The sequence below is a fragment of the Pseudomonas sp. 2VD genome, assembly GCF_005503585.1.
Lineage (GTDB): Bacteria > Pseudomonadota > Gammaproteobacteria > Pseudomonadales > Pseudomonadaceae > Pseudomonas > Pseudomonas aeruginosa.
In genome coordinates, this window is the sequence record NZ_SCND01000009.1 from 1 (window position 1) to 41,611 (window position 41,611).

The 41,611-nt window shown below is 66.9% G+C and carries 36 protein-coding genes; 17 read left to right on the forward strand and 19 right to left on the reverse strand.

What is annotated here, in order from left to right:
• From FFS27_RS01815 to FFS27_RS01830, 4 genes are all read right to left on the reverse strand, one after another.
• Positions 1-1,667 (reverse strand): UvrD-helicase domain-containing protein (locus FFS27_RS01815; protein WP_171019179.1); only part of this gene is annotated, 1,667 nt, incomplete at its 3' end.
• Positions 1,664-5,179, reverse strand: a complete 3,516-nt coding sequence (recC, locus tag FFS27_RS01820) for an exodeoxyribonuclease V subunit gamma (RefSeq protein ID WP_034014254.1) — start codon at positions 5,177-5,179, stop codon at positions 1,664-1,666. The genes recC and FFS27_RS01815, both read right to left, overlap by 4 nt.
• Before the next feature lie 40 nt (positions 5,180-5,219).
• Positions 5,220-5,903 carry a lipoate--protein ligase family protein gene (locus tag FFS27_RS01825; protein ID WP_003110110.1) on the reverse strand — a complete coding sequence of 228 codons (684 nt, stop codon included), beginning with the start codon at positions 5,901-5,903 and terminating at the stop codon, positions 5,220-5,222.
• Positions 5,904-6,015: 112 nt separating this feature from the next.
• A complete protein-coding gene (locus FFS27_RS01830; RefSeq protein ID WP_137951918.1) occupies positions 6,016-6,906 on the reverse strand; it encodes a DMT family transporter in 891 nt (296 codons plus the stop codon).
• Between the two features lie 99 nt (positions 6,907-7,005).
• Here FFS27_RS01830 and FFS27_RS01835 point away from each other — a divergent pair, with 99 nt between their 5' ends.
• Together FFS27_RS01835 and chrA are read left to right on the forward strand one after the other, a co-directional pair.
• Positions 7,006-7,809, forward strand: coding sequence for an AraC family transcriptional regulator (locus FFS27_RS01835; RefSeq protein ID WP_003093801.1), 804 nt, complete (start codon positions 7,006-7,008; stop codon positions 7,807-7,809).
• Positions 7,810-7,863: 54 nt separating this feature from the next.
• On the forward strand, positions 7,864-9,069 hold the full coding sequence (gene chrA, locus FFS27_RS01840; protein WP_003093803.1) for a chromate efflux transporter: 1,206 nt from the start codon (positions 7,864-7,866) through the stop codon (positions 9,067-9,069).
• On the opposite strand, the gene FFS27_RS01845 is transcribed toward chrA, so the two are convergent.
• Positions 9,066-10,682, reverse strand: a complete 1,617-nt coding sequence (locus FFS27_RS01845) for a methyl-accepting chemotaxis protein (protein WP_003162055.1) — start codon at positions 10,680-10,682, stop codon at positions 9,066-9,068. The two genes, chrA and FFS27_RS01845, sit on opposite strands and share 4 nt — an antisense overlap.
• Before the next feature lie 433 nt (positions 10,683-11,115).
• Between FFS27_RS01845 and FFS27_RS33150 the strand changes: the two genes are divergently transcribed.
• Positions 11,116-11,367, forward strand: coding sequence for a hypothetical protein (locus FFS27_RS33150; protein ID WP_009315976.1), 252 nt, complete (start codon positions 11,116-11,118; stop codon positions 11,365-11,367).
• A gap of 143 nt (positions 11,368-11,510) precedes the next feature.
• Positions 11,511-12,980, forward strand: a complete 1,470-nt coding sequence (locus tag FFS27_RS01855) for an inorganic phosphate transporter (RefSeq protein WP_003093821.1) — start codon at positions 11,511-11,513, stop codon at positions 12,978-12,980.
• A gap of 72 nt (positions 12,981-13,052) precedes the next feature.
• Here FFS27_RS01855 and pprA read toward each other — a convergent pair whose 3' ends face one another.
• Together pprA and FFS27_RS01865 are read right to left on the reverse strand one after the other, a co-directional pair.
• Positions 13,053-15,824: a two-component system sensor histidine kinase PprA gene (gene pprA, locus FFS27_RS01860; protein WP_137951919.1), complete on the reverse strand. Its 2,772-nt coding sequence runs from the start codon at positions 15,822-15,824 to the stop codon at positions 13,053-13,055.
• 9 nt (positions 15,825-15,833) lie between these two features.
• Positions 15,834-16,340, reverse strand: coding sequence for a TadE/TadG family type IV pilus assembly protein (locus FFS27_RS01865; protein ID WP_003120840.1), 507 nt, complete (start codon positions 16,338-16,340; stop codon positions 15,834-15,836).
• A gap of 63 nt (positions 16,341-16,403) precedes the next feature.
• Here FFS27_RS01865 and fppA point away from each other — a divergent pair, with 63 nt between their 5' ends.
• On the forward strand, positions 16,404-16,886 hold the full coding sequence (gene fppA, locus FFS27_RS01870; protein ID WP_003110115.1) for a type 4b pilus Flp prepilin peptidase: 483 nt from the start codon (positions 16,404-16,406) through the stop codon (positions 16,884-16,886).
• A 120-nt stretch (positions 16,887-17,006) separates the two neighbouring features.
• Positions 17,007-17,834, forward strand: coding sequence for a two-component response regulator PprB (pprB, locus tag FFS27_RS01875; protein WP_003103959.1), 828 nt, complete (start codon positions 17,007-17,009; stop codon positions 17,832-17,834).
• A gap of 25 nt (positions 17,835-17,859) precedes the next feature.
• Here pprB and tadG read toward each other — a convergent pair whose 3' ends face one another.
• From tadG to rcpC, 9 genes are read right to left on the reverse strand one after another with little or no spacing between them, the layout of a single operon-like run.
• Complete coding sequence (tadG, locus tag FFS27_RS01880; protein ID WP_003162060.1) at positions 17,860-19,530, reverse strand: type 4b pilus Flp biogenesis protein TadG; 1,671 nt, start codon at positions 19,528-19,530, stop codon at positions 17,860-17,862.
• Between the two features lie 24 nt (positions 19,531-19,554).
• Positions 19,555-19,839 carry a DUF3613 domain-containing protein gene (locus FFS27_RS01885; RefSeq protein WP_023092824.1) on the reverse strand — a complete coding sequence of 95 codons (285 nt, stop codon included), beginning with the start codon at positions 19,837-19,839 and terminating at the stop codon, positions 19,555-19,557.
• A gap of 22 nt (positions 19,840-19,861) precedes the next feature.
• Positions 19,862-20,599 carry a type 4b pilus Flp biogenesis protein TadD gene (tadD, locus tag FFS27_RS01890; RefSeq protein WP_023101541.1) on the reverse strand — a complete coding sequence of 246 codons (738 nt, stop codon included), beginning with the start codon at positions 20,597-20,599 and terminating at the stop codon, positions 19,862-19,864.
• On the reverse strand, positions 20,596-21,507 hold the full coding sequence (tadC, locus tag FFS27_RS01895) for a type 4b pilus Flp biogenesis protein TadC (protein ID WP_003103955.1): 912 nt from the start codon (positions 21,505-21,507) through the stop codon (positions 20,596-20,598). Before tadC ends, tadD begins: the two co-directional genes overlap by 4 nt.
• Before the next feature lie 9 nt (positions 21,508-21,516).
• Positions 21,517-22,401: a type 4b pilus Flp biogenesis protein TadB gene (tadB, locus tag FFS27_RS01900; RefSeq protein WP_003093848.1), complete on the reverse strand. Its 885-nt coding sequence runs from the start codon at positions 22,399-22,401 to the stop codon at positions 21,517-21,519.
• The gene (gene tadA, locus FFS27_RS01905) at positions 22,398-23,663 is read right to left on the reverse strand and encodes a type 4b pilus Flp biogenesis ATPase TadA (protein WP_003093851.1); all 1,266 of its coding nucleotides are present in this window, start codon (positions 23,661-23,663) and stop codon (positions 22,398-22,400) included. The genes tadB and tadA overlap by 4 nt, the downstream gene beginning before the upstream one ends.
• Positions 23,660-24,844, reverse strand: a complete 1,185-nt coding sequence (gene tadZ / locus FFS27_RS01910) for a type 4b pilus Flp biogenesis protein TadZ (protein WP_003093855.1) — start codon at positions 24,842-24,844, stop codon at positions 23,660-23,662. The genes tadA and tadZ overlap by 4 nt, the downstream gene beginning before the upstream one ends.
• Positions 24,845-24,853: 9 nt before the next feature.
• Positions 24,854-26,104, reverse strand: coding sequence for a type 4b pilus Flp secretin RcpA (gene rcpA / locus FFS27_RS01915; protein ID WP_003110119.1), 1,251 nt, complete (start codon positions 26,102-26,104; stop codon positions 24,854-24,856).
• A 13-nt stretch (positions 26,105-26,117) separates the two neighbouring features.
• Positions 26,118-27,029 (reverse strand): type 4b pilus Flp biogenesis protein RcpC, encoded by a 912-nt coding sequence (gene rcpC, locus FFS27_RS01920; protein WP_034014255.1) that lies wholly within the window; start codon positions 27,027-27,029, stop codon positions 26,118-26,120.
• A 409-nt stretch (positions 27,030-27,438) separates the two neighbouring features.
• Here rcpC and flp point away from each other — a divergent pair, with 409 nt between their 5' ends.
• From flp to FFS27_RS01950, 5 genes are all read left to right on the forward strand, one after another.
• Entirely contained in the window at positions 27,439-27,651 is a 213-nt protein-coding gene (flp, locus tag FFS27_RS01925) for a type 4b pilus Flp major pilin (protein WP_003093864.1), read from the forward strand.
• 188 nt (positions 27,652-27,839) lie between these two features.
• Positions 27,840-29,738, forward strand: a complete 1,899-nt coding sequence (gene pctC / locus FFS27_RS01930; RefSeq protein WP_137951920.1) for a methyl-accepting chemotaxis protein PctC — start codon at positions 27,840-27,842, stop codon at positions 29,736-29,738.
• 317 nt (positions 29,739-30,055) lie between these two features.
• Positions 30,056-31,171, forward strand: a complete 1,116-nt coding sequence (locus FFS27_RS01940) for a glycosyltransferase family 4 protein (protein WP_003110035.1) — start codon at positions 30,056-30,058, stop codon at positions 31,169-31,171.
• On the forward strand, positions 31,164-31,925 hold the full coding sequence (locus FFS27_RS01945; protein WP_003093883.1) for a DUF2334 domain-containing protein: 762 nt from the start codon (positions 31,164-31,166) through the stop codon (positions 31,923-31,925). The genes FFS27_RS01940 and FFS27_RS01945 overlap by 8 nt, the downstream gene beginning before the upstream one ends.
• The gene (locus FFS27_RS01950; protein ID WP_003093885.1) at positions 31,922-32,923 is read left to right on the forward strand and encodes a lysylphosphatidylglycerol synthase transmembrane domain-containing protein; all 1,002 of its coding nucleotides are present in this window, start codon (positions 31,922-31,924) and stop codon (positions 32,921-32,923) included. The genes FFS27_RS01945 and FFS27_RS01950 overlap by 4 nt, the downstream gene beginning before the upstream one ends.
• Here FFS27_RS01950 and FFS27_RS01955 read toward each other — a convergent pair.
• Entirely contained in the window at positions 32,898-33,110 is a 213-nt protein-coding gene (locus tag FFS27_RS01955) for a hypothetical protein (RefSeq protein WP_003101176.1), read from the reverse strand. The two genes, FFS27_RS01950 and FFS27_RS01955, sit on opposite strands and share 26 nt — an antisense overlap.
• Positions 33,111-33,159: 49 nt before the next feature.
• Entirely contained in the window at positions 33,160-34,011 is an 852-nt protein-coding gene (gene purU, locus FFS27_RS01960; protein WP_003101174.1) for a formyltetrahydrofolate deformylase, read from the reverse strand.
• 259 nt (positions 34,012-34,270) lie between these two features.
• On the opposite strand from purU, the gene mvaT reads away from it, so the two are divergent.
• A complete protein-coding gene (mvaT, locus tag FFS27_RS01965; RefSeq protein ID WP_003093888.1) occupies positions 34,271-34,645 on the forward strand; it encodes a histone-like nucleoid-structuring protein MvaT in 375 nt (124 codons plus the stop codon).
• An 84-nt stretch (positions 34,646-34,729) separates the two neighbouring features.
• Here the strand turns inward: mvaT and sbcB are convergent, their stop codons facing one another.
• Positions 34,730-36,172, reverse strand: coding sequence for an exodeoxyribonuclease I (gene sbcB, locus FFS27_RS01970; protein WP_009878058.1), 1,443 nt, complete (start codon positions 36,170-36,172; stop codon positions 34,730-34,732).
• Positions 36,173-36,396: 224 nt separating this feature from the next.
• On the opposite strand from sbcB, the gene FFS27_RS01975 reads away from it, so the two are divergent.
• The 5 genes from FFS27_RS01975 to FFS27_RS01995 all read left to right on the forward strand — a co-directional run.
• Entirely contained in the window at positions 36,397-37,134 is a 738-nt protein-coding gene (locus tag FFS27_RS01975) for a hypothetical protein (RefSeq protein ID WP_021264182.1), read from the forward strand.
• Between the two features lie 37 nt (positions 37,135-37,171).
• A complete protein-coding gene (locus tag FFS27_RS01980; protein WP_003134638.1) occupies positions 37,172-37,969 on the forward strand; it encodes an RDD family protein in 798 nt (265 codons plus the stop codon).
• The gene (locus FFS27_RS01985; protein WP_003093893.1) at positions 37,966-38,946 is read left to right on the forward strand and encodes a stage II sporulation protein M; all 981 of its coding nucleotides are present in this window, start codon (positions 37,966-37,968) and stop codon (positions 38,944-38,946) included. The genes FFS27_RS01980 and FFS27_RS01985 overlap by 4 nt, the downstream gene beginning before the upstream one ends.
• The gene (locus FFS27_RS01990) at positions 38,933-40,504 is read left to right on the forward strand and encodes a DUF4129 domain-containing protein (protein WP_003093894.1); all 1,572 of its coding nucleotides are present in this window, start codon (positions 38,933-38,935) and stop codon (positions 40,502-40,504) included. Before FFS27_RS01985 ends, FFS27_RS01990 begins: the two co-directional genes overlap by 14 nt.
• Positions 40,501-41,611: DUF4350 domain-containing protein (locus FFS27_RS01995; protein WP_137951921.1), on the forward strand; the 1,111-nt coding region annotated here is incomplete at its 3' end. The genes FFS27_RS01990 and FFS27_RS01995, both read left to right, overlap by 4 nt.

Sequence of the window (41,611 nt, forward strand, 5' to 3'; positions counted from 1 at the left end):
GCCATTTCCTGGCGATACGCCGCGGAGCCGAGCACGCCGGCTTCGGCGTCAAGGTTCCAGAACGTCATCGCCGGCGCCTCGGCACCGTCGATCAACAAACGTTCGGCGCGCCCCTGGGCGTCCACCGCATGGAACGGCACCGGGTTTTCCAGCCCCTCGCGGGCGAAACGGAAGGCGCCGCGCGGATGCTCTTCGGCGAAGGCGAAGCAGCGGTTGGCGGCCGCCACCATGGCGGCGGTCGAGCGGAAGTTCTTGCCGAGGGTGTAATGCCGCCCGCGAGTGGCCTCGCGGGCGCGCAGGTAGGTATGGATGTCGGCACCGCGGAAGGCGTAGATCGCCTGCTTGGGGTCGCCGATCATGAACAGGCCGGTCTCCCGCGCCTGGGGCTCGCCGGGATCGGCGGCGATCCGGTAGATACGCTCGAAGATCCGGTACTGCACCGGGTCGGTATCCTGGAACTCGTCGATCAGCGCCACCGGGAACTGCTCGCGGATCAATTGCGCCAGGCGCTCGCCACCAGGCCCCTGCAAGGCGCGGTCGAGGCGGCTGAGCAGGTCGTCGAAGCCGATCTCGGCACGCCGCTGCTTCTCGACCTCCAGTTCGCGCCCGACTTCGCCCAGCGCGTGCAACAACAGGTGGGGAGCGAGATCGGGACGCTCTTCCTGATGCGCGGCCCAGGCGTCGATGGCCCTTAGCGCGGCATGCTCGGGCGCCACGCGCTTGGCGGTGAGCTTGATCCGGGTCTGGCCGAACTTGCCGAGGTTGGCCGGCTGCTCGCCGCCCTCGCTCCAGTCCGCCAACGCTTGCAGCCAGGCGTCGAAGGTCTCGTCGCTGTCCTTGCCGCGATAGCTGTTGCCGTTCAGGTAGGGACGCAGGTCGCGCAGCAGCGCTTCCAGTTCGACGCGCGCTGCGCGCCAGACGGCGCGGGCCTGCGCGTCCAGTTGGTCGAGCTGGCGATACCAGTCGCCGCCCTGCTCCAGCAAGGCTGCCAGCGACTCGGGCGCACTCAGCGCCTGGTCGGCGTAGCGGAAGTCGGCGTCCTGCCGCGCCAGCAGCGGCTGCAAGGCCTTGCCCAGCGCCTCCGGCCCGCTGTAGCAACTGGCCACGGCTTGCGCCGCCGGAGCCGTCAGGCCGTAGAAGTTGCGCCGCCAGTAGTCCCGCACCACTTCGGCGAGCAATTCGCTCTGGTCGGTTTCCAGGTTCTGGGTGAACAGGCTGCCGCTGTCGAAGGCGTGCTCGCGCAGCATCCGGTAGCACCAACTGTGGATGGTCGATACCGCGGCCTCGTCCATCCACTCCGCGGCCAGGCGCAGCAGGCGCGCGCAGCCCGGCCAGCGCTCGGCGGGATACTGTTGACGCAACGCGACCAGCAGGCCGTCGTGGCGCTCCTGCGGCTCGGCGAAACAACGCGCCGCTTCGCCCAAGCGGCTGCGGATACGCTCGCGGAGTTCCTGGGTCGCCGCATCGGTGAAGGTCACCACGAGGATTTCCGGCGGGCTCAGCGGCCGGCCGAAAGCGTTCTCGCCGCCATGGTCAAGGACCAGGCGTACGTATAGCAGGGCGATGGTGAACGTCTTGCCGGTACCGGCGCTGGCCTCGATCAGGCGGCTGCCGTGCAACGGGAAGTCCAGCGGATCGAGGGCCACGGGCATCTGCTGCTGGCTCATGCCTGCTCCTCCGCGCCACGTCCCAGGGCAGCCAGCAGCGGCGCGTAGAGCTGCTCGGCCCAGTGCGCGAACTCACCGCTGGCGAGCAGCCGGTCGAAGTCCGGATAGACCCGAGCCAGCGCCGGCGAGGCGTCCACCTCGCCCCCCATGCCGAACCCTCCCTCGTAGCGCTTGCGCGCCTCGCGCATGGCTTTCTCGGGCTCTGCGGCGCCACCACTGACGAGCCAGGCGAAAGCGGTCCGGCAGGCCACCGGCAACGGCTGGCGCATGCCCTGGCGCCAGGCGTCGATCAACTGGTCGAGGTACTCGCCGGCGCGCTCGCTCGGCAACGGCGGAATCTCCAGGGTGCCGGTCTGGCTCACCAGCACGCTGCTCACCGGCTGGCCGAGACGTTGCAGGGCGAGGTGCTGCAACCAGTGGCGCACCAGGCTGTGCCACTTGAAGCCGCGCCCTTCATGGAGCTTGCCGCTGAGCAACTGCAGGCGCGCCAGGCGCCCGGAAGCGTCGCGACGCAAGCCGCCGAGCCAGTCCTCCAGCTCCAGCCCGGACGGATGGCGATGGCGCAACTCCTGCTGCTGCTCGACCGCCTCCGGCCAGCGCTCGATTTCCTGGCGGTAGCGCCAGAGCAGGTCGGGCAGCGGTTGCAGCAAATGGCGCGCGGAGAACTCGCCGAACGCCGCCAGCGGCAGGCGACCCTGTCGCCGCAGTCGCTCGACCTGGGCCTGCAACTGCACCGGCAGACCCTCGGCATCCCAGTCCCGCTCGACCCAGCGCTTCATGCGTTCGGTCAGCTCGAATTGCAGCTTCCAGTTGTCCAGCGCGTCCAGTTCGAAAGGCTCTTCGTCGTTGCCGGTCAATTGCTCGTCGTCGAAACGCACCTTGAGCCGCTGCTGGAAGAACGCATTCACCGGGTTGGCGAGGAACTCCGCCAGCGCTCGCAGCCCCAGCGCGCCCTCCAGCTCCAGCGGCGCCAGGGGCGCTTCGGCGTCGGGAACGCCGATCTCGTCCTCGCGATGGACCTCGCGCCACTCGCGGGCGTAGGTGAACAGGCCATCGACGCCCTGCTCCGGCGCATCGTGAAAATACCGGCGGCTGAACGGCTGCAGCGGATGCTCCTGGGTCAGGGCACGCAGCAGCGCCTCGCCGTCGCCGTCCGGATCCAGGCGCCAGCCGGCCGCCAGGTGATCGCGCAACTGGCCGATCAGCACCGAGGGCGGCCGCTCGCCATTGTCGCGGATACTCCGCCCCACCCAGCTCACGTAGAGTTGCTCGCGCGCCGAGAGCAGCGCCTCGAGCAGCAGGTAGCGGTCGTCCTCGCGCCGCGAGCGGTCGCCGGGGCGGTAGTCGTTGCGCATCAGGTCGAAATCCAGCGGCGACTGCTGGCGGGGGTAGTCGCCATCGTTCATGCCAAGCAGGCAGACCAGCCGGAACGGGATCGCGCGCATCGGCATCAACGTGCAGAAACTCACCGCGCCAGCCAGGAAGCGCTGGTTCAGGCCGCCCTGGTCCAGGCCGCCGAGCCAGGCCTCGCGTATCACGCTGATCGGCAGCGGCTCGGCGAAGGCCGCACAGGCGCAGTGTTCCTGCCAGCGCTCGAGCAGTTGCAGGAGCTGGGTGAGGAGCAGTTCGTCGCGCTCGTCGTGGGCCTCGAAGAACACCGTGAGCAGGGCCTGCAGGCGCTCACCCCACTGCGCCGGGGTGGCCGGTTCGGCCAGCTCCGCGTAGGCCACCTCGAGGCGCTCCAGCAGCACAGCCAGCGGGCCTGCCAGGGCGGCGTCCAGGCCACCGACCTCATCGTAGGGCTGGATGCCTTGCAGGGCCGCGCCTTCGCCGACCGCGTAGCCGAGCAGCATGCGCCGCAGACCGAAGCGCCAACTGTTGCCCTCCAGTCCCGCTGGCAGGCCGAGACGCTCGCGCTGCGCGGCATCCAGCCCCCAGCGCACGCCGGCGCCTTCGATCCAGCGGTGCAGGGTCGCCAGGTCGGCCTCGTCGACGCCGAAACGCCGGCGCAATGCCGGGACGTCCAGCAGGTCGAGGATCTCGCTCACGGCGAAACGGCTGTCGGGCAGTTTCAGCAGGTGCTCCAGGGCGATCAGCAGCGGCTCGCGACCGCGCTGTCCCTGGTCGGCCAGGGTATAGGGAATGAAGCGCTGGTCGTCGCGCGGCACCTGGCCGAACACCGCCTCGATGTGCGGTGCGTAGGCGTTGATGTCGGGGACCATGACGATCACGTCGCGCGGCTTCAGGCTCGGATCGGCGTTGAAGCGGGCGAGCAACTGGTCGTGGAGGATCTCCACTTCGCGCTGCGCGCTGTGGGCCACATGGAAGCGGATCGAGGCGTCGCTCCGCGGCGCCACCGGCGGCCAGTGCTCGCGGGTTTCCGCCAACGGGCGCAGTTCGAGGATATCGTCCTGCAACTGGCCGAGCAGCCCGTGCGGGGCCTCCTCGCTGAACAGGTCGATGCGCCCGCCGTTGACCTCGCCGAACAGGTTCCGATAGCTGTCCGGGTCGTCGTAGCTGTCGAGCAGGTTGATGTAGTCGCGGCCCTGCTTGCCCCAGGCCGCCAGCAACGGCTGGGCATGCTGGTGCTGGCGGTCCTCGTCGAGGTCGGCGGGGACGCCGGCGCGGCGCTGCTGGCGGCGGTACTCGTGGCGCAACAGGTCCTTGTCGGCGACGATGTCGGCCCAGTGGTGGCGACAGGGGTTGTGCACGCAGAGCAGCACCTGGCTGAACCTGGCCAGGGCGGCCAGCGCCTCGAGGGTCTGCGCCGGCATCGAGGAAATCCCGAACACCACTACTCGTCGCGGCAACGCGCGCGGCGCCGCGCTGGCGAAGCGCAGCGCCTCGATGAAGCGCCGGTGCACGCCGGAGCGGCTGCGGGCCAGGCTATCGGCACCGACGTCGGCGAGCAGCGCGCGCCACAATTCGGCCTGCCAGCGCTCGTCGGCACCGAGCGGGCGCGCCTGCCCGTTCGCCGTGCGCAACTGGTCGCGGCCCTGGCTCCAGTCGTCGAGCCAGTCGCCGCGATAGACCTGGTACTGGTCGAACAGGTCGGCCAGGCGCTCGGCCAGTTGATGACGCTTGCGCAGGTCGGCATCGTCGGCGAGGAAACGTTGCAGGGTGCGGAACTCGGGACGCTCCAGCAATCCGGGAAGCAGACGCATCAGGCGCCAGGTCAGCGGCGCCTTGTCCAGTTCGGAAACCTCGGGAATGCTTTCGCGGCCCAGCACCGCGCGATAGGCCTGCCAGAGGAACTGCGCCGGCAACTGCACCTCCAGCGCCGCGGCGATGCCGCCACCGCCGCCACCGTCCTCGCGGGGATCTTCGGCCAATGCCAGCTTCAACCATTGGGCGATGCCGTTGCTGTGCACCAGGACCCGCTCGCTTTCCAGCGGCGCCAGCGGATAGCGGCGCATCCAGGAAACGGCGAGGTCGCGCAGGTCGTCCAGGCGATTGCCGTGGACGATCATGAATCCGGGCGTGAGGGCGGTGGTTCCCAAGGGTTCTGGCATCGGTACGGCTATTCCTGGCGCAAGGCTCTGGCGAAAGAGGTCAGGATCGGGCGGCGACGAAGCGTCGTTCCAGTTCGAGGCTGTCGGCCATGCGGAAATCGCTCCAGCGCTCGCTCAGGCCGAGATGGCTGTCCGCCTGGCAATCCGGGGCACTGGCGCAACGGCGGGTGAAGGTGTTGACCACCTCGACCATCTCCTCGCGCTCGGCGCCGACCAGCAGCGCCGCGTGCGCCAGCACCACCGGCCGGCCGGCGCCGTTGCGCCGCCAGCGTTGTGCGGTCCCGGCGAGCTTGCGCCCATCCAGGGTGACATTGTAGCGGCCGTCGCAGAAGGAACCGGCCACGGCGCCCACGCCGGCGTCCAGGCCGCGCTCGCGGAGCCAGTCGCAGATCGGCTGGCACAGCCGCAGGTAGGCGGTTTCGATACGGGTCTGCTCGTTGTCGCCGGGCCCCAGCGCATAGGACAGGGCGATGTTCAGCACGCCCGGCGATTGCGGCACCGGCTCGCCGCCGGTATCGCGCAGCAGCACCGGCCAGCCGCGTTCGGCGACCGCTGCGCTGGCCGGCGCGAACCCTTCCAGGCGCTCCATCCGGCGCGGCATGACCAGCGCCCGATCGCACGGCTGCCAGAGCAACAGGCCATGCTCGCGGGCACCGCCACACACCTCGTCGAGCAGGGCGCGCTCGGCGTCCAGCCCATCCTGCACGGAAAACACTTCGACCACGATTCTTCCTCTTCCAGGCTGGCACGGCTCGGCTCCCGCGCGGGGAGCGCTGCCTATGATAGCCAGTGGCGGCGCCTCCGTGCGCCGTAATCGCGAGGAAGTTGCCGGGAAATCAGCAGGTTGCCGAGCGCAGGCGGGCCGGGCGGCGCACCCTGGCCGGGGTCCGTCCTGCTGGCCGAGTTCTGGCAGCGCCGCCGACCAGGTGATGGACGGTCAGGCGCTCGCCGAGCACCAGGGTGGCGATGCAGGCGGTGATGATCGGCAGCAGGTTGAAGAACAGCGCCATCCGGCTCGGCCCGAGACGGGCGACACCGTGCATCCAGGCCAGCGCGGCGACGATCGAGGCGAACAGCGCGGCGTACAGCACCAGCGGCAGGTTGGCGGCGTTCAGGCCGGTGCGCGGCGACAGCAGGTACAGCGGCAGCAGGGCGAGGATCGCCACCAGCACCTGCAGGTAGAGCAGTTGCATGGCCGGCAGCTTCAGGCTCCATTTCTTCAGCAGCACGCTGTACACCGCATAGGCCAGGGTGGCGACGATCATCATCGCGTCGCCGAGGTTCACTCCATGCTCCAGCAAAGCGCCGAGATGGCCCTGGGAGATCACCAGCACCACGCCGGCCAGCGACACCAGCGCGCCGAGCAGCGCCCCGGCGTTCAGCCGGTGGGCCAGGATGCTGCTGGCCAGGCCCAGCGACATCAGGGGCATCAGCGACAGGATGATGCCCATGTTGGTGGCGCTGGTCAGCGCCGCCGCGTAGTAGGCCAGGCTCTGGTAGACGGCCATGCCGAGCAGGCCGAGGACCACGAACTTGCCGAGGTTGGCGAGGATGTAGCGGCGGTTGCGCAGCACCGGGCCGAGCATGAAGGGCGTCAGCGCCAGGCCGACCAGCAGCCAGCGGAAGAAACCGATCTCGGCGGGCTGGATGATCCCCACGGCGAGCTTGTTGACGACGGTGTTGCCGGCCCAGATGAACACGGCCAGCAGGGGAAACAGGTATTGCATGAGGGTTCCGCACTATGAAAAAGGAATATGCGGCCATTCTGAGCCAGTCCGAATACAGACGTATAATGAATTCCAGACAAACCACCCGTAGGTTCGGACATGTCGACCACCACCCTGCTGCGCCTTCCCGATCTCCAGGGGCAGTCTTTCGACGTCTATTTCCGCTATGACGAGTTCGGCGCCGACACCCATTCGCCGCCGCACACCCACGCCTGGGGCCAGCTCAACTATGCAGCCCATGGCGTGATGCAGCTGGAGATCGACGGCCAGCGCTTCCTCTCGCCTCCGCAATACGCGGTATGGATACCACCGGAGCGGGTGCACAGCTGCTACAACAGCCAGGCCATCGTCTACCGCTCGCTGTACCTCTCCACCGAGCTGTCACGACGCCTGCCGGCGACACCCTGCACCCTGGCGATCAGCGCGATCCTCAAGGCGATCCTCTCGGACTTCGCCGAGCGCGGGGTCAACCTGCCGACCTCGGCGCAGGACCTGCGCCTGGCCCGGGTCGTCATGGACCAGCTGGAATGCGCCCAGCCCCACGACGACTACCTGCCCTACAGCCGTACCCCGGCGCTGCGCGAGGTGCTCGACGCACTGCAGGCCGAGCCGGGCGACAACCGCTCGCTGGCGCAATGGGCGCAGCAGGTGCACAGCACCGAGCGAACCCTGGCCCGACACTGCCAGCGCGAACTGGGCATGACCTTCGGCGAATGGCGCCAACGCCTGCGCTTCCTCGCGGCCATCGAGGCGCTGGAAGCCGGCAGGGGGATCCAGCAAATCGCCTTCGACCTCGGCTACAGCAGCCCCTCGGCGTTCATCTCGATGTTCCGCCGGCTGGCCGGCACCACGCCGGAACAATACCGCCTGGCCAGCCGCGCCCAGGACATGCCGATGCTGTAACCCGCCGTGCATGCGTTGCGGCTATGCTCGCAGCAGCCGCCATCCGGAGTTCGCATGCCAACCGCCAGCCGCCATCCCGACACTGCCCTCGCGGTGTTCCTCGCCTTTCTCAAGCTGGGCTGCAGCGCCTTCGGCGGGCCCATCGCCCACCTCGGCTATTTCCGCGACGAGTTCGTCCGCCGCCGCGGCTGGCTGAGCGAAAGCAGCTACGCCGACCTGGTCGCCCTCTGCCAGTTCCTCCCCGGCCCCGCCAGCAGCCAGGTTGGCATGGCCCTCGGCCTGGCCCGCGCCGGCTACCCCGGCGCCCTCGCCGCCTGGCTCGGTTTCACCCTGCCCTCGGCGCTGCTGCTGGTACTCTTCGCTCTCGGTCTGGGACGCTGGGGCGCGCTGTTGCCCGAGGGCGTGCTGCATGGCCTGAAGATCGCCGCGGTGGCGGTGGTGGCCCAGGCGGTCTGGGGCATGGGCCGCAGCCTGTGTCCGGATCGCCCGCGCCTGGCGCTGATGGCGCTGTCCTGCGCGAGCGTGCTGGCCTGGCCCACGGCCTGGGCCCAGGTCGCGGTGATCGCCGGTGCCGGCCTGGCCGGCCTCGCCCTGTTGAAAACGGAAGCCGGGGAAGGCCACGAGCGGCTGCCGATCGCCATTGGCTACCGCGGCGCGCTGCTGTTCCTCACCCTGTTCGCCGTGCTGCTGGTCTGCCTGCCGCTGGCCGCGCGCCTCTGGCCGGAACACTGGCTGCGCCTGCTCGATGCGTTCTACCGGGCCGGCTCGCTGGTGTTCGGCGGCGGCCATGTGGTGCTGCCGCTGCTACAGGCGGAAGTGGTGCCCAACGGCTGGGTCGACGGCGATACCTTCCTCGCCGGCTACGCGGCCGCCCAGGCGGTACCGGGCCCGCTCTTCACCTTCGCCGCGTTCCTCGGCGCAGCCTCGGGCCCGGCGCCGAACGGCTGGAGCGGCGCGCTGCTGTGCCTGCTGGCGATCTTCCTGCCGTCGTTCCTGCTGGTCGCCGGTGCCTTGCCATTCTGGGAACGCCTGCGCCACGAACGCCGGGTACGGGCAACGCTGGCCGGGGTCAACGCGGCGGTGGTCGGCCTACTGCTGGCGGCGCTGTACCAGCCGCTCTGGACCGAAGGCATCCTGCGCCCGGCCGACTTCGCCCTGCTGCTCTTCGCCCTGCTGGCCCTGCTCGCCTGGAAGACACCGCCCTGGCAAGTGGTGCTCGCCTGCGCCGTGGCCGGCGGCCTGATCGCCGCAGCCGGCTAGCCGTTCAAGGCCAGGCTCAGCCCCTGCGCCGCCGGCGCGGCCGCCTTGCCCGGCTCCGCGCCCTCCGGCCGGTAGCCGAGGCGCAGGCCGCCCCAGTGCTTACCGTGGACGAAGATCGGCACCGAAAGATCGTGCATCAGCTCGCCGGTGTCACGGGTGTAGGTCTGTAGCAACAGCGGCTGCTGGTGGCTGCCGCAGCGAATCCCGGTGCGGTCGTTGAACAGGCGCTTGCTGCGGCTGCGCAACGCGTCCGTCTGCGGGTCGCCGCTGGGCGGATGGGCGAAGGCGCGATTGTGGGTGGGCACGTAGCCTTCGGGAGTACAGGCGATGGCGAATACCAGGTTGCGGTTGCGCTCCAGCAACTGCTCCTGGATGCCCGGCAGGACCTGGTCGGTGTAGCTGTCGAAGCGGGTCCGGTACTTGGTCGGCTGGGTATTGGGCAACGGCTGGTAGCTGCGGTCGAACAGGTCGTCGAGGTCGATGCGCCCGCTGCGCACGTCCTCCTCGAAGCGAGCGGCGATAGCCGCCGCGCCCTCCCGGGCGAGGTCGTAGACCGACTGGTGGTAGGCGTCCAGGCTGACCTCGGCGAGGCGCTCGCTGATCACCTCGGCCTGGTTCTCCAACTGGCTGGCGGCTTCGCCGAGACGCAAGGTCTGTTCCTCGCTGGCGCTGAGGTCGCCGCGCACTTGCTCGACCGCGGCGAACAGGCTGGCGAGTTGGCTGCGGTTGATCTCGGCGCCCTGGGCGATCTCGGTAATCTGGCTCTCCACCCCGGCCGCCAGTTCGGCAATGCCTTCCAGTTGCCGACCGGTCAGCTCGACCTGGCCGACCCCTTCGCCCAACTCTTCGGAAAGCTGGCGGATCTGCTCGACCACCTCGCTGGTCTGGCGCTGGATCTCGGCGACCATCTGGCCGACTTCCTCGGTGGCCTCGGCGGTACGTCCGGCCAGGCCGCGCACCTCTTCGGCAACCACCGCGAAGCCGCGCCCATGCTCGCCGGCGCGGGCCGCCTCGATGGCCGCGTTGAGGGCCAGCAGGTTGGTCTGGCTGGCGATGCCCTGGATCACCAGGGTGACCCGCTGGATGTCCTCGCTGCGCTGGTTCAGCGCCTCGATCGCCTCGCGGCTGGCGCCCATCCGCTCGCTGAGCCGATGCATGCGCTCGATGGTCGAGGCCAGCAGCACCTGGCCCTCGTCGCTGCCGGCGCGCGCCCGGGTGGCGGCGTCCATGGCCTGGCGCGCCAGATTGGAGGTGGCGCGCTCGGTGTGGATCATCACTTCGGCGCTGCCGACGATCTGTTCGGCGGCGTCGAGCTGGGATTGCAGCTTCTCCGCCAGGCGCTTCACCGAGAACGCCACGCCGGCGGCCGACAGGGCGTTCTGGCTGGTGTTATGGGACAGGTCGCGAGCCAGCCGGGCGATGTCGGGCTCGCCGACGGTCGCCACCGCCGTGCGGTTGCCGGGAAGCAGCCAGGGCAACCAGAGCAGCGCCACGCCGAGCGGCAGGGCCAGGTACAGCGGCAGCCAGCCATGCCGGGCGCCGACCAGCAGGAGAACCAGGGCCAGGCTCTGCAACAGGCAGACGAAGAGGATGCGGGAACGAGCGGGCTGCATGAGTAAATCTCCGGCCTCCGGGGCGTTGCGTCATGACCCTGGGGTCGGACGGGCGACGGCGGGGCTTCTTTATTTGACTTGTAGTCCGGTTTGTAGCCCGCCCCCGGAAGCGCCGCCATCGTTCCTTAGTGGTATGGCCAATGGCTGGCATTCGACTAGCGCAGGCCGCGACGAAAGGCGGAGAACGCCCCGGACGCGTCGGCCAGGCCTTGATCCATGGGGGCTTCGCCGCATTTCCAGGGGTCGCTCGAAGAACTTCCGTCCTGCCGTCCGTCGGCCGACACCGTATGACAAGCCCGGAGCCCACGTTATAATTCCGCGCCCATTTACAGCCGGTAGCGGTCGACTAGACTCCCAACCGGCGCTGGCCGGACCCCGCTTCCGCCCAGCCTGGTCGCTATCGGGCCCGCTCTTTTTGGACTCAGGACCACCCGTGACGAAAGACGAATTGCGTGCCGCGCTGGCGCGCGAGGAACAGCGTTACAAGGACGTGTACGGCGGCGAAGTGACGCTTTATGCCGCCCAGCCGGAACCCGACCGCAAGCCCTGGCGCAAGCGCCCAACCGTTCAGGATCAGGCGTTCGACAGAGAACTGCAGAAGATCGAAGAAGAGCGTCTCAAGGCCGGGCAGGAAGCAGCGAACCCCATTCCATTTACCTCCAACCGACAGGAGAGCGACGGATAACGAAGCGTTTCAATCTGTTTCGTTTTTCCCGCAAAGCCCGATGCGACGGGGCGTTGCCCGCGACAATGGCAACCTTCCGGAGTTCCAGACGGATAAAAACGCATCTGGCATAATCGCCGCCCCGTCTCTGACCGGTTTCTCACATGTTCGATCTTTTCAGCGGGCTCGATGCCTGGGTGGGTATCAGCCTGGTGCTGGCCCTGGCCTTCGTCCTCACCTTCGAGTTCATCAACGGCTTCCACGACACTGCCAACGCGGTGGCCACCGTCATCTACACCAAAGCGATGTCCCCCTACCGGGCGGTGATGCTCTCCGGTGTGTTCAACTTCCTCGGCGTGCTGCTCGGCGGTGTCGGCGTGGCCTACGCCATCGTTCACCTGCTGCCGGTGGAGCTGCTGATCAACGTGAACACCGGCCATGGCCTGGCGATGGTCTTCTCCCTGCTCGCCGCCGCCATCGCCTGGAACCTCGGCACCTGGTACTTCGGCATCCCGGCCTCCAGCTCGCACACCCTGATCGGCTCGATCCTCGGTGTCGGCCTGGCCAATGCGCTGATCACCGACGTGCCGCTGGCCGAAGGGATCAACTGGCAGAAGGCGATCGACATCGGCCTGTCGCTGATCTTCTCGCCGCTGGCCGGCTTCATGGTCGCCGCGCTGGTCCTGCTCGGACTGAAGTGGTGGCGTCCGCTGTCGAAGATGCACAAGACCCCGGAAACCCGTCGCGAACTCGACGAGAAGAAGCACCCGCCGTTCTGGAACCGCCTGGTGCTGGTGCTTTCCGCCATGGCGGTAAGCTTCGTCCATGGCTCCAACGACGGCCAGAAGGGTATCGGCCTGATCATGCTGGTACTGATCGGCATCGTCCCGGCCAAGTTCGTCCTCGACCTGAACAGCACCACCTACCAGATCGAGCGCACCCGCGACGCCGCCCTGCACCTCAGCCAGTTCTACCAGCGCCACACCGATACCCTCGGCGACATGCTGGCCCTGGGCAAGAGCAATGGCAGCGAGATGCCGCAGTTCTACCGCTGCGATCCGAAACAGACCGAGCCGACCATCAACGCGCTGCTCCGCGACCTGCGCGGCGTGCCCAGCTACAACGACCTGGACGCCGACGAGCGCGTGCAGGTGCGTCGCTACCTGCTGTGCCTGGACGACACCGCGAAGAAGGTCGGCAAGCTATCCGACCTGCCGGCGCGGGAGAAGGCCGACCTCGAGAAGCTACGCAAGGACCTGACCGCGACCACCGAATACGCGCCGTTCTGGGTCATCATCGCGGTGGCCCTGGCTCTCGGCATCGGCACCATGGTCGGCTGGAAGCGCGTAGTGCTCACCGTCGGCGAGAAGATCGGCAAGCAGGGCATGACCTACGCCCAGGGCATGAGCGCGCAGATCACCGCCGCCGCCGCCATCGGCATGGCCAACATCTACAGCCTGCCGGTGTCCACCACCCACGTGCTGTCCTCCGGCGTGGCCGGGACCATGGTGGCGAACAAAAGCGGCCTGCACGGCGGCACCGTGCGCAACATCCTGATGGCCTGGGTGCTCACCCTGCCGACTTCGATGGCGCTGTCCGCCGGCCTGTTCTGGCTGGCCTCGCAATTCATCTGAGCCGCCTCGCCGGTTGAAAAAAACGCCTGCTTGTCCGCAGGCGTTTTTTTTCCTGCCGCGCTCCCGCCGACGTCATCCGTCCGCCTCGGCGGGCAGCGCCGCCAGCGGCAAGCGAACCACGAACAACGCGCCCTCCCCCTGGTTGGCCGCCGTCAGGCTACCGCCCATGTTGCGCACCAGATCGTGGCTGACCGAGAGACCCAGGCCGGTACCCTTGCCCTCCGCCTTGGTGGTGAAGAAGGGTTCGAATATCCGCTCCAGCAGGAGCGGCTCGATCCCGCCGCCGTTGTCGTGCACGTGCAATTCGACCCAGCCCGGTTCGCGGCAGGCCACCTGCTCCAGGCGAATGCGCCGGCTGGCCAGGCCAAGATTGCCGAGCAGGGCATCGCGGGCGTTGGCGAGCAGGTTGATGATCACCTGTTCCAGCTGGTCCGCCTGCCCTCGTACCACCATCCGCTGCGTCGGCGCCGGGCACTCCACCTCGATGGCGTGCTGACGCAACCCCTCGCCGAGCAGGCCCAGGGCGCCTTCGAAGGCGGTATAGGGGTCGAACGGCAGCGCCTCCAGCGCCGACTTGCGGCTGAACACGCCGAGGTGGCTGACCAGGCGGTCGACGCGCAGGACCTGGGCATCCATGCGCTCCAGTTTCTCGCCCAGGTAGTCGCCGTCGAGGCCGACGCTGTTCATCCGCTGGCGCATGTTGAACAGGGTCATGCGCAGCACGTGCAGCGGCTGCTTCACCTCGTGGGCGAGGCCGCTGACCATCTCCCCCAGGCTGGCCATCTTGGCGCCTTGCGCCAGTTGCTGCTGGGCCCGGCGCACCGGCGTGTTGTCACGCCCCACCGCCTGTACCTCGCACAATTCGCCACGGGCGTCGAACAACGGCCGCTCGGCCCACACCAGCCAGAGAAAACGTTGCCCCGGCAGGTTGAAGCGCAGTTCCGGCACCTCGCTGGCGCCCTCCCGCGGCGAACCCAGCAGACGCGCGCGCAAGGCGCTGGCGTCTTCCGCCGCCAGCCACTCGTCGAGCCGGCGACCGACCAGGCGCTCCGGGCTGGTCGCGAGGCTATCGGCGAAGGTCCGGTTCACGTAGGTCAGCACCAGGTCGGCGGTATAGCGACAGATCAGCGCCGGCGAATCCTCCACCAGGACCCGGTAGCGTTCCTCGCTTTCGGCGATACGCTGTGCCGCCAGGTGCTGCTCGGTCACGTCCAGACACAGGCCCACCGCCTCGCTGGGCAGGCCCTGGGCATCGCGCAGCAGCTTGGCTTCGTCGTAGAGCCAGTGCCAGTTGCCCTGGCCATCGGCGAGGCGATAGCGGGTCTTCACCCGGCCCTCGCGAAGCAACTCGCGACCACGGGCGAAAAAGGCCTCCAGGTCGTCCGGATGCACCCGTTCGGCGAGCGCCTGCCAACTCTGTCCCTGCAAGTCGAGGCCGAGCAGGTTGCTCGCGCTTTCGCTGTAGAACTCCGGCACCAGGTGCCCCTGCTCGACCCGCTGGACGTAGATCACCACCGGCGCGCTGTCGATCAGGCTGCGCAGCCGCGCGTGGGCCGCCTGTACCCGTTCCTCCTGGCGCCGGCCTTCGCTGATGTCGAGCAGCACGCCGGACAGCCCCAGGGCACTGCCGCGTCCCAGCGGCCGGCCCTCGATGCGCAGCCAGCGGCGCTCGCCGCGGCTATCCGGCTGACGCAGGCAAAGGTCCTGGGCCAGCGCCTGGCCGCTGCGCAGGCTGGCACGCAGGCGCAGGCCGAGTTCGTCGGCGTCCGCCGGTTGCAGCAGACCCTGCAGGTGTTCCAGCGGCACCCGACGATACTCGCCGGTCAACCCCAGGCTGTCGTGCAAGGCCGGCGCCAGTTCGAAGAGTTCCTGCTCCGCCCAGTAACGCCACCAGCCGCCGCCGATCATCTCCTGCAACAGCCCCAGCTTGCGCGAACTGTCGTGCTGCTCGTGGAGTTCGCAGCGGTCCGCCACCTGGTTCGCCAGCAGTTCCGCGAGGTATTGCCAGTCCTGCGGCGCGGGCCCCTGGGCGAGCTGCTCCAGCGACATCGGCCGCACCAGCAATGCCCCCAGGCGGCCACCGCGCATCGCCGCCGGCACCAGGTAGAGCGCGTCCTCGCCGATCTGCCGGAGCAGCGTCGAGGCGCCTTCGCCACGGCGTAGCAAGCGCGCGCCCGCCCCTTCGCGCAGGTCGTCGTCGGCGAGTTGCAGGGTCGGTCGCAGCAAACTGTCGCTGCCAGGCCGCACATGACTGGCGAAGACCGTGCAGAAACCCTTGCCGTCGCCCAGCAGCAGGGCGATAGCCTGCATCTGGAACGCGCCGGAGAGCGATTCGAGAATCTCCTGGACCGCCTCCGCCAGGTGCCCGTGGGAGACATGGCGCAGACGCGAAAGGATCAGCTTGCCCAGGCTCAGGCTCTGCAACTGGTGCTGCTGGCTGTCGGACTGCCAGTTGAGGTCGGAGATGTCCATGCCCAGCAGCAGGGAGCGTCCCAGGCCGTCGAGCGGCTGCATCGGCTGGAAACGACAGGTCAATGGCGCGGCGGCATCGCTGCGCAGCGTCAGGTCGAGACGCTCGCCCCGGCGCAGGCCGGCCAGCGTCGGCGCACCGGGGGCGCGCCGCTCCAGATACTCGGCGAAAGGCCGCGGCTGTTCGCCAAGCCCATGGGCGCACTGCAGACGATACGCCTGCCGCCCGCCGACCCGGATCACGCGGTCCTGTTCGTCCATCTCGAAACACAGGTCCCAACTCCTCAGCGAAGCGCTCCAGAGGGAGGGGCCTTCCTGCGAAATGGGTTCCGGCCTCTCGGCCTCGGCGGACGACGAGCGGGAAAATTCGAACATGCGACCACCTCACAGCAACAGGTTGGCACTCGCCTTCAGCGTCTGCGGCAGGTTGGGAATCGCGCCGATGCCGGGGAAGCTCAGCACGGGGATGATCGCCTTGCCCGGATCGCCGTACGGGTACTGCACGCAGACCTCGATCCGCGACGTGGCGCTGACGTAGTCGGCGTACTGGCCATTACCGGCACAAGGCTGGAGGTTCGCCCGCCAGGCCGCCGGCATCCAGTCCAGGCGTGCGAGCAACTCGTCCCTGGCACGGGCTTCGGCGAGGCTCTCGTAGCCCGCATCGGAGGGATCGACAGCGATCGCCGCACGAGCCCCCACGGCAGCGGCATCGTTGAACGACTGCAACATGAGCAAAGGAATGCTGTAGCTGATCAGGCCGTAGACCAGCGCGAAAAACAGCAGGAAGATCGCTGTGAATTCGATGGCGACGGCGCCGTGCTGGCGTCGCCGGGAAGCTTTTCCGAGCATGAGCTGACATCCCCGATCCGCATCCTTAATACTAGTCGTCATTCGCTCCGCCAACGTTACTGAAAAGGTATTAATCCAGATGTCGAAAAAAGGCTGAAGAACAGGATGGAGCAATTAGCACTGGCCTTGTGGGCAAGCGTTTGCGGATATCAGGACATCAAACGTTTGCGCGTCTCCAACTGGCTTATCCTGGGCGGTTTTCTTATTTCCTTTGTTTATTTATATGTGAAAGAGTCAAGCCTGACCGGCGCTACGGTTAATATGGCAATGACCGCACTTTTTATAGGCGTCTGCCTCAGCCTTCCCGGCTACCTTCTCGGCAGGCTCGGCGCCGCCGACGTCAAGTACCTGGCCGCACTGGGGCTGGCCAGCGACCCACTTACGGTGCTCTATAGCCTGGCCTTCGGCTGCCTGCTGTGCATCGCGCTATTCATCCTCGTAAAGTTATTCAAACGTTCGGTAGAAAAGTCCGCAATGAATGAAGAAGTTCGCCTTCGAAGGGCACCGTCAAAAAACAAGTCATTCCCTTTTATATTCGCCATGAGCGCCGGCCTTTTGGCACATCTGATTATCAGTAAAATTATCTGAGTAAACTTGCGGAAGACCTCACTTAGCGACTATATGCTTATGGCTAATACCATTCGGTATGGCTGCATTCCAATGCACGTCCCCTGTTAAAAACAAAATAAGCAAATGGAGCGTATGACCATGGACAAACCGGCCTCGCGGCATTTCAGCGTCTTGATCATCGATGATGAACCCCAGGTGACCTCGGAACTCCGCGAACTGCTGGAAAACAGTGGCTACCGTTGCGTAACCAGCACCCACCGGGAGTCGGCGATCGCCAGCTTCCAGGCCGACCCGAACATCGGCCTGGTCATCTGCGACCTCTACCTGGGGCAGGACAACGGTATCCGCCTGATCGAGAGCCTCAAGGAAGTCGCCGGCAACGGCAGGTTCTTCGAATCGATCATCCTCACCGGTCACGATGGCCGCCAGGAAGTGATCGAGGCCATGCGGGTCGGCGCCGCCGACTACTACCAGAAACCGGTGGCGCCGCAGGAACTGCTGCATGGCCTCGAACGCCTGGAGAACCGCCTGCACGAGCGCGTCCGCAGCCAGTTGAGCCTGAGCCACGTCAACCAGCGCCTGGAATACCTCGCCGAATCGCTGAACTCGATCTACCGCGACATCCACAAGATCAAGTACGAGGTACACGGCAACAGCCAGCCGAGTGCCCTCAAGAGCGAAGACAGCCAGCCGTCCGCGCCGCCGGCGTCGGTCGCGGAAAGCCAGGTGTCCCCGAGCAATCCGCTGTTCGGCAAGCTGTCGCCCCGCCAGCAGGCGGTGGCGCGGCTGGTGAGCAAGGGCCTGACCAACTACCAGATCGCCTACGAACTGGGCATCACCGAGAACACGGTGAAGCTGTACGTCTCCCAGGTGCTGCGCCTGATGCATATGCACAACCGCACACAGCTGGCGCTGGCCCTGTCGCCTGCGGCGATGCAGCAGGGCAGCGGAGCGGTGGTGCACTGACAGGCGCGATGGCCCGGCGGACCTGCTAGATCAGCAGTTCCGCCCTGCCGACATCGACCTTCAGAATCTCCGCGTCGATGTATCCAAGTTGTACCCCCAGCAAGGGCAGGACCAGATTCAGGATCGGCGTCAGCAGCCCATCGACCAGAGGTGCCACCACGGAATTCACGATGAGGTCGGTGAGCGCCGTCGAGCCGCACAGCAAAGGCAAGCACAGTCCGAGCACCACGGGGTTGACGTTGATGCTGGTTTTCAGGGTACTGGCGAGAAAGCCGCTTTCCGGCAACCTGCGGCTCTGGACGAGATCGGAACCGTCGGCTTTCACGTTGAATCGCGTATCGCCCGAGCTGCCGGCGATCGAGGTATCGAGCTTGAGATCCAATCGCACCAAGCCGCCAAGCACCAGAATCGAGCCGACCTGATCGATGTTGGCCGGACTGCCGATCTTTATCGTCGCTCCGCTGCTTCTCCAACCGAAGTCCAACGCGGTATCCGGGCGGGTACAGGCCATGCTTTTCAGCCAGACGGCTCCCGACGCGCCTTCGATGGCCAGTTGCAGTTTCGTGGTGGCGAGAATGGACAGGAACCCGGAATCGATGTCCGCCGTAAGTCGTACCTGGGACTGGCGCACCTCCGTGCGCCAGGCACCGCTCTCATCCTGCCCTGGCGGCCCGGAGACGATCCTCTTCGGCTCTACGACCGTGAGCCGTGCATTGGCCAATCCGGGGATGCCCAGGTTCACGGCGACCGCGGAATTCTTGTTGGCGACCTGGGCAACCGCCATGATGAGATCCAGCGCATTGATCGCCGTATCCAGCTGCGACATGCTGTTCACCTCGCCGGCGCTCAGCCCCAGCAAGTCTCCCAGTTTCAACGTGGCCGACTTTACCCCCACCAATTGCGTTCTCAGGGCCTCGACCGAGGCTACGCCGTTCTTCGCCAGGACGTTCACGCTGGCGGCGAGTACCTGCTGCAAGCCGACGTTGGTATTCAACAACTGTTCGATGGTCCCCAGGCTGGTATCGACCCCGATCAAGCCCATTCCATCCGCGCCGAGAATGTCCAGCACACTGAGCTTCGCGTCGGCGATACCGTTGTAGGCCGCCGCCGAGAGATCGATCTGGGTGCCCAGCAATCCGCTCAGGATGGGGTTGAGCAACGCCGATTGGCCACTGTTCACGCTGGCCAGCCCCGTGCCTGCGGAAATCGTGGCGTTCGGAAGGCGTCGCGCCACGGCCTCTGCGCGGAGATCGACGTTGGCATTGCCGCCGCCGAACAGTCCCCCGAGGTTGGCGACCAGGCTGCCGGGAACGCTCTTGGTCACCTCGACATGCACCGCCTCGTTGGCGGCAGCCGCGTTCGACGCGCTGGCTATGAAACTGCGCAGGCCGCCGGCACTCAGCACGCCGCCGACCTCCGCCGACAGGCTGGAGCCGGCGGCGTCCGCATCGAACCCGTTGAGCATCGCGCTGGCCTTGGCGAAAGACGTCGCCTGGGCAGAACTCTGGTCGCCGCACAAGGCTCCCTGGGAGGCACTCTCCAGCGCCGCCACGTCCGCCACTCGCTGCAGGTTGCGCTGCTCCAGGTAGAGCCGCCCGGTATCCACCACCAGCAACAGGCAGATCAAGGCCAGCAGCAGGGTGGTCGCCGCCAGGATGCCGATCGCCCCGCGCTGTCTTGCAGGCCATCCGTTCATGCCCTGCCCCTCCGCCAGGAACCGTCAGTTCTTGCTCTCGCCGAAGCCGCGATCTTCCAGCAGGTACTCGGGAATCTCGTGCTCATAGCTTTTCAGGTAGCGCTGGTAGGCACGCTGGCGCTCGGCGGCGGTCGCGCTTTGCCGAACCGGGCTGGCGGCCCGGCCGCTCGCCTGGATGGCCAGCCAGGCGCGGGTGGCGGTCTGCGGTTCGGCCGTCGCTGGCGCGGCGGGACGGACCACCGGCGTGTCCGCGGCCCAGGCCGTGCCGGACAGGAGCAGCAAGACGCCGAACAGGATTCGCTCGTGCATGGGTCACCTCTCCGGCGCCGGCTCAGGGCGCCTCGTTGGCCATCGCGGTATGCATATTCGCCTCCGCCGGCAGTTCCGCCAGCGGGTCGTCGCTTGCCGGCGCCGCGCCAGGTGTCGGTACGGCACCCCAACTGCGCGCCCGCGCCTCGGCCGCGCGGATGTCCCGGGCATCCAGCTGCAAACGCTCGATCAGGCGCTGCGCATCTTCCCGGTCGCCTTGCAGGTACAGCAGGCCGAGCAGGTTGGTCGCCGGTAGCTTGCCGCCCTGCTGCAACTCCAGCGCAGTGATGAATTCGAAGCGCGCGCCGACACGGTCGCCGCGCTTGAGCAGGGCGACCCCCAGGTCGTTGCGGAAGCGGCTCTCGGTCGGCCGCAGGCGCGCCGCCTCGCGCAGCTCGAGGACCGCCCGGGCGCTGTCGCCACTGCGCAGGGCGAGCAGGCCGAGGCCGTGGTGCGCCTCGGGTGCCTTGCAGGTTTCCAGCAGGGCCTGGTACTCGGCCCTGGCCCGCGAGTCGCCGATCCGGCGCAGGATCAGCGCCCTTTCCTCGCGCACGTCGAGCAACCCCGGCGGCATGCTTTCCAGGTTGGCCAGGGCCGCATGCAGGCGGCCCTCGCGGATCATGTCGCGGACCATGTTCATCTGCAGTTCCTGCTCCTGGCCGAGCTGCTGCGAACACTCCCGTGGGCCGTCCCGCCCCGGCAGCGCGGCGCAACCGCCGAGCAGGGCGGCGCACAGGCCGATGCCGATCAGTGCTTTCATCCCAGTCCTCCCAAGGCCTTGGTGATGGCGATGACGCCCGGACCGGCGAGGACGATCAGCAGCGCCGGGAACAGCAGCACCATCATCACCAGGCTCATCTTCGCCGACAGCTTGCCGATGCGTTCCTGCAAGGTGGTCAGGCGCCGGTCTTCGAACAGTTGCTTGAGCGTCAGCAGGGTGCTGCGCGCACTGCCGCCCTGGCGCAACATCTGCCGTAGCACGCCGCAGCAGTCGTTCAGCGGGTCCACCTGCAGGCGCCGGGCAAGCGCCTCCAGCTCTTCCGCCAGGTCGATGCCGTTGTCGGCACGGGTCAGCGCCAGGTCCAGCTCGCGGGCCAGTTGCGGGGTGATCCCGCGGCCTTCCAGGCAGACCACGCGCAGCGTCTGCTCCACGGTCAGACCGGCATCGAAGAGGATGCGGATCAGTTGCACGAACAGGATCATCTCGTCGGCGATCAGCGCCCGGCGCGCCTTGGCGAAGTGCTTGAGCACCTGCTTGGGCAGGAGGAAACCGATGCCGGCGGCGAACAGCAGCGGCACCGCGTAGGACGCCTCGCTCTCGGCGCGCAGCAGCTTGACCAGCAAGACCAGGAGAACGAACAGCAGCGGCGTGAGAAACACCGAGATCAGGTACAGGGTCCGGTAGCGACTCTCGTGCCAGCCGGCCTGTTGCAGCAACTGGCGGGCCTCGCTGTCCATCAGTTGCAGGCGCCGCACCCAGAAGCTGTCGTCCATCCGCTCGGTCATGCCGGCCAGCCACCTGGTCGAGCCGCCAGGGTTGGCCAGCGCTCCCAGGCGCCTCTCGATCAGGCGCTGCTCGCGGCTGCCGTTGCGCGCCTGGAGCAACAGCAACAAGGCACCGCCGACCGCCATCAGGAGCGCCGCGAAAATCAGCCACTGTGCCTGCATGGCCACCTCCTAGACGCTCTTGAGCATGCGCCACAGCGCATAGCAGCCGAGCAGTTGCAGCCCGAGCGAGGCCAGCAGCAGGAAACGCCCGGTGCCGTCGGCCCACATGTTCAGCAGATAGCCCGGGTTGCTCGCCAGGATGTAGCCGCCCAGGGCGCTCGGCACGCCGGCCAGGACATAGGCGCTGATCCGTGTCTCGCCGGTCATCGCGTGCAACTGCCGGCTGAGCTTCTCGCGCTCGTGGATGAGCTTGACGATGCTGTCCAGTAGGTCGCTGGTATTGCCGCCATAACGGTGGTTGACCGAGACACCCAGGGCGAGGATGCGCAGTTCCTCCACCTCGTAGAGTTCGGCGACTTCCTGCAACGCCTCCGGCAGGTGGATGCCGAGAAGCACGTGGTTGCGTGCCAGGGTGAAGATGTCGCGCAGCGGCTCCTCGGCGTTCTCCACCGCCTGCATCAGCGCGTCGCCCAGCGTGCGCCCGGCGTGCAGACTGCGCACCACCTGGTCGAGGAAGCGCGGCATCTGCCGGATCATTCGCTTCAGGCGGCGCTGGTAGAGCATGCCCAGGGCGACGCGGCAGGACAGCGCCGCCAGTAGCAGGCCGCCTAGCGCACCGACGATGCCGAACAGGCGCAATCCGCTCCAGACCAGCAGCAGCGCGAGCACTGCCGCCCCGAACAACCACGGGCGCGGGCGCTGGATACCGGCGCGACGCATCTGGCGAGCCAGCCAGTGACTGCTGCGCGGCCGCACCGCGACCGCCTCCTGGCGTCCCAGCAGCCGTTCAACCACCAGTTCGTTGCGCCCGGCGCGCCAGCCCATGAACGCCAGGGCCAGCGCGGCGAAAGCCAGCACGCCGCTGAACAGCACCAGCAGTTGCGCGCCGTTCACAGCAGCGCCTGGCGGAATTTCTGCCCGACCGGCGCGGCCTGGCGGACGAACTGCCCGCTACCGCGCCGGTCGAGACTGAACAGGGTATTGGTGACGTACACGCCGTCGCGCACCTCCAGCACCTCCAGCACTTCGCTGATGCAACGCCGACCGCTGGCCAGGCGGGTGATCTGCACCACCACGTCCAGCGCGGCGCAGATCATCAGGCGCAAGGTCTGCTCCGGCAGCCTGTTGCCGGTCAGGCCGACCAGCATCTCCATGCGCAGCAGCGAATCCATCGCCGAGTTGGCGTGCACCGTGCTCATCGAGCCGTCGTGGCCGGTGTTCATCGCCTGCAGCACGTCGAGCACCTCGACGCCGCGGATCTCGCCGAGGATGATCCGGTCCGGGCGCATCCGCAGGGCGTTGCGGATCAGGTCGCGGGCGGTCACCTCGCCGTAGCCCTCGGCGTTCGGCGGACGGGTCTCCAGGCGCACCACGTGGTCGTGGCCGAGTTGCAGCTCGGCGGTGTCCTCGATGGTGACGATCCGCTCGCGTTCGTCGATGAAGCCGCTGATGACGTTGAGCAAGGTGGTCTTGCCGGTGCCGGTGCCGCCGCTGATGAGGATGTTGCAGCGGCGCGAGACCGCCTGGCGGAGGAACTCGAGCAAGGCTTCGTCGACGCTCTGGTAGGCCAGCAGGTCGGCACTGCGCAGCAGCTCCTGGCTGAACTTGCGGATCGAGATGCACGGCCCGTCCAGCGCCACCGGGGGAATGATCGCGTTGACCCGGCTGCCGTCCGGCAGGCGCGCGTCGACCATCGGGCTGGACTCGTCCAGGCGTCGGCCGAGGGGCGCGAGGATACGCTGGATCACCCGCAGCACATGGTGGTCGTCGATGAAGCGCAGGTCGCTCTGGTAGAGCCGCCCTTCCCGCTCGACGAACACCCGGCCCGGTCCGTTGACGAGGATTTCCGAGACGCCGGGATCGCGCAGGAGGATCTCCAGCGGGCCGAAGCCGGTGAGTTCGTCGACCACCTCTTCGGCCAGGCGGTCCAGTTCGTAGCGGGAGATCGCCAGTTGATGGCGCGAGCCGTATTCGCAGACCTTTTCCGAGACGTACTGGACCACGGCGGAGCGCGCGCCCTCCAGCAGGTTCATGCCGTCTTCGTCGATCTCGTCGATGATGTAGCGGTGCAGGCGCAGCTTCAGCGCCTGGATGTCCTGCTCCTGGCGGTAGTGGAAGGCACCGCCGTCAGGACGCGCGCCGAATCCCGTGCTCATAGCAGCGCCGCCTTGGCCCGGCCGAGCCAGGACAGCAGCGAACGGCGCTCGCCGCGTGTCACGCACAGGCTGTCCGCCAGTTGCCGCAGCTTGGCCGCCAATGGGTCGCGCGGCGCCACCTCGAACAGGCTCTTGCCGAGGTTCTTCGCGCGCAGGCGCGATTCCGGGGACAACGGCAGGACACCGAACAGATCGAGGTCGAACATCCGGCTGAGGGCCTGCTGGTCCGGCGCCACATTGGGCAGGTAGCGCTCGATCAGCAACTCGATGGAGGGCAACGGCAGGTTGCGCTCGCGCAGGCGGCGCAGGCGCTCCAGGCCCTTCTTGCAGGACGGCACGCTCTGGTCGACCATCCACAGCACGCGGTTGGCCTGCACCAGCAACTGGTTGCTCAGCTCGCCCTCGGGCAGCCCGGTGAGGTTGACCACCACATGGCTGAACGCCCCGCGCAGGTTGCCCAGCAACAGATAGAGTTCGGCGGTGGTGACTCGCTCCAGCACGCCGGGCTCGTCGGTCAGGCTGAGTATCCGCAGGCCGCTGTCGAGGCGGGTGAAGGCGCTGTCGATCAGGGTCTGGTCGAGGCGCCGCAGGTTGCGCAAGGCATCGCTGAAGGTGAAGGCCGAGTCCAGGCCGAGGATCGCCAGCGCCTCGCCGGTGGGCTGGCCGACGTCCAGCAGCAGGACCTGGTTCGGCGTCTGCTCCTGCAACGCCTTGGCCAGGTGCAAGGCGACGAAGGCGCCGTCGGCGTCCGGTCGGGCGCTGACCAGGGTCAGCAGCTCGCCCTGGCGCGCCGCGCTCACCGGCACGCTGGGCAGGCGTCCGCCGAGGCGCCGGATCAGCCCGGTCAGCTCGCTGGCGCGGGCGCCGTAGGTGATGAAGTCGCGCGCGCCGGCGCGCATCGCCGCCAGCACCAACTGGTTGTCCAGGCCGTCGCCGATGGCCACCACCGAGAGCATCGGCCGCGCCGATACCAATCCCTCGACCAGCGCGCCCTGGGACACCAGGTTGCTCTTGCCGAGGCTGATGAACAGCACCCCGGCGGCGGTGACGTCGAGCAGCGCCAGCAACTCCTCCAGGCTGGCGCTGCCTGCCGGTACCACCTGGCCGGCGGACGCCAGGCTGTTCTGCAACCAGTCGAGTTCGCCGGGATGCTGGGTCAGCGCCACGAAGTTCTGGTTCATGCGCGCCTCCTAATCCGACAGGCCGGTGTCGTTCTGCTGGCCGTCGTACTCGCCGCGCTCGAGGAAGTACAGGCGCGAGAACCCCGGATCGTAGTGCCGCAAGCCCTCGCCGGGCAGGTCCGGCAACTGTGCGTCGGCGGCCAGCGGCTGGACCAGGTGCGGGGTGACGATCATCAGCAGCTCGCGGTCGTCCTTGTCCAGCTTGGTCGAGCGGAAGAACGCACCGAGGATCGGGATGTCGCCCAGCCAGGGAAACTTGTCGACGTTGCTCACCGAGTTGCTGCTGGTCAGCCCGCTGATCACGAAACTCTCGCCATCGGCCAGCATCACGCTGGTGTCGGTGCGCCGGACGCGCAGTGCCGGTACCGCCACCCCGCCGCTCTGGATGCCGGCGCTGTAGTCCAGTTCGCTGACCTCCGGCGCCACCTTGAGAGCGATGCGGCGGTTGTTCATCACCGTCGGGGTGAGGGTCAGGCGGATGCCGAACTCCTTGTATTCGATGGTGACGTTGTCGTTGGTGCCGTTCGGCACCGGGATCGGAAACTCGCCGCCGGCGAGGAACGACGCGCTCTGCCCGCTCATCGCCACCAGGCTCGGGCGCGCCAGGGTATAGGCGAAGCCGCTGCCCTCCAGGGCATTCATGAAGCTCAACCACTTGCCGCCGCCGAAGATCAGGTTGAATCCCGAGCTGCCGGTGCCGAAGGTGCCGCCCAGGCCGCTGCCGTCGGCATTGACCTTGATGTCGCCGAGGCTGCCTGGCGCACCGAGCACCCAGAGGTTGCCGCCGCGCCGGACGAACGAGGTGCTGGCCTGCTTCAGCTTGCTGCGGCTGACCTCGACGAAGCGGATATCGGTCTGCACCTGGTTCGGTAGCTCCTCCGCGGCGCCGGCGGTGAACGCTGGAGCACCGCGGGTATCGACGCTACCGCGTCCCTCGACCTCCACCAGGCTGCGCAACGGCTCGGGACTGCAGCCGGTCCAGATCAGCAGGCTGGTGGAGCCCTGTTCCTTGCCGGTGACCAGGAAGCCGCGACGATCCAGCAACTGTACGTCGGCGATCTTCGGATCGCCGATGGCCAGCCGTTCGATCGGCACCGCCAGGCGCAGGTCACGCTGTTGTCCCTGGACGACGTCGACCCGCGGCGCCTGCGCCAGCAACTCGATGCAGCCCTGCGGCAAAGCCAGTGCCGGCAGCGCCAACGCCACCCCCAGCAGCCCTCCCAGCCAGCGCGACACGCCTATCCCGGTGCTCCGATGCATATGCCGGCTCCCCTCAAGGCGCTTCATGGGTCATGGCGCTGCCACGGTAGACCGTGACCCCGTTGGCCACCGGCACGCGCGGAGCCGCGCTGCGCACGCTCGGCGCCGTCGGTTTGCGGCGCTCCAGCAGTTGGTCGAGGCTCAGCGCCGCGCTCGGCGCGCCCAGCGACGCTTGCAGCAGCGCGCCTTCCTGCTCCCTGCGGTAGAGTTCTTCGTCCTTGCTGCGGATGGCCAGGCGCAGCGAACCGGCCTGGCTCGCCAGCATCAGCCGCGGCACGCCGTCCTCCGGTACCGCCAGCACCGCGGTACGCGGCGGACGCGGGTCCTTTTCCTGGTTCGAGCGGTCCTGCCCATCGCTGCCCACGGCGATCCGCTCGCCGTAGGTCAGTACCCGGACGCCGGGCAACACCAGTTGCGCCAGCGGGGTCGATTCGCCGTCCCGCTCGTCACGCACGAAGAGCATCACGTCGACATAGTCGCCGGGCAGGACGAAGCCGCCGCCGCCGACCACTTCGTCCACAGCGATCGCCATCGCCCGCTCGTCCGGACGGATGGTCCGGGCCAGCGGACCGCCGGGTTCTAGGGTCGCGGCGGAAAGAATGCTGCCGGCCGGCACCGCGACCCAGACCCGCTTGCCGAGCAACGCCTCGGGCCTGTCGTAGCTACCGACCGGTGCGGTCCGCAACAGCTCGACGCTCAGGTCGTCCTTGCCGATCACCGCCAGCGCCGGGAGATCGCGACTGGCCACCAGCACCGGCTTGCGTTCGAGCTTTTCCAGCGAAGCGTCCACCGCCGCCGAAGCCGGCGCCACGGATGGAGCATGCGCGTTCGATGGCGCGCGGCCGATGGATACGCCGAGGTATCCGAGCAGCACCGCACCGAGCAGCAGCAGGCCGGCCAGGGCCATCAGCACCTTGCTATTCATGGGCAGACCCCTGCTATGCGTCCGGACAGGTCGATGAACGGAAAATCACCGGCGATCGCCGATGATCGGAAAAGAAAAACGGGCGTCTCGCTGTCCGTGTCATGGCCATACTCCGGGACTGGCTTTCCATGGCAGGTACATTGGGGTTATCGACTGGCGACAGTCGTTATTCAAGAACCAAAGTTCATAACTTCGAACTTGCGACGATAGGTCTGAATCTAGACTCGGGATAATCAATGTCAATTTGTCATTAGATGTAGTCCAAGCCTTGTAACCCGCCATATAACCTTGCGACTAATCCACTCCTACTAATGCCATTTAGTTGTTGCAAAACGCCATCATCGGCCTAGCCTCAGCGTGGAGGCAGGGCTCTGTCTCGGTGATTGCCGCGTTCGAGGAGCAAACAAGAATGAAGAACCTGACCCTGTTCGTGTATTGCAAAGTTCGCGCATTCCTGGCGGACGAAGAAGGGGCAAACGCCATCGAATACGCGGTTATCGCCGGTTTGATCGCGGTGGCTCTGATTGCCGTATTGAGTCCCACGGACAGCGGTATCGTCGGCGGTCTGAAAGCCTTCTTCGACGGCGTCGGCACCAAAGTCGGCGGACTGGCTCCGGACTGACGTCCTCTTCCAGAGCGATTTCCCTCCAGTGGCGCCATTTTCATGGCGCCACTATTTTGCCTTTATGCTGGCACTGTGCTACAAAGCCGGCCGTTCAGGCGCTGGATCATGGCTTTCCCCCGCAAGCTCCCTACCTGGTGGCCTGGGCTCCCCGCCCTTCTTGAGGCTTTTGCCAGGACGCATCGCTCATGCTTCGCTCGCTGTCGTTTGCCAAGAAAATCCTTCTCGCCGCCGCATTGGTGGTGGTTTTCGCCTTCACCTGCTTCATCCTCTACAACGATTACCGACAGCGCGAGGCCGTGCGCACGGACACGGAAAACTACCTCGGGGAAATCGGCACCCTGACCGCCAGCAACATCCAGAGCTGGCTGGAAGGCCGCATGCACCTGGTGGAAGGCCTGGCCTCGCAACTGGCGCTGCTCGACCAGCCCGACGAGGCGAATATCGCAAGACAACTGGAACAGCCCGTCTTCAGCCGCAATTTCGCGTCGGTCTATCTTGGCGAGGCGGCCAGCGGCGCCTTCATCATGCGCCCCTACGACGCCATGCCGGAAGGTTACGACCCACGTACCCGCGCCTGGTACAAGGACGCGCTGGCGGCCGACCGGCTTATCGTCACCGAACCCTTCGTCGATGCCGGCACCGGCGAGCAGATCCTCGCCATGTCGCTGCCGGTGCGGCACGCCGGTCAACTGCTGGGCGTCGCCGCCGGCGACATGAAGCTGGAGACCCTGACCGCGATCCTCAATTCCCTGAAGTTCGACGGTGCCGGCTACGCCTTCCTGGTCAGCGACGCCGGCAAGATCCTCCTCCACCCCGACTCCGGGCTGGTCCTGAAGACCCTCGCCGAAGCCTATCCCAAGGGCGCACCGAACATCGACCCCGGGGTTCACGAGGTGGAACTCGACGGCCGCAGCCAGTTCGTTTCCTTCACCCCGGTGAAGGGACTGCCCGGCGTGACCTGGTACGTCGCCCTGGTCCTCGACCGCGACACCGCCTATTCGATGCTCAGCGAATTCCGCACTTCGGCGATCGTCGCCACGCTGATCGCGGTGGTCGGCATCATGCTTCTCCTCGGCATGCTGATCCGCGTACTGATGCAACCGCTCACCGACATGGGCCGCGCCATGCAGGACATCGCTCAGGGCGAGGGCGACCTGACCAAGCGCCTGAAGGTCACCAGCAACGATGAATTCGGTACGTTGGCCAATGCCTTCAACCGCTTCGTCGAGCGTATCCACGAATCGATCCGCGAGGTCGCCGGCACCGCCCGTCAACTGCACGACGTGGCGCAACTGGTGGTGAACGCCTCGAACTCCTCGATGGCCAACTCCGACGAGCAGTCCAACCGCACCAACAGCGTCGCCGCGGCGATCAACGAACTCGGCGCCGCCGCCCAGGAAATCGCCCGCAACGCCGCCGATGCCTCGCACCATGCGTCCGACGCCAACCACCAGGCCGAAGACGGCAAGCAGGTGGTCGAGCAGACCATCCGCGCGATGAACGAGCTTTCCGAGAAGATCAGCGCCTCCTGCGCCAACATCGAGGCCCTCAACAGCCGCACGGTGAACATCGGCCAGATCCTCGAAGTGATCAAGGGCATCTCCGAGCAGACCAACCTGCTCGCCCTCAACGCCGCCATCGAAGCCGCCCGCGCCGGCGAGGCCGGGCGCGGCTTCGCGGTGGTCGCCGACGAGGTGCGCAACCTGGCCCATCGCGCCCAGGAATCGGCCCAGCAGATCCAGAAGATGATCGAAGAGCTGCAAGTCGGCGCCCGCGAGGCGGTGGCCACCATGACCGAGAGCCAGCGTTACAGCCTGGAGAGCGTGGAGATCGCCAACCGTGCCGGCGAAAGCCTGAGCAGCGTGACCCGGCGGATCGGCGAGATCGACGGGATGAACCAGTCGGTGGCCACCGCCACCGAGGAGCAGACCGCGGTGGTCGATTCGCTGAACATGGACATCACCGAGATCAACACCCTCAACCAGGAAGGCGTGGAGAACCTCCAGGCCACCCTGCGCGCCTGCGGCGAGCTGGAAACCCAGGCCGGGCGCCTGCGCCAGCTGGTGGACAGCTTCAAGATCTGAGCACTGCCCGAGCCGTAGCCGAACCGGCGGATAATCGCGCCGCGGCTATCCGCCCTACCCCCGGCCATTCGTAGGGTGAACAACGCCAACGGCGTTGTTCACCCTTATCCTGCCAGGATGCCTCCCGAGGCATGCCTTCCTCTCCGCCCGCTCCCTCTGCGACCTATTCCCGCGCTGGCTGCCCCGAACGCGCCGGCTCGCGCTTTCTTTCCTAGACTTGAAGCTACCCATGGCTCCCGCACACCGTTCGAACGACTGCCGGCGCCGGTGGTCCACTGAGTGGCAGAAGGAACAAGCTCAACGGAGGAAGGCCCATCGTGCACATCGCCGATATGACCATGTTCTACGCGCCTGCCAGCGGGGGGGTACGCACCTATCTCGAAGCCAAGCATCGCCATCTCTGGCACTATCCCGGCATTCGCCACAGCGTGCTGGTTCCCGGCGCCGGCTATCGCCAGGCGAACGGCATCCACGAGGTGCCGGCTCCGCCGCTGCCATTCGGCAATGGCTACCGCTTCCCTCTCCGTCGCGGCCCCTGGCGCAAGGTGCTGCGCAATCTGCAACCGGACCTGATCGAGGTCGGCGACCCGTACCTCACCGCCTGGGCGGCGCTCGACGCGCGACGTCGGCTGGACGTGCCGGTGATCGGCTTCTACCACTCCGACCTGCCGCTGCTGGTGAGCAATCGCATGGGCGCCTGGCTCGGCACCAACGCGGACAACTACGTCAGCAAGCTGTACGGCCACTTCGACCGGGTCCTGGCCCCCAGCCGGGTAATGGCGGAAAAGCTGATGCGCCTGGGCGTCGCCGACGTGCATGTACAACCGCTGGGCGTCGACCTGGTCACCTTCCATCCGAGCAACCGCGATCCGGGGCTGCGCCAGGAACTCGGCCTGGACGAGGAAACCCGCCTGCTGGTGTTCGCCGGGCGCGGTTCGCGGGAAAAGAACCTGCCGGTACTGCTCGACGCCATCCAGCGCCTCGGCGACGGCTATCACCTGTTGCTGGTGGGTTCCAACATGCCGACCCGAGTACCGCGCAACACCAGCGTGGTCGACCATTTCTGCGACAGCCGCGAAGTCGCCCGCCTGCTGGCGAGCAGCGACGCGCTGCTGCACGCCGGTGACCAGGAGACCTTCGGCCTGGTCGCACTCGAAGCGATGGCCAGCGGTATTCCGGTGGTGGCGGTGCGCGCCGGGGCACTGGCGGAAATAGTCCCGGAGCGTTGCGGCGTGCTCTGCGCACCGAACAACGGCGACGCCATGGCCTGCGCGGTGCGCGAACTGTTCAGCCACGACGTCGAGCTGCGCGGCCAGCGCGCCCGCCGTCACGTCGAGCGCCAGCATGCCTGGGACGCAGTGGTCGCCGGCCTGCTCCTGCACTACCACGCGGTACTCGGCGACAGCGAGGCGAGGTTCCCGCGCTATGGCTGAACGCAGCCTGCTGCTGGTGTTGCACGACGTGGCCCCAGAAACCTGGCCGGACTACCGGCCCTTCGTCGAGGCCGTGGACGCGCTCGGCCAGGTCCCCATGACCTGGCTGGTAGTGCCCGATTTCCACCATCGCAACCCGTTGGAAGCCGACGAAAAGTTCTGCGAACTGCTCTCGCGGCGGGTGGCCCGGGGTGACGAACTGGCTCTCCACGGCTTCTATCACTACGATGACGCCCCACCACCGCGTACTCCAGGGCAATACTTCATGCGTCGCATCTACACCTGGGAGGGAGAGTTCTATGCCCTCGACCACGCCGAGGCCAAGGCCCGCCTGGCCGCCGGCATCGAACTGTTCCGCCGCCGCGGATGGCCGCTGCACGGTTTCGTCGCGCCGGCCTGGCTGATGAGCGCCGGCACCCGCCAGGCGCTCGGCGAGAGCGGACTGCGCTACACCAGCGACCCGTCCAACCTGTATCGGCTTCCCCACCTGCAACCGATCGAGGCCCCCGGTCTGGTCTGGAGCGCGCGCAGTGCCTGGCGTCGCGGCCTCTCCTGGGCGCTCAGCGAGCAGCGCCGGCGGGCCTGGCGCGCAGCGCCGGTGATCCGCCTCGGACTCCATCCGGTCGACATGCGCCATCGCTTTTCCCGCGAATACTGGCTGCGTACCCTGCGCACCCTGCTGTCCGAGGGGCGCCAGCCGCTGACCAAGATCGACTGGCTGGAGCGCCGCCTCGCCCTGGACCACGCGGCATGAGTCGAGGCTGGTTACTGCTGTTCGGTTTGATCGGTGCCTCGCTGATTCCGCTGGTGCTCGGCGGCAGCGACATGTTCTCGCGCTTGCGCGCCTTCCCGCTGGACAGCCTGCTGCTGATGTTCGGCATGATCGTGGTCTGCTGGTTCATCAACGGCCTGCGCCTGCGGCTGCTGCTCGCCGGGCGCGCCGGCAAGCTCGGGCAGTTGCAGAGCGTCGGCATCATCATGGCCAGCGAATTCGCTTTCTGCGCCACTCCGGGCGGCAGCGGCGGGCCGTTGACCCTGATGGCGCTGCTGGCCCGGCGCGGCCTGCGCCCGGCACAGACCAGCGCGGTGTTCGCGGTCGACCAGTTGGCCGACCTGACGTTCTTCCTCTGCGCCCTCGGCGCGATCCTGATCTATGCCCTCAGCCATTCGCTGAGCCCGAACATGGAATCGAGCCTGATCTTCAGCGCGGTATTCCTGGTCGGCCTGTTCGTCGGCGCGGTAATGCTGATCCGCTACCTGCACCAGGTGATCCGCTTCAACGGGCGGGTTCTGGCGCGGCTCGGCGTGTCATCGCGCAAGCGCCTGCACTGGGGCCGCAAGATCCTGCATTTCCGCATTGCCCTGCACGACAGCCTGCGCCTGCCGAAACGACGCCTGCTGGCGGTCTTCCTTCTCAGCAGTACGCACTGGCTACTGCGCTTCAGCGTGCTCGATCTGACCCTGCGCGGCCTGGGAGTGGATATCCAGTGGGCCTGGACCTTCCTGATCCAGATGGTCTCGCTCAGCGCCGGACAGCTCTCGCTGATCCCCGGCGGCGCCGGCGGCACCGAGCTGACCTCGGCGGCCCTGCTGGCCCCCATGATCGGCAAGTCGACGGCGGCGGCGGCCATCGTCATCTGGCGAGCGGTGACCTTCTATTTCTACCTCGTCGCCGGCGGCCCGGTGTTCGCAGTGCTCGCCGGACGCCCGCTGCTGAAGAAGCTGATCAGCAGTCGCGAGGCTTCTTCCTGAGCGTATCCTCGGCGTCAGCCTCGCCCGTCTCGCTGGCGCTCTCCTGGATACGCCGCCAGAGTTCGGCCGCGCCGGGAAACTCGGTTCCGTCCTCGTCGCCGAGGGCGTCGATGTCGTAACGGCTTGTGCAACCCTCGCCGAGGGTCGGTGGCGGGCTGGCGGTGCCCGCCGACCTGGGATCGCTCATGTTCGTTCCTCCGGGTGCCGGCCCTGGCCGGCATTCCAGGGGAGCCGGCTCAGTCGAACACCACCGTCTTGTTGCCGTGTACCAGTACGCGGTCTTCCAGGTGATAGCGCAGTCCGCGCGCGAGCACCAGTTTTTCCACATCCTTGCCCAGCCGCACCATGTCTTCGACGTTGTCGCGGTGAGTGACCCGCACCACGTCCTGCTCGATGATCGGACCGGCATCCAGTTCCTCGGTCACGTAATGGCTGGTCGCGCCGATCAGCTTGACCCCGCGCTTCGACGCCTGGTGATACGGCTTGGCGCCGATGAAGGACGGCAGGAAGCTGTGGTGGATGTTGATCACCTGGTGGGCGTACTTGCGGCACAGGTCCGGCGGCAGGATCTGCATGTAGCGAGCCAGGACGATGCAGTCGGCGCCATGTTCGTCGATCAGCCGGGAAACTTCATCGAAAGCCGGCTGCTTGTCCTGCGGATCGACGGGAACGTGGAAATACGGGATACCGTGCCACTCGACCATGCTGCGCAGGTCGTCGTGGTTGGCGATCACGCAGGGAATCTCGCAGTCCAGTTCGCCGCTGTGCCAGCGGTGCAGCAGATCGGCCAGGCAATGGGACTCCTTGCTGGCCATCAGCACCACGCGCTTCTTCACCTCGGAATCGGTGATCCGCCATTCCATGGAGAATTCGCGGGCGATCGGGGCGAAAGCCTGGCGGAAGCCATCCAGGTCGAACGGCAGAGAGTCGGCACGGATCTCGTGGCGCATGAAGAACCAGCCGTTATCGTTGTCGGAATGATGGCTGGCTTCGGTGATCCAGCCATTGTAGGTGGCCAGGAAGTTACTCACCTTGGCAACGATCCCGACCCCGTCGGGACAGGCGATCACCAGCCGAAAAGTGCGCATGGGTATACTCCAGAAACATCGCGAAAGGCCGCCATTCTAGCGGCATGGCGGGAAAAGTTCAGCCTCGGCGAAGGCCTTTCGACAGGCTGTTGCGCGAGAGAATAAACCCGCACAACAGGGCAATCCCGATGCGGAATTAATTACTTTGAATTTCATCGAGAAAAGTTTTCATCGCGGTTTACTTACAGTTTCGCCCTGACTATTATTGAATCTACTTACATGCCCGCCACCGCCACTCAGCACAGACAAGGTACCTGACATGTCCCTGATCAACGAATATCGCGCCACGGAAGAAGCCATCAAGGAACTTCAGGAGCGCCTGAAGTCCCTGGAACAAGACGACAAACTGAAAAAAGAACTGGAATTCGAAGAGAAGCTGCGCACGCTGATGGGCACTTACCAGAAGTCCCTGCGTGACGTGATTTCCCTGCTCGATCCGGACGCCAAGATCGGCAAGAGCACCCGCACCGCCAAGGCGCCTGCCGGCAAGCGCGCGCGCAAGGTCAAGCAGTACAAGAACCCGCACACCGGCGAAGTCATCGAGACCAAGGGCGGCAACCACAAGACTTTGAAAGAGTGGAAAGCCAAGTGGGGCCCCGAGGCCGTCGAGAGCTGGGCCACCCTGCTCGGCTAAACCAGTCAGTTCCACGAAGAACGCCAGCCCAGTGCTGGCGTTTTTCATTTCCGCCGGATCGTACCGACTCCTCTGCCTGCGTCCTCAAGTCTCCAGCGAATAGCGTTGACGCAGTTCCGCGGCGTAATCGCGCCAGGCCGCAAGTACCGCCGGCAATGTGCCGCCCTGCTCTTGCCGACAAGCCTCCAGCGCCGCCTCGAAGGCCGGCAAAGTATTCGGTGCGCCGTATTCTTCATGGGACAAACGATTGCGGCAGAAGCTTTCCCATTGTTGGCGCTCGTCCACATTTAAAGTTTCCGGGAAATTTCGCGCACGATAGCGGAAGAACAACTCCTGCAAACGGGCATCGTCGAAGGGCCATTGTTCTTTGGCCAATTGCTCCGGTTCGGCAAGGCGCAGCTGTTCACAAAGGCGTCGATCCCGATCACCAATAAATCCGTCATACAACTGTTGCTCGGGGTCGTCGCTGGCGGAGAAACTTTCTTCGCCATATAGCGCTGTCAGTTTGTCCGCCCAGACGGTTTGATGCTGGCGCAACAGCTCGGCTTTTCGCTGGCACTCCTCGAGTTCGATGCCGGTTCGCTGGCGATCCTCGGCGCGCAATACCGACAGCGGCGCCACCACCGGGCAACGGTTGACCTGGATCTGCTTCAGCGGCACCGGCAACTCGCCCTCGGCCAGTTCGTCGCGACGGGTATACAGGCGCCTGCGCAAGTCTTCGGCCGACAACTCCAGCAGCGGCGCGGGATCGGCGCAGAGGTCGCAGACGATCAGAGCATTGCGGTTGCGCGGGTGCCAGGCCAGCGGCAGGACCACCGAGAGGAAATGGCGCTCCGCGGAAAAGCGTCCGGAGACATGCACCAGCGGCTGCAGCAGGCGCACCTGGTCGAGCACCTTGTGCTTGCTGCGCAACTGGTAGAGGTAATCGTACAGGCGCGGCTGGCGCTGACGGATCAGGCGGGCCAGGGCAATGGTGGCGCGGACATCGGAAAGCGCGTCGTGGGCCTGGCCATGCTCCAGGCCGTTCGCCGCGGTGAGCATTTCCAGCTTCAGCGACAGCCGGCCGTCCAGCTGCGGCCACTGGATGCCCTCCGGGCGCAGGGCATAGGCGGTACGGACCATGTCGATCAGGTCCCAGCGGCTATTGCCGCCTTGCCACTCGCGTGCGTAGGGATCGAAGAAGTTGCGGTACAGGCTGTAGCGCGTCACTTCGTCGTCGAAGCGCAGGGAGTTGTAGCCGGCCACGCAGGTCGCCGGCTGCGCCAGCTGGGCGTGTACCCGGGTCATGAAGTCGGCCTCGGACAGCCCCCGCTCGGCCAGCCGCTGGGGAGTGATGCCGGTGATCAGGCAAGCCATAGGGTGGGGCAGGATATCGTCGCTGGGACGGCAATACAGGTTCATCGGCTCGCCGATCTCGTTCAGCGCCTCGTCCGTGCGGATCCCGGCGATCTGCAACGGCCGGTCGCGGCGGGGGTCGATGCCGGTGGTTTCGTAGTCGTACCAAAAAATACTCGCGTTCACGGTCATTCCCTTTCTGGCGGCACCGGGCAGTCTACCAGTGACTGCCGCGAAGCTCGCGACCCACTTCGGGGATTTCCAGGTTTTCCAACGAACTCACGGAAAGCGCCGTAGGCACATCCCGCCAGGGCGCGTCAGTGCGCATATCTGCCATCCGAACCTTGCGTTGTCCCCTCCGCCCTCGCTAGCATTCCGCTCGCACGGATGCCCGTTTCACTGACAAGGACAGCACCATGAACGACACCAGCAATCCCTACGCTACCCCCGCCAGCGCCCTGCAACCGACCCAGGCGGTGCCGCCGGTCATCGGCGACTACGACTTCCGCATCGGCGACGTGATCAGCGAAGCCTGGGCCAAGATCAAGGGCGTCAAAGGCATCCTGATCGGCGCCTTCGTGGTCTACAGCGTGGTGATCCAGACCATCACCTTCATCCTCACCCTGCTCTTCGGCGGTATCGGCCTGATGAGCGAGGCCGATCCCATCGCCTTCGCGGTCGGCCAGATGATCGCCAGCCTGGTCGCCACGGCGGTGGGCTACCCGTTCTTCACCGGCCTGACCATGATCGGCATCCGCCGCGCCGCCGACCAGCCGGCGACCTTCAACGAAATGTTCAACTACTTCGGCATGCTGGTGCCGCTGCTGCTCACCGGCCTGCTGATGATGCTGATGGTCTACGTCGGCTTCTTCCTGCTGATCATCCCCGGCCTCTACCTGAGCGTCGCCTACATGCTCGCCCTGCCGCTGGTGGCCGAGCGCAGCCTGACGCCCTGGCAGGCCCTGGAAACCTCGCGCAAGGCCATCAGCCGCCACTGGTTCAAGGTGTTCGGCCTGCTGCTGGTGCTGAGCCTGCTGATGCTGGTGAGCATGATCCCGCTGTTCATCGGCCTGATCTGGACCGGCCCGCTGTTCGTCGTTTCCATGGGTATTCTCTACCGCACCATCTTCGGCGTTCGCCCGCTGAGCAACTGAGGTGCAGACCGGGCCGTCGCGGCGGCCCGGTTGCCTGATAACGCCACGCTGGCTAGCATCTGACTTTCCCCGACACGGCCCCCCGATGCCACCGAACGCAGCCGCCCGCCTCGTCGCGCCCGCCCCCCGGCCAGGCGCCGAGGTCCTCGACACCCACTACCACGTGGAAACGCCGGAAGGCATCGACCTGCTCCTGCGTCCCGCCGGCGTCGTCCCCCGGGCCCTGGCCTATACCATCGACCTCTGCATCCGCGGCCTGATCATGCTGGTGCTGATGCTCGGCCTGGCGTTCCTCGGCAAGCTCGGCGCCGGCCTCGGCCTGCTGCTGACCTTCGTCATGACCTGGTGGTACATGGTCCTCTTCGAGGTGCTCAACCAGGGCCGCTCGCCCGGCAAGCAGATGATGGGACTGCGCGTCGTCCACGACGACGGCACTCCGGTGGGCTGGGCCGCGTCGCTGCTGCGCAACCTGCTGCGCTTCGCCGACATCCTGCCCTTCGGCTACGCCCTCGGTCTGCTCTGTTGCCTGAACCATCCGGCCTTCAAGCGCCTGGGCGACATCGCCGCCGGCACCCTGGTGGTCTACCGCGAACCCGAACTGAGCCGGCCCAGCCTGCCTGACGTCGAGCCGCAACTGCCGCCCTTCCCCATGAGCCTGGAAGAACAGCGCGCTTTCCTCGGCTTCGCCGAACGCGGCGCGGCGCTTTCCTCGGCACGCCGCGAGGAACTGGCAGGCATTCTCGCCGAACCGCTGGGCGTCGAGCCGGTACGCGCCCAGGCCGAGATCAACGGCATCGCCCGCGGCTTTCTCGGCCTGCGCCAGGAGAGCGCATGAAACAGAGCCTCTTCGAACAGCGCCACCAGGCCGCCTGGCAACGCTTCGACAAACGCCTCGCCTTCCTCGAGAAAGGCAAGAAGCTGGAAGGCTCCAGCGACGACTTCGCCGCCGATTACCGGCGCCTCTGCCAGCAACTGGCGCTGGCCCAGGAGCGCGGCTACAGCAGTCACCTGATCGACCAGTTGCAGCAACTGGCGATGCGCGGCCACCAGCAGTTCTACCGGCACCGCAGCCACCTCGGCAGCCGCATCCTCGGCTTCCTGCTCGCCGGCCTGCCGCGCCTGGTCCGCGAGGAATGGCGCAGCATCGCCGTGGCCAGCCTGCTGTTCTACGGCAGCGCCCTGCTCATGGGGCTGCTGGTCTATCACTTTCCCGACCTGATCTACAGCGTGGTCAGCCCGGACAAGGTCAGCGAGATGGAGTCTATGTACGCCCCGGAAACCACCCGCCTGGGTCCGTTGGGGGCACGCGACACCAGCGACGACTGGGAAATGTTCGGCTTCTACATCATGAACAACATCGGCATCGCCTTTCAGACCTTCGCCAGCGGCGTGCTGCTGGGACTCGGCAGCCTGTTCTTCCTGCTGTTCAATGGCCTGATGATCGGTTCGGTGGCCGGCCACCTGACGCAGATCGGCTACGTGCAGACCTTCTGGCCGTTCGTCATCGGCCACGGCGCGTTCGAACTGACCGCCATCACCTTCGCCGGCGCCGCCGGCCTCAAGCTCGGCTGGGCGCTGCTCGCGCCAGGTCGCCTGACCCGCGGCGAAGCCCTGCGGCTGGCCGCCCGGCGCAGCGTGCAACTGATCGCCGGGGTGATCGTTCTGTTGCTGCTGGCGGCCTTCACCGAGGCCTATTGGTCTTCCATCAGTCATTTCGAGCCGCGGGTGAAGTACGCGGTCGGCGCGGTCCTCTGGCTGCTGGTCGGCAGCTACTTCCTGTTCGCCGGACGGAGCCGCCATGCGCCTGACTGACGCCAGCGTGGCGATCCGCCCGCGCAGCGCCTGGGAAGCGCTCGACCTCGGCATCCTCCTGGCGCATCGCCATGCGCGCCTGCTGATGGGCAGCTGGGCGTTGCTGACCCTGCCGCTGTTCGCCGTGCTCAGCCTCCTGCTGTGGCAGCATCCGACCCTGGCGATCCTGATCTTCTGGTGGCTCAAGCCGGCCTTCGAACGGCTGCCGCTGTACATTCTCTCGCACGCCCTGTTCGGCGATACGCCAACCCTGAAGCAGGCCCTGCGCGCCTATCCCGCCCTGCTGAGGAAACAGTTGCCGGCCAGCCTGCTGTGGCGCCGCTTCAGTCCGACGCGCAGCTTCGACCTGCCGGTCCTGCAACTGGAAGGGCTCGCCGGGGAGCCCCGCAGCCAGCGCCTGATCGTATTGTCCCAGCGCAACGCCGGCGGCGCGACCTGGCTGACCGTGGTCGGCGTGCACCTGGAAATGGCGCTCTGGGCCGGCTTCGCCATGCTTCTCTACCTGCTGATCCCGGCGCAGAACGAGATCGACTGGAACTGGCAGAGCCTGCTCGACCCGGAAGCCGGCGAGTGGCTCTGGCTGGAGCACCTGTCGAACCTGCTCTACGTCCTGGTGCTGGTAGTCTGGGAGCCGATCTACGTGGCCTGCGGCTTCACCCTCTACCTGAACCGGCGCACCGAACTGGAGGCCTGGGACATCGAGCTGGTGTTCCGCCGCCTGCGCCAGCGTCTGGTCGGCAGCGCCTATGTCCTGCTGCTCGGCCTGACCGCTTCGCTGGCCTGGCTGCCCGCCCCTTCCGCCTACGCCGAGCCGGCGGCCGCCGCCAGCGCCGGCGAAGCCGAGCTGCCGCCCGAGCAGGCCCGCCTGCTGCGGCAGAAACTCAACAGCGAACAGGCCGGCAAGCAGATCCGGGCGATCGTCGACGGCGCGCCGTTCAAGAACAGCGAGACCGTTACGGGCTGGCGCTTCGGCGACAAGACCGAGAAAAAGGACAGCCGCAAGGAGGACGAAGAGCGGCTCAAGGCATTCTTCGAGGCCCTGGCCAACTGGGTGCCGTTCCGTCACGCGGCGCAGGTCATCGAAGTGCTGCTCTGGGCGCTGCTGTTCAGCGCGGTGTTCCTGCTGGTCTGGCGCTACCGTGAATGGCTGCGCCTGTTCGTCGGCAACCTGGGCTTGCCGCAACGGGCCCGCCGCGAAGCGCCGACGGTGATGTTCGGCCTCGATCTCAGTCCGGAAAGCCTGCCCGACGACATCGCCGGCAACGCCGAACGGCTCTGGAACGAGAAACCACGGGAAGCCCTCGGCCTGCTCTACCGCGGGCTGCTCAGCCGACTGCTGCATGACTACCGCCTGCCGTTGAAGGGCTCCCATACCGAGGGCGAGGTCCTGCGCCTGGTCGAAGGACTGGAGCAACAACGGCCGCTGCTGCACTACAGCCAACTGCTGACCGCCCAATGGCAGGCGCTCGCCTACGGCCACCGGCTGCCGGCCGACGACGCTCGCCGGCGCCTCTGCGATGGCTGGCGCAGCCTTTTCGCCGCGGGAGCCAAGCCATGATGAGCCGGCGCGCGCGCTTCCTGTTGCTTGCCGTGCTCCTGCTGCTGGCCGGGCTGCTGGCGATCTTCCTGGCCAGCCGCCTGCAACCCTATACGGAGACGATCGACCTCGGCCCATCGCCGGAGGCCCGGCGCAATCCCTACCTGGCCGCCGAACTGTTCCTGCGCAAGCAGGGGGTCACGGTGAGCCGCGCCGACGGCCTTGAGGTCCTCAAGGAGCTGCCGCCCTCCGGGCATACCCTGCTCCTGCTCGGCAGCCGCTCCGGCATGACTCCCGGCCAGGCGCGCCGCCTGCTGCAATGGAGCGAGCAGGGCGGGCACCTGGTGCTGATCGCCGAACGCCTGTGGGACGAGGACGAGAAGAAGAGCGGCGACCTGCTGCTCGACAGCCTGGATATCCGCCAGTACCTGACCGAGGACTTCGACGACAGCCAGGACCGGGCCAGCGAGGAAACCGCCGACGCCGACGCCGACGAAGGTAGCGTCGACGACCATGCGACCGAAACGCCGCCGGAGGAAGCCGCCGGCGAGGAAGAAGAGCCCGCCGACAGCGTGCCGGACTATTCCGCACTGACCCGCCTGTACCTGGAAAACGAGCGCTCGCCGGCCTACATCGGCTTCGATCCCGACTACCACCTCTACGATCCGCAGAACCACGCCTACGCCTGGGCCAACAGCGGCGACGCCACCCACCTGTTGCAGATGCAGCACGGCAAGGGCCTGGTCACGGTGCTCACCGACGCCTGGATCTGGCAGAACCGCAACATCGAGCAGTACGACAACGCCTGGCTGCTCTGGTACCTAACCCAGGACAACCAGGTGACCCTGCTCTACCGCGCCGAACGCGACAGCCTCGCCACCCTGCTCGCCCGCCACTTCCCCGAGGCCCTGGCGGCAGCGCTGCTGCTGTTGCTCGCCGGCCTGTGGCGCGCAGGGCTGCGCCAGGGTCCCTTGCAGCCGGTGGCCAGCCGTTCGCGCCGGCAACTGGAGGAACACCTGCGCGCTGGCGCCGACTTCCTCCTCCGCCAGCGCGGCCACGTCGCCTTGCTGCACGGTCTGCAACGCGACATCCTGCGCAGGGCGCGGCGTCGCCACCCCGGTTTCGAAC

What these genes read in the sequence shown, in the direction of transcription:
- FFS27_RS01835 (WP_003093801.1), top strand. Translation starts at nt 7,006, where the DNA reads ATGTCGACCACCACCCTGCTGCGCCTTCCCGATCTCCAGGGGCAGTCT.
- flp (WP_003093864.1), top strand. Translation starts at nt 27,439, where the DNA reads ATGAAGAACCTGACCCTGTTCGTGTATTGCAAAGTTCGCGCATTCCTG.
- sbcB (WP_009878058.1), bottom strand. Translation starts at nt 36,172, where the DNA reads ATGACCGTGAACGCGAGTATTTTTTGGTACGACTACGAAACCACCGGC.
- pprB (WP_003103959.1), top strand. Translation starts at nt 17,007, where the DNA reads ATGGACAAACCGGCCTCGCGGCATTTCAGCGTCTTGATCATCGATGAT.
- recC (WP_034014254.1), bottom strand. Translation starts at nt 5,179, where the DNA reads ATGCCAGAACCCTTGGGAACCACCGCCCTCACGCCCGGATTCATGATC.
- FFS27_RS01830 (WP_137951918.1), bottom strand. Translation starts at nt 6,906, where the DNA reads ATGCAATACCTGTTTCCCCTGCTGGCCGTGTTCATCTGGGCCGGCAAC.
- tadG (WP_003162060.1), bottom strand. Translation starts at nt 19,530, where the DNA reads ATGAACGGATGGCCTGCAAGACAGCGCGGGGCGATCGGCATCCTGGCG.
- FFS27_RS01945 (WP_003093883.1), top strand. Translation starts at nt 31,164, where the DNA reads ATGGCTGAACGCAGCCTGCTGCTGGTGTTGCACGACGTGGCCCCAGAA.
- FFS27_RS01845 (WP_003162055.1), bottom strand. Translation starts at nt 10,682, where the DNA reads ATGCAGCCCGCTCGTTCCCGCATCCTCTTCGTCTGCCTGTTGCAGAGC.
- FFS27_RS01855 (WP_003093821.1), top strand. Translation starts at nt 11,511, where the DNA reads ATGTTCGATCTTTTCAGCGGGCTCGATGCCTGGGTGGGTATCAGCCTG.
- pprA (WP_137951919.1), bottom strand. Translation starts at nt 15,824, where the DNA reads ATGTTCGAATTTTCCCGCTCGTCGTCCGCCGAGGCCGAGAGGCCGGAA.
- FFS27_RS01865 (WP_003120840.1), bottom strand. Translation starts at nt 16,340, where the DNA reads ATGACGACTAGTATTAAGGATGCGGATCGGGGATGTCAGCTCATGCTC.
- pctC (WP_137951920.1), top strand. Translation starts at nt 27,840, where the DNA reads ATGCTTCGCTCGCTGTCGTTTGCCAAGAAAATCCTTCTCGCCGCCGCA.
- FFS27_RS01950 (WP_003093885.1), top strand. Translation starts at nt 31,922, where the DNA reads ATGAGTCGAGGCTGGTTACTGCTGTTCGGTTTGATCGGTGCCTCGCTG.
- purU (WP_003101174.1), bottom strand. Translation starts at nt 34,011, where the DNA reads ATGCGCACTTTTCGGCTGGTGATCGCCTGTCCCGACGGGGTCGGGATC.
- chrA (WP_003093803.1), top strand. Translation starts at nt 7,864, where the DNA reads ATGCCAACCGCCAGCCGCCATCCCGACACTGCCCTCGCGGTGTTCCTC.
- FFS27_RS01985 (WP_003093893.1), top strand. Translation starts at nt 37,966, where the DNA reads ATGAAACAGAGCCTCTTCGAACAGCGCCACCAGGCCGCCTGGCAACGC.
- fppA (WP_003110115.1), top strand. Translation starts at nt 16,404, where the DNA reads ATGGAGCAATTAGCACTGGCCTTGTGGGCAAGCGTTTGCGGATATCAG.
- FFS27_RS01885 (WP_023092824.1), bottom strand. Translation starts at nt 19,839, where the DNA reads ATGCACGAGCGAATCCTGTTCGGCGTCTTGCTGCTCCTGTCCGGCACG.
- FFS27_RS01990 (WP_003093894.1), top strand. Translation starts at nt 38,933, where the DNA reads ATGCGCCTGACTGACGCCAGCGTGGCGATCCGCCCGCGCAGCGCCTGG.
- FFS27_RS01975 (WP_021264182.1), top strand. Translation starts at nt 36,397, where the DNA reads ATGAACGACACCAGCAATCCCTACGCTACCCCCGCCAGCGCCCTGCAA.
- tadC (WP_003103955.1), bottom strand. Translation starts at nt 21,507, where the DNA reads ATGCAGGCACAGTGGCTGATTTTCGCGGCGCTCCTGATGGCGGTCGGC.
- rcpA (WP_003110119.1), bottom strand. Translation starts at nt 26,104, where the DNA reads ATGCATCGGAGCACCGGGATAGGCGTGTCGCGCTGGCTGGGAGGGCTG.
- rcpC (WP_034014255.1), bottom strand. Translation starts at nt 27,029, where the DNA reads ATGAATAGCAAGGTGCTGATGGCCCTGGCCGGCCTGCTGCTGCTCGGT.
- tadA (WP_003093851.1), bottom strand. Translation starts at nt 23,663, where the DNA reads ATGAGCACGGGATTCGGCGCGCGTCCTGACGGCGGTGCCTTCCACTAC.
- FFS27_RS01955 (WP_003101176.1), bottom strand. Translation starts at nt 33,110, where the DNA reads ATGAGCGATCCCAGGTCGGCGGGCACCGCCAGCCCGCCACCGACCCTC.
- mvaT (WP_003093888.1), top strand. Translation starts at nt 34,271, where the DNA reads ATGTCCCTGATCAACGAATATCGCGCCACGGAAGAAGCCATCAAGGAA.
- tadZ (WP_003093855.1), bottom strand. Translation starts at nt 24,844, where the DNA reads ATGAACCAGAACTTCGTGGCGCTGACCCAGCATCCCGGCGAACTCGAC.
- tadD (WP_023101541.1), bottom strand. Translation starts at nt 20,599, where the DNA reads ATGAAAGCACTGATCGGCATCGGCCTGTGCGCCGCCCTGCTCGGCGGT.